This window comes from Vicingus serpentipes, from assembly GCF_007993035.1.
In the GTDB taxonomy this organism is placed as follows: Bacteria; Bacteroidota; Bacteroidia; order Flavobacteriales_E; family Vicingaceae; genus Vicingus; species Vicingus serpentipes.
In genome coordinates this window covers 1-57,671 of the sequence record NZ_VOOS01000007.1, presented here as the reverse complement: position 1 = coordinate 57,671, position 57,671 = coordinate 1, and the positions used below count along the sequence as shown (strand labels likewise).

The window sequence follows — 57,671 nt, the reverse complement described above, 5'->3', positions numbered from 1 at the left end:
ACTTGCAATTTATTCCATTTAACGCTTCAATTAATTGAGGTAAATTTTTGTTCGCTTTTATACCTAAATGTAGAATAACCGGACATTCGGAATGAAATGTTTTTGGAGAATATTTTATTGAAAGGGTTAAAGGGTCTGGAATTACAACAATCGGAGTTTTGTAATTATTGATTTGAAGCAATTCTGACTTTGTAAATTCAGAAATAGTAGTAATTATTGAAGATTTTTTGATAGGCCAATCGAACCATATTTTTTTTAAAATATATTTTTTTAAACCTGTAGTTCTTTTTAATATTTCAATATCATGTATCGTGAGAATTACAGTTTTTTTAGACAACCCTAATGCTAAATAATGGTCATTACCTGTGATGTGATTCAACTTCGCTTTTTTCTTTTTTATAAAAAAAGTGTTTTTAAGACGATTAATAATACCAATACTAAAAAAAGGTAATTCAATTTTATCAATATTAAGAAAAGGAGTAAGTGCATTAAAAACGTTTTCAATGCTGTTAAATTCAGGTCTTTTTTTACGATATATGAGTAATTTCTTAGACATTATTTAGTTCTAATGATATTTATATAATCTTTTTTAGACCCTAATAATAAAGCACTAGAGATTCTAAACTTTAAAAATAAGAGGTGAAAGGAAAAAGAGATAAGTATTGCCGAAATAAAAGTGAAAGTTTTATCAGTAGTAAGGTAGTAGTTAATTAATAATTTTATTGGGATATGCAAGTACATAATAGTCATAGATGCTTTTCCTATTGCAGTAAAAGGCGTTGAGATGTACTTGTACTTTTCGATTTTAGAAGAAATAAGTTTAATAAAAAGTATAATGATAACACTTGAAAAGAAAGTAACGAAAGGAATGCCATATTTCGCATATTTCATATCATAAGTATTGGTTGTAATAAAGAAAGAACTAATAAAAACAAGGGTACTTAGTGTAATTAATAACCATGATTTTATTTTTAATTGGCTATTTTTAAAAAGGAACCCTATATAAAAAAAAGGAATAGCAGCAAAGACAACATTGATGTTCCAAGGCAACCAAAAATCTATGTAAAAGGTAGAATTTATGTAACTGATAATTAAAAACAATATAAGAACGATTTGTAGTTTTAAGTTACTAAATTTTAAGGTTAAGACATTAAATAACTGTTGTGTTACAAAAAAGCAAGTTACAAACCAAAAAACACCAACTATAGTTGAAAGGGCTTGACCGCCAACAATAGGTATTGCAAAGTAATTGAACCAACTAGAAGCATGAAAGCTGTTAGAGGCAGAGGGATAATAGAAAGGGAAATAAAGAAGAAGTAAAAAGGAAATATAAGGGAGTAGTAAATGAATTGACTTGTCTTTGATATATTGAAGTTGATTAGTCCTTGTTTTAAATAGGTAACCACCTAAAAAGAAAAAGAGCGGCATATGAAATAGAAATATGATTTGCTTGGTAATACCGATATATGTATGACCTGCAACAACAGAGATAATCCCTATTCCCTTCATAATATCGATATATTCTTTTCTATTCATTTAAAGCAAATATATTCAATTGCTTTTTTATACCCTTTTATTGTTTCTTCAAGCGAATATTTTTTGATGTGATTTAATACATTTTTATTCATATCATTTTTAGAAGATAAAATCTCCACCATTTTATCAATTTTTTGACTTAAATCAGTGGCATCACCACTTCTAAATACAAAACCGGTTTTTTCTTCTTCAATTAAATCGGTATTACAACCTACTGTATCAGAAACAATTGCAGGAATACCTCCAGTCATTACTTCATTGATAACTAAGCCCCAAGTTTCGCTACGAGAAGATAAAACTAAAAAATCAATATGTTGATAGCCTTTCTCTACTATTTCAGATTGATTTAAAAAACCAAGGAAATTGATGTTTACATTTAATTTTTTTGCAGCGTTTTCTATTTCAACTTTTAAAGGACCATCACCAATCAATTGTAGCGTAAGTTGTTTTTGGTACTTACTATTTGCAATGGCGGATACGATAAGCAAAGGACGTTTAATATCAATAAATTTACCTGCAAAACCAATATTAATATGCTCCTGATTCCATTCTCTCTTTTTAATTTCGTTAAATTTTTTTTCAAAAAAAGGGGTGTTGATGCAATGTAAACCAGGGTATAGTTGATTTTCTTTTACACCATAATGGAGATAGTATTTTTTATTTTCTTCTCCTACATATAAAAAAGCAGTAATTTTTCTTACAATACTTCTGATGTATATTTCTTTTATTATCCTTTTTAAAGGATGACTAGTCATTAATAAAGTAGAATCTCCCCTGCAAATTGTTTTGATGTTGTTTTTATAGCAGTAGTTAATAATTTGTTTTAATGCTTTAGGAAACCATCCATTAATAAACACAAGGTCAGGTTTTTCCATCTGCGTTAGATCTTTTAACTCTTCACCATCTAGTATAACCCCTTTGTAAGAAGAGCTAGAAGCAGTTTCTGCTTTGTTTTTTAAGTATTGATGTTGATACCCATCAGTAAGAGGAATATCCCATTCAAATTCTACACCAAAACCAGCATCAGCATGTCCTTTTTTAGTTTGTTCTAAGAGATAAATTACTTTTAAATCATAATTTTTACTCAATTCTCGATAAATAGGAACTTGATACTGTATTGGATGAGTAGCAAAAATGAGAATTTTCATAATTATATGTTTTTTCCATAAATGATAAAAGGAGTAGCACTTTTTAATTGACTACTAATTTCTTCTAAGGCTGATTCCCTTAAATACAAAGTATTTTCTTCAGTATGAAATTTTTCCAAAACTGTTAAAGAACGTTCAAATGGATTATAGTCATATTTTTTAAAACCATTTTGAATCAGTAACTCATCAACCATTCCATCGTTTAATCCATATCGATCACTACAGCCATTTAATTCGATAATAATTGCTTTTACATTCTTGTTTTTCAAAACTTTATTTCCACCTTTCAGCACATTATATTCAAACCCTTCTACATCAATTTTAAGAAGTATATCATTAGTGATTTGTTGTGGGAAAATTTGATCAAGCGTATCTACTTTTACGGTTGTAGTATTATTTGCTTTATTTGGTACAACATGATTAACAGTATCTCCATCATTAGTAAAATAAAGTTCTTCTTCCTGTTTCGATAACCCAATATTTAAGCAGTTTACTTTATCCTTTAATTGATTCAGTTCAATATTTTTATTAAGATATTGATAGGTTTGAGGGATAGGTTCAATACTTATGGATTGACATTTGTTATGCCCACTTGCCAATAAGGTATAAACACCAACATTTGCACCAATGTCAATAAAAAAACTATCCCGTTTTAAAAAGTGCAATAAAAAAGACATGTCATTAAATTCAGGCAATCCGACATAAATACAGCCAGTAGCACCATGCATGCTTTTGTTGATGTTTAATTTTAAATCTCCAAACCAATTAATGGTTTGAACATGTGCTTTTGCGTTTAATTGCCATTTAAAAAAGCGAAAATAGCCACTCCATTTATTGCTTTTAGTTAATGGATGATTAGCAATATATTTTAATGGTATACTTAATTTTTTGATCATATGGTTATTTACTAGTTTTCTAATTTTACTACACTCTGACTCCATTTTAACGTTAATCTACTAAAAACAAGAAATACAACAATTATTTTTAATTGCCAATTAACAACTTGTGAGAAGTTAGAAATACCTCTAATAATCATTTCAAAAAAGATTGGAGCAAAGAAGAGGTAAAACCAATTTACATTTATTTGTTTATTAAAATATGAAGTTAATTTAGCAATGAGAAAGCCATAGATAAACATGAAAAGAATTGCACCACCTAGTCCAAAATTAGCGTATGCTTCACCAGGAATACCAAGCCCCATAGCTGTGGTGTCTAGTAGCGGCCTCCCAGTAAACCTTGTGAAAATTTCAGAATTAAATGTGTTTTTTTTGTTGGGGAAAAAGAATCTAGGTAAAAAGCTATCACCAATAGCTTCAAGAATTGTTTCTCCTCTAGCATAAGGTTCTTTTTTAGGTACATGCTTATATATTAAGGCATATACCCAGCCTTGGTTAGCTCTAGAGTTTAATTCTTCTAAATCGTCGTTCTCCTTAACCTCCTCATTCATTAATATGTTACTAAGCATTTTAGTACTTAATAATTCGACAAATAAGGAAACCTTATTATCGACTTTTTTATTACTTATAATATCTCTATAAACTGGTTTAATTGCTTGGAGAACTGATAGAGAAAATATAGCTAGTAATAGTATTAGAATTATTTTTTTTTTAGAGAAACTGTACCTATTTGAAATAAACATTAAAATGAAGAAACTCCATGTGATAAATTCATTAAAAACACTACTTCTTATAACTTTAAATAATAAAAAACCAAAAACCACATAAAATACAATGAAATATTTTTTTGAATATAGCGCCATTATACCAGCAATATACATAAAGGAATAACCTATATGATTAAGAAAATAAAGGCTGGAAGGAAGCAAATTTTTTGTAAATAGATTCAAAACACCAACACTTAATATTATTAAAAGATAATTTGTACCTGGTAATGAATTAATGCCTTTAAGTAGCTCCTCTTTATTTAAATTGATATCTTTTTGAAAAAATAATGACCCGATAAATAATGCAAGATACATTGAAACGGTATTAAACATATATGTTTGTTCATCAACACTCATTTTATAAGCCATGTCGTTCAATTGATAAGACATATAACTTGCAAAAATCCATTGATAACCACATAAGATTAGCATGAGTTCAATAACAGGTATTTTGTTATTAATCTTTTTTATAAATAGTAAAATTGAATAAATCCAACAGCTAATTCCAATAGCAGTGAACAAATAAAAATCAAAAATTAATAGACCAATAAAGATTGCAACTATTAAAGAAAATAATTTTTGGTGATTAATTTCTTTTTTTTGTATCATCCAATAATATATTTTTTAAACGGTAATTTGCTTATAAGCTCTATTATGAGATATGAAACGGTCATAGTTATAATTGCAATAAAAATCTTAGTTAAGAAAAAATCATTTAAATATTTATAAATAAAAAAATCTTGCTCAGTATAATATAATATAAATTTATGTATTAGATATATACCAAAACTATTCTTCGAAACTTTTGAGATTATTTTATTAAAAGCCTCTGATTTTAAATCAATATTTTTTATTAATAAAAAAGCAAATAATGATAGGCAAAAAATATTTATGGTTAAGTATCTAGTACTTAATAAGCCTACAGAAGTATAAGTGTTTAATAAATAAGTGGCTATTATTGGAATTAATAAGAGTAAAAATAATATCAATTTGTTGGATATTATATCTTGAGACCTTTTAATAGCGTAACCTAATACATAATATCCTAGATAACCAGAAAAATAAAATAAACTTAAAAGGCCTTCGTTCGAAGACATGTTTATTGAATTTATTAGATAGCTAATGTAAGGATAGCAAAGAGTTAATACCCATAATAATAGGTAAAAGAAAATAGGTTTTATTTCAACTTTAACTAGCCATGCAGATATAATGGGATTAAATAAAGTTAAACCTATGATTGTGTACATGTACCACATATGAGAAGCCGTTGATTGAAAAGGTATTAAAGCTATAGCATATAAAGTTTGTTTTAAATCTAATTGATTGTTATAAAATGAAAATAAGGCGTAAAAAATAGACCAAAAAATAAAAGGGATGACTAGCCTTTTTAACCGATTAATAATATTTTGAGTGTCATTTTTTATTGTTAGCGTTAAATATCCTGAAATTATTAAGAAAAAAGGGACACCTACTTTAGAAATTAAAAATAGAAACTTATCGAATATATTGTTGTTTATACCAATATGAGCAATAATAACTAAAAAACAAGCAATTACTCTAATGTTGTTAATCCAGTTTATTTCTTTTTTTATTGGAGACATATTGTTAATTTTTATTTTTGATTCATCGACTTAAAACTAGTAGTGATGAATAAATTCTGTTGGTAAAAGAGAATAACTAATAAAGTTTAATACAACATAAGATACTAAGCTGATGGATATATTTTGTTTCATATTTACTCGCATTAACCTTGTAGAATTTTAACAATTTTTTTAGCAGCATTCCCATCACCATAAGGATTAACAAAATCTTGAGAAAAGATCGGATTGAAGGTGTTAAATGAATTGATAATTTTATTTTTATTCATCCCTACCAATTTAGAAATACCTAAAGTAACAGCTTCAGGTCTTTCGGTAGTTTCTCTTAAAATTAATACAGGAACTTTAAAAGTAGGAGCTTCTTCTTGTATTCCTCCAGAATCACTAATTACTATTTTACAATTTTGTAATACCTTTAATAAATCTAAATATTCTAGAGGAGCAGTAATGATGATATTTTTAAGTTGTGATAGATTTGATGTTTCTACTCTTTGTTTTACATTAGGGTTGGGATGAACGGGCCAAATAAAGATAGTATCAGCATTTTTTTTACTTAACTCCTCTATTGCGTTAATCAATTCATCTAAATCATGATGGTTTTCTCTTCTGTGGCAGGTAATCAATACTAATTTATCATCTATATTAGCTAAGTTCTTTTTAAGATCTATGTTACTAAATTCAGTTTGAGCTAGCTTATTTGAATGGATAAAATAATGCAGGGTGTCAATTACCGTATTTCCAACTACATGAATTTTAGAAAGTGTTGTGTTTTCTGCGATTAAATTCTTTTTAGAAACATCAGTAGGAGCAAAATGAAAATCAGTAACAATAGAGGCTACTTTTCTATTAAACTCCTCAGGAAAGGGATGGTTCAAATTAAAACTCCTTAGTCCAGCTTCTATGTGAGCAAATTTTATTTGATTGTAAAAAGCAACCATTGCGGCAGCCATTACAGTTGTTGTATCTCCTTGAGCAATAATAATATCTGGAGAAAATTCATTTTTTATTTTAGCCAATAAATCATCTATAGCAACAATGGCTTTGGAGGTTAATTGGGTTAAATTCTGTCCAGCTTTAATAATTTCCAACTCATAGTCAGGAGTAATGTCAAATACTTTCCAATAGGTAGTTAATAAATCCTTATGCTGTCCGGTAGCTATAATTTTATAATTAGGATATCCAATTTTTTTTAATTGTTGGATAATTGGAAATACCTTAATTAATTCTGGTCGAGTTCCGATAATAAATAATAAGTTTTTGCTCATCGACTGTTTTTAATTATTGCTTTAAAAGTAATGTTATTTTTTGCTCAAATTGCTCTAAATAAGTAGAAATAGCTAATTCGTTATTAAATTCATCAATTAAAATTTGTTTGTTGATTGTGGAGTTATTTTTTGCGTAATTTAATAGGGTTTCACATATTTGATCTACTTGATTAAAATTACTCAATACACCTCTGTTCTTGCTTTTAAAAAGTGGGATTAAACCTTTAAGCTGATGAGCTATTACAGGTACTCCATTTGCCCATAATTCATAAAGTTTATTAGGCGCACAAAACTCATAATTTAAGCCATTACCTTTATATAAAATAACACCTAAATTAATAAAAGGATATATTTGATTTAATTCTTCATGTGGAACAGCATCAACAAAATAAAGATTAGCAAATTGTTTTTCTTTTTCAATCTTCTTTATCAATTCGTTTTTTCTGCCAATAAATAAAAAAACGATTTCTTTGTTTTCTTGTAATTTTTCTACAGCATTAATAAAATTAGAAAAATAGTGTTGTTCTCCACCAACATTTCCCAGATGAGTCACAATAAAACTGTTTGATGGGAATTGATTAAATAAAGGATGCTTTATGTGCTTCTCATTTGAAGAGATGCTTTCGCAAGAATTGGGTAGAACAAATGCATTTTCTTTTTTTAAAGAAGAATTCTTTAAAAAGTAGTTCAATCTGTTATTTTCTGAAAATACCATCAAATCAATCTCTTTTGCTTTTTTTAATACGGTAGTATATAAAAAATGGTTGATTTTATTCAGTTTAGTTAATTCTATTAATTCATATTGGTGGTAAATAATTAACTGCTTTTTGGTTTTAAAAAATGCTTGTAATTTTAAAATAAAAAATAAAACTTGGTAATCACTCGTGTAAATAATTTGTTGTTCATTGCTGTTTAGAATATGCCATATCTTTTTTACTATAAAGAGGTATTTGCTCAACTTAAATCCAGCAGACTGTTTTCTAAACTCTTGATAAGTTTCGTATTCGGCTATATTGTCGAATTTAAAATGAGCAATTTTATTATAATAACTATTAAAGCTTTTTACATGTGTTTCTGTTAAAGTCACATCTGCATTCATTTTATCAATAAAATGATGAACGATATAACGTAAAACAGGTATTACGGTTATTGGGTTAATAGAAATGATGTTAACTTTCATTTAACTGAGATTTACAGATATGAAGAATGGTTTTTAAGCGATGTTCATAGGTATGTTCTTTCATTGCTCTTTGGTGCCCTGCTTCAGCAATTTGTTTTCTTTCGCCTTCGTTTTTAGGATCTAAATAATAATCTAATTTTTTAATTAGATCAGAATAATTGCTATAGGTTACTATTTCTTTCCCAACAGTAAAGAGTTGGCTCACAGCGTCACTGTGTGTAATGATTTGAAATCCACCACAACCAGCAATTTCAAAAGCTCTTTTATTGATGCCATTAATAACTGCAGGATGTAAATTGTTAAGTACAATTTTAGCAGCACCAAAAGCTTTGGCTTTTTCTTTTTGAAAAACAACAGTTCCAGTTATTATTTTTTTTATTTCAGGAACAGTTAACCAAAATGCAGGTTTTGCACCCCACATTTTAAAGTTATATTTTGTTAGGTGTTTATAAAGTGCAATTCTACTCGGATATAAATTTCCGACATTCGTTATTTCACAACCGTAAAATTCTTGGTCATTTTTTGTTAGGGGTTCAATTTTATGGTAAGCAGGATTATAACATTGAGGTAGGAAATGAGTGTTGAGTAAGAACTCTTCTTTTAATTTTTTTACAATGTAATGGTCTACAAAAAAGAGATAATCGTAGCCAGCAACAAAAAACATAGATTTCTTGAAGTTACTAATTGCGTCTGGAAACCAAAGTGCAATAGGAGCGGGGTTGATTTTTTTTATTGCTGTAATTTCTTGGGTAGAAAAATAATCATGTAAAACGATGCTTAAATCAATTTTGTTGTGGTGATAATAGTTGTAAATAGAGTTTGCTTTGAGTTTTCTAAAAAAAGGAATTTTACCTAAAAACTGTTGGTAAAAAGTACGCGCCATACTTCGTCCTCTATAACCTATAAAGCCAAACTGCATAAATTTCACTTCTGGGTCTATACAAATAACAGTATGCCCCATATTTTCTAAAGCCTCTTTAATGTGCAAGCCAGAACCCTCGATGTTAAATTTACCTATTACAGCGATGTTCATTTTTTATAATAAATTTTGATTAACTAGTTTTCAAAAATATACATTAAAAATTGATATTTTTATTGCAATTCTTGTATTATGCTATCTAATTTTAGAGATAATTTTTTGGCACCACTTTCATTTAAATGGTCCGCATCTCTATAGTCAGAGGCTATAAAGTTTTTATCTGATAGCAAGTTGTGATAACTACAGTTTTTGTTCTTAAGAGCTAAATTTTCGGCTGTTTTTATTGTAAGATTAAGTTGATCTTCATTCAAATTAGAAACATATGTTTTATATGAAGGACTAGTGTAAAAAAGAATTTTTATATTTTTTTTATTTGCTAGATTAATAATGTCTTGAATTATTTTAATGTTTTTAAAGTATAATGTCAAATCTTTTTTAGTATGCCTATTTGCTGCAGTTTTTCCAGTTTCTTTAAGGTTGAGTTGTGGTTTTTTAACATTTCCAAAACCTTTTTTATTACAAGTAATACTTGAATTATTTTTAAGGTAATAGGAGTAAATCCTATTAATGTTACTTTTTAAATTAACACTTAAAACTTCTGAATGATTTGATATTTGATTTGATTTATAAAAATCATAATAAAGTATGTAATTTTTTATTCTCCAAGCTTCTTTACTTGTTTCAATACTAATAAATAAACTGAAATAATCAATTGGTATAATAATAGTTTTTAAGCTATCCCAAAATTGAAATTTATTGATGATTTTAAAATCAGTATCTAAACTTTGAGAAATATGGCTAGCATTAAAGCTGTTTGATTTAATGAAATCTGGATTAACACCATAATAGGTGTGTGAGCTGCCCAAGAAAAGGTTATTTATTTTATTAGAATTGATTGTCAAATACTCATTTTTATAATTATAATCATTCGGTATTTTTCTGATTAATGTTTCAAAGATGATGAAACAAACAATAATTGGAGTAACAAATAATATAGATTTAAAAATAAATTTTTTCATTATTTAAAATTGAAAATAGATAAACTCTTGTTCTTTACCGCCAAAATATAAAATAATGAATACCAAAAGATAGTAAAATGACCATTGTAATGACTTATGCCATTTTGAGCCAAATTTCTCTAATGCAAATTGTTCACTTTTACCAGCCCACTCTATAATTACAAAAATAATGATCAAACTTATTGTTGTAAGCATACCTTTAGTTTCTATAATATTAGGGTTTGTAAAAAATGATTTTGAAAATATTTTTGATATGTACAAAAATGCATGATTAACATTTTCTGAACGAAAGAATATCCATGCAAATACTGTTAATAGGAAGGTGAGGCTAATATTTATAAATTCCTTAAATGAAGGGAATCGTTTTTTCGTTGGAATAGCATCAAGATTATTTCTATTTTTATTTAATAGCAAAAGCGGTAAAAAGTAAATTGCATTTAAGGCACCCCAAATAATGAAAGTCCAATTTGCACCATGCCAAAAGCCACTAACTAAGAAAATTATAAATGTATTACGTACTTTCATCCAAGTACCGCCTTTACTCCCACCCAAAGGGATGTATAGATAATCTCTAAACCATGTTGATAAGGAAATGTGCCAACGCCTCCAGAATTCTGCAATATCTCTTGAGAAATAAGGAAAAGCAAAATTTTGCATTAAATTGAACCCAAATAATCGAGATGTACCAATTGCGATATCTGAGTAACCAGAAAAATCGCCATAGATTTGGAATGTGAAAAATATAGCACCTAATAATAAAGAGCTACCACCATAGGCTTCGGTATTGTTGAAAAAGAGGTTTGCATATTCTGCGCAATTATCTGCAATTACAATTTTTTTGAATAATCCCCAAAGTATTTGTCTTAAACCTATAATTGCTTTTGAGTAGTCAAAAGTACGTTTTTGATAAAATTGTGGTAGAAGATTTGATGCACGTTCAATAGGCCCAGCAACTAATTGAGGAAAAAAACTAACAAAAGCTGTAAAGGCAATTAAATCTTTAGTTGGGTCTAATTTTCTTTTATAGACATCTATGGTATAACTTAATGTCTGAAAAGTATAAAAACTAATTCCAACCGGTAAAATGATATTTAGTGTCCTAGCATTTATCTCTGAACCAAAAAATGAAAATGCTGTAATGAAATTTTCAAGAAAGAAATTATAATATTTAAAGAAGCCTAAAAAACCTAAGTTAATGAGTATGCTACTCCATAACAATAGTTTTCTCTTTGTCTTGTTTTCTTCTTTTTTGAGTTGGTGACCTACAGTATAATCAATAAGTGTACTAAAGAGAATGAGTGATAAAAAACGCCAATCCCACCAACCATAAAACAAGTAGCTTGCAAATACAATTAATAGATTTTGTAGTTTTAGGTTTTTAGAAAAAACGAACCAATAGAGTATAAAAACTATTGGTAAAAAGATAGCAAAATCTATTGAGTTAAATAGCATACTTACTTTTTATAATAAAAGTTGATTAACCCTTTACCAAAAATTCCGAGAGCGGCTGATAGGTTTAGGATTTTGTACTTAATGGGTATTGGGGTAGGGTTGTGCTTTATTGTTAACCACAATTGTTTAGCCAAAGTTAAATTATGATTTTGTAAACTCATACTAAAAGAGGTGAGTAGCCAATGCTGCAATTGAGCATCTATTTTTTGGAGTAGAGTAGGATCAGAAATACTATTTTCTATAGTGAAATCTGTTAATACTTCTCTGCAAGAATTTATGAAATTGATGTTTGTGAGGTAGTTTTTTGCTACTACGCCTGAGATTGAAGTATCATTTTTTCGGTACACACAGGTAACATCAGGAAGGTATTTTAATTTACCTTTTAGTGCTAGAAATAGGGCTAATTGATAATCACCCATTTTGTAATTGGGTTTAACTACATCAGCAATTTTCCCAGGAATAAAACTTTTTCTATACATAATAGAAACTGTTTGAGGAAAACTACCTTTTATGACTTCATCAAAACAATAGCCTTCTGGCATTGATTTGTTGTATTTTGTTTTTAAGGGTAGATTGGTGTTTTCATATTTTTCTTTACAGTTAGTATAAACTAGAGAGATGGTGTCATCAAGCTCCATTAAATCAACTTGTTTTTGCAATTTTAAGGGGTCAGTCCAATAATCATCTCCATCACATAAGGCAATGTATTTTCCTTTTGCTCTTGGATAATTAAATCTCGGGTTCATTCCTGATTTATATATAGATTTTTGATTTTCTTTTTGATATAAAGGGTTGAAAACTGAGGGGTGCTTTTTTGCATATTCTTTTATAATGGCTTGTGTACTGTCGGTTGAGGCATCATCGTGAATAACAATTTCGAAAGCAAAGTCAGTTTTTTGCATCAAAAAACTATCTAAAGCCTGTTTAATGTACTTTTCATGATTATAAGTAATACAGCAAATACTTACTAAAAGATTATTATTGTTCTGGAGTTTCACTTTTGTAGGATTATTTACTTGTTATCTCGAAAAACTTTCGTTGCCAAATTTCTCGTTTTTGTTTTTCTTTAGCATCAATTAATTGATATTCTTTCTTTTCAAAACGTTCTTCTTTATTTAAAGCATCACTTAATTTATTAAATTCAATTTCTGTTATTATTGGATACTCATTTTTGTAATCAAAATATTTCATCTCTTCTCTACATAAATACTCAATGTACTGTATTTGTTTTTTAGATAAGCTTTTTAGATACTTTTTATGATTAGTGGTGATAATTTTACGATTTAAATTTTTCCAATTATCAGTCTGTATAGCATTTTTAGAAGCTAATTTATTTTGATGAAAATTTATCATAGTAGGTTCATATTCTACTTCTAAAAATGAACAGATACTTTTTGTAACTTCAGCTTGATTAGTTATTAAATCTTCATATTTTACAAGCAATATTTGATTTGAATGTATTAATTCTTTGTAAAGAGACATTGTTTTTAATTGGTCTTCTTTCCAAACATTTGATCCTCTAACAATATCTCCTCTGTGGACTGGTGATTTACTCCATGATGAAGCAACATCTCTCGGATCTCTAATTAACCAGATAAATTTAGCGTTGTTAAATTTTTTTTTTATGAAATCATAAAATAAATAAGTTTTAACTTCTTTAACGAATACATAATTTTTATTAAAAGATTTTGCTTCTTTAGCATAAAGATAATTTATAACCCCTTCAAGGCTTCTATCATTTATGTCTAAAAGTTCATCAAAGGAAAAAGAAGAATTCCAAATACCAATTTTAAAATTAAAGAAATCATAAATATCAACAATAAATGTGTCCCAATTTTTATTGTTGGATAAGCTACCATATTTAGGCATGCTTAAAGCAAATGATCTAATTAAATGTACTGGTGAAGGGCCTATGTATAATGAATGTGTATCTATTAATTTTGTAATTAGATTACTGCCCGATCTTTCTGAACTTATTAAAAAATCTAATCTCATTCTGTTAGGTATTTCTCTAAAGGTGTATTCTTTAAATCAGAAATTATTTCTTTAACAATTATATTATTCAGTGTCTTTTTCCATTGATCATCATCTTTTTTTATTTTAAACACACTATAAGGATCATTGTTATTATTGTTTTTGCTTTGAAAAATAAATTGTTTAGTAGTTTCTGAAAGTTTTATATCACAAAAAGTAAAGATTTCATCAATTGTTATTTCGGTCTCTTTAATTAATTGGGAATATGATATTATTCTAAATTGTGAGGGGTAGTCTTTTTCTAATTTTTGAAATAAATTCGCGACTTCTTTCCATTTTTCAAATCCATTAAATTCCTCTGGTTGATTGTTATTTTTTTTTGAAGCGAAACGCCATTCTTCCATTTCATCCCAGCCTAATTCTTTCCTAAATTCTTTTGGAGCATTTAACCATGAATTAATTACTGCTAAAGGATTCCTTATTAAGCCTATAATTCTAATGTCTTTATCTTTGTTTAATAAATTCTCTAATATATAGTGATACCTTACTTCTTTGTAAACGGTGTATTCAGCTACATTTGATTTATGAAATTTAGCTACTCTTTTAATTTCTCTTGCTTCATCTTGATTTATAAAAGAATCTTTAGATAGATTTATTTCATTATAAAAAAGAGAAATATCTTGTAGGCTTGAATTAGGAGTCAGTCTATTTTTAAAAGCATAAGAAAATAATGGTTGATATTTGTATGACACCTTAGGATGACTATTAAAAATCTCACCCAACCATGTAGAACCAGAACGAGGAACACTATGAATAGCTATTCGTTTCATTTATATTAGAGTAAATTCTGTCAATAATTGTTGTACTTTTTCTTTACTATTAAACATCATTACATCAATAATAGATAAACTACCTATAAAGTCATTATTAAATTGTTGGTATGAATTAATTTCGTTTTTTATAAAAAACAAATCAATATTTTTTTTTTTAAAGTATGATTTGTGGTACAACTCCTTACCTCCAATTGGGTTGATATAAGTATTCGCTTTATTTTTTATTGTAATGTCTATTAGTCGATCAGCTTTTTCCATTCCCTTTGAAGAGGCATGAGCTAACGAACTTTTTTTTAATACGGTTGATATTTCGAGATGGTTGCAAACAGTTATAATGCTTTTTTCAGCCAATTCATCAATTGTTTTTAGGGGTTCTTCAAAAACACTTTTTATTAGTTGGAAAGTTTCATCATAAAAAGGTGCTTTTTTATAGTTTTGTTCTAGTGTAGTATAAAATTGTTTTAACCATTTTATGTCAGCTGCAAGTTCAACTTCATTGACTAACTTATTTTGTGAAGCATTAACTAAAGGAATAGAAAATAAATGTGCTTTATTGTTAATCAAGATTTGATTTCGATTAATCCAACCTCTTTTAATGAAGTTAACATCATCATAAAATACAAAGGTGTCTACAGCGTTAATTAATTGAAAATAACCAATATAGGGGAAAATATAAGGTTGCATAATGGCTAATTTCATTTGAAGGCGATTTTATTTACTTTTAGTTTTGTTTGCATGTGAATTGTAATTTTCCTTAACAGGAATGTTAAAAAAAACACCTATTTTATTCCACACTTGCTTGTCTTCTAGGCTTCCAAAAAATAATCGATCAGGATTATGAATTTCAAAAAACATTTTTATTTCATTTATTCTAGTAATATAAATATTTTTATAATGTTCTCTATGTTTTTCTTGAAGTGGTAATAAATTATCAATCTCACCCGAGTAATAGGCAAGTTTTTTTCCTAAGTTGTGGAAATCTAATTCTCTATTGTATAAAATGGAATGCAAGTGAGTGTTACCTAGCGTCTTTCCATTGGAGTGAGAAAGCATCGAATCAAACCATTTATCAGGGTTTCTTTCTAACAAAATAAATTTTGATTTTGGAAAACGATGAAACAACACTTTATAAAAATCATTACACCACCAAGGTCCATCTTCAAAAACTTGATGCTTTTTGAAATGGAAAGATTTGAAAATTTTCTCATAATCGCCTTTTAACCAACTTAAAGACCACTTGTTACTGTTGGAAATTCCCCATGTGGCAACTTTATATCCGTGGTCTTTAAAAAATTGTCCTGTAGATGTTGTCCCAGTCCGTTGATAGGAGATACAAAATATTTTATTTTTAAAAAAAGGCAACGTCATTGTTTATATTTCGAGTAAAGTTGAACAATTGTATTCAAAACAAACTTAATAAAATGAGTTTTGAATATGTAATTAATTAGCAAAAAAAGCACACTAAAAAAAGTAGAGTTAATTATTATTCTTAAAAATAGAATTTCCGAAAAATATGAATGAAAATGCAGTATAATATAAGCCGAAATAATAGTTGAAATGGCTTGTTTAATTAATTCTATAGTTAGTTTACTTTTGGGTAAAATAATAAGCTTGTTTAAAAAATATGAATTTAATAATAAATTGATAATGTAAACTATTGTTAAACTATATAGGTAACCGTTAATCCCCCAGATAAAGCCAATAATAAATCCAGATAATAAAACGGATTTTTTCATTAATTGAAGTTTCAGGACGACATCTGTTCTGCCTAAGCTTTGTATGGGGCTCATGATTATCGCATTTAAAGGGTAAGCATAAGTACTTAATAGTAATATTTTAAAATAAGGAACTGCTGGTAACCATTTATCGGTAAACAAAAACACAATAATTTCTTCGGCAGAGATAAACAATAAACCACTGATTAGAAATGCTGCTCCACCAACTACTTGAAGTGCTTTTACAACAATCGTTTTTATTTGATCCGGATCATTTTGTTTTTTACTTAATGCAGGAAACAAAACAGAAGAAATGCTACCAGAAGAATAATCAACCACTAATTGGTTGAGTGATTTTGAACGTGTAAAGAAACCTAAATCTGATGGAGTAAACATTTTTCCAATAATAAAAACATCTAATCTATCAAAGATGCGCTGTATAACTCCACTAATAAATAATTTGTATCCAAAGTTCCATAATGGCTTTAGTGCATCTAAACTCCAAATAAATGAAGGAATCCATTTTGTTCTAAGCCAAAGCAAGCTTAAGGTAACTACACCACTCAATAAACTCTGAATAATGATAGCCCACACACCATAACCTGTTAATGCCATTCCGACACCAACAATACCTGAAATTAGCGTTGCAAATACGTTAATTATGGATAGACTTTTAAAGTCCATGTTTCTTAGTAATTGGCTGCGGTTAACGATTCCTAAAGAATAGATGATAAAAAGTAAAGACATTACTTTAACAATAGGAATTAATTCCTCTCTATGATAAAAATCAGCAATTAGTTCGGCTCCCCAAAAAAATGTTAGGGTAATGATTAGAGCAATGGAAATGTTTAACCAAAAAACTGAGCTAAAGTGAATTTCTTCAACTTTTTCTCTTTGAACTAAAGCTGTACCAAAGCCCATATCAACAAAAATTTGAGCTATAGCAACAAAAGCCATCACCATTCCAACTAAACCAAAATCTTCAGGAGTAAGTAACCGTGCTAAAAAAATAGAAATAATAAAACCTATCCCTTGTTTAAAGAATTTACCAATAAAATCCCATAAGATTCCTTTTTTTAGCACAAAATTAAGAGTTTATAATAGCTGTAATATAATTAACTTCAGCTGTTGTTAATCCAGCATAAATGGGCAAACAAATAACTTGGCTAGCTATTTTTTTTGCGATAGGTAAGTTGGAAGAGTCAAAATTCTTATAGGTATTAAAATCAGTAATTAAGGGGTAGAAATAACGTCTACCAAAAATGTTGTTTTCTTTTAGTTTAAAGTAAAGTTCGTCCCTGCTCATTCCAAATTTTTCTTCATCAATGAAAATAGGAAAGTAGGAGTAATTAAGTTTGGTGTTTTTAATATCTGGCATACATTTAAGTCCTTCAATGTTAGCTAAATGTTCTTTGTAGTAAGTTGTAATGGTTTTGCATTTTTCAATATCGCTATCAATTGTTTTTAATTGCAATAAACCATAAGCAGCTATTAATTCATTTACTTTTCCATTAATACCAGGTGCAACAACGGTAATTTCATCAGTAATTCCAAAGTTTTTTAAATTGTCGATTTTTTCTTTGGTAGCATCATCATGGCAAATAATAGCTCCGCCTTCAACCGTATTAAAGGCCTTAGTAGCATGAAAGCTTAAAACGGATAAATCGCCATAGTTTAGAATAGAATTATTGTTTACTTCTACACCAAAAGCATGGGCAGCATCATAAATGACTTTTAACTTGTGTTTTTTAGCCACTTGTTCTATCGCTATTACATCACAAGGTGTTCCATATACATGTACTGGCATTATTGCAGTAGTATTTGGAGTTATTAGGTTTTCAATTTTTGCAGCATCTAAGTTCCCATAAATTGGATCTACATCACAAAAAACGGGAGTTAAATTATTCCACATTAATGAATTAGCAGTTGCAACAAAACTGTAAGGTGTTGTTATTACCTCTCCTTTAATTTCAAGAGCTTGTAGTGCTGTTAGTAGTGCAATAGTTGCATTGTTAAAAATAGAAACATATTTTACACCTAAATGCTTCGCTAACTCCAACTCAAATTGTTGATGGAAAGCACCTTTGTTAGTGATCCATTTACTTGCCCAAATTTCTTTTAAAGAAGCATGAAATTCATCCAAATTGGGTAAGGTAGGCTGTGTAACTAATATAGGATTTTTAGGTTTTTTCAAATCATTTTTTTTAATTTTCACTTTCGTCATGATATTCTCCATAACCATAACCATAACCATAACCATAACCATAACTACCATACCCAATTCTTTTTTGCAGAATATCGTTAATTACAATTCCACATTTTTGCTTGTGTCCCCCTAGTTCTTTGGTTACTTTTGAAAGATTGGGGAAAGTGGTGACTTTTTGTCTAATAATCAACAATACCACATCTGCTATATCAATTAAAATTCGAGCATCAGTAACCAAACCAATTGGGGAAGTATCAATCACAATGGTATCGTATTTATTTTTTAAATCATTTATTAAAATTGAAAAAGCCTCGGAAGCTAATAATTCAGAGGGGTTAGGGGGGATAGGACCAGAAGTAATGATGTCTAAAAAAGGATTATTCGTTTTTTGAATGGCGTCAATTAGTGGTGTGTTTCCAATTAATAAAGTACTTAATCCAATTGCATTACTTAATCCAAAATCATCATAAATACGTGGTTTACGTAAATCAGCTCCAATTAAAATTGTTTTTTTATCCAACAAAGCGTATGATGATGAAATGTTCATTGAGCAAAACGTTTTTCCTTCACCACTAACTGAAGAGGTAAGCATAATAACTTTACTTTGGTTTTGATTAACCATATATTGCAAATTTGTTCGTATAGATCTAAATGCTTCCGCAATTAACGATTTAGGGCTGTTAAATAACAATAAATTATCATTTTCTTTGTTGTGCCCAATGTAGCCTAAAATAGGAAGGTTTGTGATTCTTTCGATATCAGATTTATCAATAATTTTATTATTAATTAATTCGAGAATTACAATAACTATAATTCCCAAAATAAAAAATAGAATAATATATTTTTGGTAGATACTTGCGTTACTTGGACTTGTTTTAGAAACCCTATATAGGTTAGCATAATCAAGAATACTAGCTTTAGCAATGTTTGATGCTTTAGCAATTTCTGCTTCTTGTTTCTTTTCTAATAAATAAGTATACAATTTATCTTGTATAAGATAATTTCGATAAGCAATAGTATAATCTTTTTCCACTGAAGGAATATCTTTAATCTTAGTAATTAAAAAGTTTAGTTGTTGATTTACAATCGAATAATCATTCTCAGTTTTATTTTTTAATGAGATTAAATTTTCTATAAGTATAGATTTTGATATTTTAATTTCATTCAAAAGTTGAATCATTTGAGTACTATTATCATGTACTGAAAATTTTAAGGATTCTCGTTTGTTGTATTTATCAATTAGGGTTACCATCAGATCATAAAGCACATTGGACCTATTAATAAAGTAGGGTATTACAATACCTTTAGCATCATCATTGTTTTTGATATAATCGATGGTTTTTTTAGAAAAATCAATCGTAAATTGATATTCTAACTTTTCTTGTTCCAGTTTAGTAATTTGTTGGATAATATTTTCGCCGTTAATGTTTACTCTTTTGTCGTTTGCACTTTCTTTAAAGTTTTTAAGGTTTTGTTCTACTAGAGTCAATGAATTAGCAACAATCTTTAATTGCTCATCTACAAAATTTAGAGTGTTTATAGCAGTTTCATTACCCTCGTTAATGCCATAAGTAATAAAACTTTTCATTATTGCATTTACGACATCTATTTGTTGATGGTATGGAGAGCCATTAAGTGACACTACAAGTATAGAAGAAGCATTATCAATATCAACTGTTATATTAGTTGCTTCTTGGTAATATTTTGCAAGAGCTTCTGTATCGTTAAAAGAGAATTTGAATTTCTTTTCAATGATGTCATCATAAAAAGTTTTTTGTTCAATAAGTACATTATTATTAATTAATTTAATGGGGGTTCCAAATGTATGTTCAATACCTTCGTCAGTGTTAAAATCATCCATCGAAATGAGGAAGCGATCTTTACTAAGGTATTTAATCCAAAAAAGACGGTCGTATATTGATTTATCGGTAATACTATCTATACTACATTTAAATGGAGCACTTTTATAGATGTTAGTTTCCCTCACATTACCAATCTCAAAATAGTTGACTTTTAATTCAGGTAAAGATTTCACCATATCCGTCATCAATGGGAAGGATTTAATAATCCCAATTTCATTGGCTAATCGGTTACGTTCATTCACAATTTCCATCCCTGGTAAAAAAGCATCAGCACCAGCTCCTTTCCATTCATCCTTTAATAAAACCCTACCAGAAACCTCATAGGTTGAAATATTATATCGTGCTTTATAAAACCCTATAGAAATGCCAATTATAAGAGCTATAAGTAAAACGTACCAATACCTTAATCCTTTAAAGAAGTAAACTTTAATTTGCTCTATATTCAATCCAAAATTTTCGGTAGTACTCATACTTTAATTTGTAATCCGCAAATATCTATTTTTATATCATAAAATCAAGAATCATAACTAAAAAAGATAGGTATTACATTCTGTAATTTAATTTGTGCTTTGACACTTCTAACGATTTTACAACATAATTGGTTGGAATGATAACAATCATTATTATTAAATTAAAAATAAATAGCTTTGTGTAACTTAAATTTAAAGCAAACTAAATAGATAGGTAATTGATTAAAAAAATAATAAATAACATTTCTCCATCAGACAAATTTATCGCTCTATTTGTATTGAAAGCAGTTGGTTTATATCTTTTATGGTATTTAGTTTATGATAATTGGTTGGTTACCAGTGGTTATGTAGATCATTTATTAATAGATCAATTGGTTGCAGCTACTGACAGTGTTTTAATGTTTTTAGGATATACTACTTTTACTTATGCCGATGCAGTTGGGGTAGATGGAACTCATGGAGTATTAATTGGTGTACCTTGTAATGGCTTAAGTTTATTTGCATTGTTTGCAGGGTTTATAATTGTTTTCCCTGGCAAAATTTTACATAAGCTAATTTATATTCCATTAGGAATTTTAGTTGTACATGTACTTAATATATTAAGGTTAGTTGGTTTAGCTCTAATTGTAGTTTATGATAGTGATAGTTTAGCGTTTAACCATAAATATACTTTTACCATTATTGTTTACGCATGTATTTTTTTGATGTGGGTTTTGTGGGTTAAAAAGTTCGCAACAAAAAGCAATTCAACTAAAAATGAAAAAAGTTAAAAAACCAATACTGCTAACAGCTTTGTTGTTGTTGATTTTTTTTGTTGGCTATTATAGAGAAATCTTTTTTTTGGTTATCAATAGTGTAATTAATGGAGAACCATATCCCTATAATGTTTTTTACATTCAAGCACCAGATTTTTTAAACCAATTATCCCACTCTTTTTTAATAACCCTAAAATGGGGGTTGACATTTTTATTTTCTGCGGTTTTAATGCTATTAACCATATTAGTTGTTCAAATCTATTTTAGTACCCAAAAATATTTTAAGTTAGTTGTTTCTATTTACGGGTTAATATGCATAGTCGCAATAGTGTTTTATGCTGTCGGATTATTATTCAACATTATAGAAAGTACCTATCCAATAACACGTTATTTAATAGGTTTACCACAATCTCCTTTGCTTTGTTTTTTAGTTTTTATTGTAGTTTATTTTAAAGAAAAAGTAATAGAATAATTTTTTAACCAACCCTTTTAGTTTTTTAATCGTATTTAGATTAATAAATAGAAAAAAATTATTTATGTTTGCAATCATTATGAAAATAAAAGAATTTATAAAAAAGAATGCCTACACGATACTATTACTATTGTTAGTATCTTTTTTTAGTCTTGATATTCAAGCTGCAGGTCCTCCAGGCCCTCCAGGAGGTGGTGGTGGACCAGGTTGTTGGCCTCCTCCATGCGTGCCAATTGATGGAGGTTTAAGTTTACTTCTTTTAGCTGGTGTAGCTTATGGGGGTAAAAAAACTTACGATATATCTAAAGATAAAAAGGCTGATTTATAGCTTTTTTTTTATTTGCAACCATTTGTTTTTTTTTACGTAAATTAGCTACATACTTTATTAATTAATTATTATGAAAAAATATTTACTTTTTTTACCATTAGCGTTTTTAACTACTATTGGTTTTTCACAAACAACTTATATTTGGGATGATGGTGGTTTTTTTCCTGCTTGGAATCAACCAGGTAATTGGAATCCGGATGGAATTCCTGGGCCTTTAGACAATGTAATTATACCAGCCGGATTTTCTGCTTTTCTTAATTCAACTGAGACAGTAAATGATGTGACGGTAACCGGAGCTTCTGCTCAACTAAGTTGTATTTCTTCAGGTCTTTTAACCGTGAATGGTACTCTTATAGTTACAAGTGGCGCTACACTTGACGTATCTACAGCTGGGGGAGGTGTTACCCTACCTGCAGGAGCTTCTCTTGGAAATTCATCTACAGGAACAATTACAGGAAGTAATTTTACTGTAGAAACTGATTTAACAGCACCTGCAACATGGCGAACATTAGCGCCTCCTGTTGTGGGTTCAACTCTTGCAGACTGGGATGATGACATTTATACAAGTGGAATTGGTTTTGATGATGCTGCACAAGGTGGAGTTTTTGTTTCTGTTTATGATTATAATGAAGCTGAAATTGGTTCCTTAGATAATGGTTATAATGCAGCTAGTTCTCTTACTAATGGTAAAGGTTATTTAACTTATGTTGATCAGCTTGGTGTTTCGCAAACACTAGCGGTAACTGGAGCACCTAATAATGCTAATTCTGTAACATTGAATGTAAATTGTTCTTATTCTTGTGGTGCTGATGATGGATGGGTTTTACTTGGTAATCCATATCCTTCAACAATTAATTGGGCGTCTTGCAGTAGATCAAATATTACCAAAGGTGCTCCATATGTTTTATCTATTGGAGGTAATTATGTTACTGCTTCACAAATTGCATCTGGTCAAGGATTTTGGGTTAAAGCTTCATCGGGAGGTGCTTCTGTTACAATTCCTCAAACTGCAAAAACTACAGCTACTACAGGTCATTTTAAAACCTTTGATGAGGCTATTATGTTAAATATCTTTTCAAATATAAATTCATTTTACGATAAAGCTTATTTATATGAAGATGAAAATTCATCTGAGTTTTATGATGAGGATTATGATAATATAAAGTTGTTTACGCCTAACCCATGGGAGGTTCCAAGTCTTTCATTAGTTACTAATGATGGTAAAGATTTATATTCTAATTCTATTAGTCAATTAGGAGTTGGAGAATCAATCTCTATACCTGTAAGAGTTAAAGTAGGAATTAGTGGAGATTATGAGTTGTTAATAAATGGATTTGAAAATATTCTTCCAAATCATGAATTTGAATTAGAAGATTTATCTACAGGTGAGATTACTCCTGTAATAAATAATACAGTTTCTAAAACACTATATATTGATAATACAATTGAAGAACCATTTTTGATATTACATATTACTAAATCTGATTTACCAACATCAGTAAACGAATTTATAGGTAATTCAAATGTAAAGGTTTATCCAAATCCAGCTAAAGATAATTTAACATTTACTTTTAAGGAAAATACTAAGCAAAATTCAACAATTCTAATTACTAATCAATTAGGAGCTATTGTGAAAAATCTTATTGTTAATCAAGGTACTAATAATCTTAATTTAAATATTAGTGATTTATCTCAAGGTATATACAACTATCAAATTGTTTCAGAAAATGAAATAATTTCTAACGGTAAAATTGTTGTACAATAATTAGTATATTACTTATTATATATAATAAAAAAAAGGCTGAATATCTCAGCCTTTTTTTTATGGATTAAAATGGATTTGTCCTACCTTTGTTTTTTTATAACTATTTATTCCATTAAATGAATTTAGATAACGAAATTTTTGATTTAATTCAAGATGAACATCACAGACAAAAAGAAGGTGTAGAATTAATCGCATCAGAAAACTATGTAAGTGAAAATGTGTTAAAAGCGCAAGGAAGCATTTTAACCAATAAATATGCAGAAGGATTACCTTTTAAAAGGTATTATGGAGGCTGTGAAGTAGTTGATGAAATTGAAGATATAGCTCGTGAAAGAGCTAAAGAATTATTTAATGCTGAATGGGTAAATGTTCAGCCTCACTCAGGTTCGCAAGCAAATGCTGCCGTAATGCTGGCAGTATTAAAACCTGGAGATAAAATTTTAGGGTTTGATCTTTCTCACGGAGGGCACTTAACTCATGGCTCACCTGTTAACTTTTCTGGAAAATTATATCAAACAAGTTTTTATGGTGTAAATAAAGAAACAGGACAAATTGATTATTCTATTATAGAAGAAACAGCAAAAAAAGAAAAACCACAATTAATTATTGCGGGAGCTTCTGCATACTCTAGAGATTGGAATTATGAAAAAATGAGAGCTATAGCTGATGAAGTTGGAGCACTTTTGATGGCAGATATTTCTCATCCAGCAGGTTTAATAGCTAGGGGGTTGTTAAATGATCCAATGCCTCATTGTCATGTTGTAACAACAACAACACACAAAACATTAAGAGGACCAAGAGGTGGTATGATAATGATGGGGAAAGACTTTGAAAATCCATGGGGATTAAAAACACCAAAGGGTGAAACTAAAATGATGAGCCAGTTATTAGATGCCGCTGTTTTCCCTGGAACACAAGGCGGCCCTTTAGAACATGTAATTGCTGCAAAGGCAGTTGCATTTAAAGAATCATTATCTGATGGTTATATGGAATATTGTATTCAATTGATGAAGAATGCAAAAGTAATGGCGGAAGAATTGATGAAAAGAGGTTATGGTGTTGTTTCAGGAGGAACTGATAACCATTGCATGTTAATTGATTTAAGAAGTAAAAATATTACTGGAAAGGAAGCTGAAAATGTTTTAGTTGAAGCTGATATTACAGTGAATAAAAATATGGTTCCATTTGATGACAAATCGCCATTTGTAACATCTGGAATTAGAGTAGGAACAGCTGCTATTACAACTAGAGGAGTAAAGGAAGCAGAAATAGTTAAAATAGTAGAACTAATAGATAAAGTAATTACTAATAAGGACAATGAAGAAATTATTGAAGAAGTTAGAAATGAAGTAAATGAATTAATGAGCAATCTTCCATTATTTAAAATGGAAGAATCAGTAATAAATTAAAATAAAAATTATTTCTTCCGTATGGAAGGCGAAAAATTGTAAATTATGATTAAAGCAAACAATTCAACTTTAAAAAGTTGGATAGAAGTACCTGAAAATTCAGATTTTCCGATCCAAAATATACCTTTTGGCGTAGCAAAACATAATAATGAAGTTTTTGTTGCTACTCGAATTGGAGATACTGTTATCAATTTATATAAAGTAGCAAAATTAGGTTATTTTAATATAGATGCAGAAGTTTTTATCTCATGTAGATTGAATGATTTTATGCTTTTAGGAAAGCAAGTTACAAGAGATGTTAGAAATGAAATTTCAGACATTTTTGTATCGACTAATACTGAGGCTTCTAATAACGCTGAATTACAAAAAGCTTTAATTAATAATAAAGAAGTTGAAATGTTAATGCCTATATCAATAGGGGATTACACAGATTTTTATTCTAGTGAGCAACATGCTTTTAATGTAGGTTGTTTGTTTAGAGACCCAAACAATGCATTATTACCAAACTGGAAACATATTCCGGTTGGTTATCATGGTCGTTCGAGTTCTATTTTACCTTCAGGTGTTGATTTTCATCGACCAAAAGGGCAGCGAAAAGCTCCAACAGATGAAATGCCAACATTTGGTCAGTCTAATTTGTTAGACTTTGAATTAGAAACTGCTTTTTTTACATATGAAGGTAAGCCTATAGGAGATTCTATATCAACAGATGAGGCAGATGAATATATCTTTGGAATGGCATTATTAAACGATTGGAGTGCTAGAGATATTCAAGGTTGGGAATATGTGCCATTAGGTCCCTTTTTAGGGAAAAATTTTGCATCTCATTTATCTTGTTGGATTGTAACTTTAGATGCTTTAGAGCCATTTAGAGTATCAGGTCCAGTTCAAGAACCTAAAGTGTTACCTTATCTAGAGTATAAAGGAGATAAGCATGTAGATATAAACCTTGAAGTTGCTATAAAGCCTGAAAATACAGAAGAAACTATTGTTTCAAAATCAAATTACAGATACATGTATTGGAATATGAATCAACAGTTGGCACATCATTCTATAAATGGCTGTAATATTAAAGTTGGTGATTGTATGGGCTCAGGAACTATTAGTGGCCCAAAGGAGAGTGAATTTGGTTCTATGTTGGAAATAAGCTGGAAAGGAACAAAAGCTGTTAAAATGACTGATGGTACAGAACGTAAATTTATTAATGATAATGATACAGTTATTATGAGAGGTTATGCTGAAAAAGATGGTATTAGAATAGGTTTTGGTGAAGTTAAAGCAAAAGTATTACCAGTTAAATAATTTTGGTGAAATAAATTTAAAAACCTAAAAAAAAGCAGCTAATCATTTAGCTGCTTTTTTTTAGTTATTAAAATATCAATTTAGGATATTTGTAGGTAAAGCATTAATTTTGAGTAAAATAATTTATTATGAAGATTAAGAAAATATTTTTTGTGTTAACATTTTTAGTTGGTTCTGTTTTATCGCTAAAATCTCAAAATACAGTCGGTACCATTTTCAACAGCTTAGATGCTCAGGATGGTTATACATTATTTGCATATACTGGAGACACGATAACCTATTTAATTGATAATTGTGGTCAAGTCGTAAATCAGTGGAACAGTGAGTATGGAGCTGGAAATTCAGTTTATTTATTAGATGATGGAGGGTTGATTCGTTGTGGAAAAACTCCAGTAACTTTTTTTAATGCCGGAGGAAGAGGTGGTTTACTTGAAATTTTTGATTGGCAAGGAAATTTAAATTGGCAATTTTTTTATTCAGATACATTGCAATCTTTACATCACGATGTAGCATTATTACCTAACGGAAATATTTTAGCCATTGCATTTGAATTAAAAACAAAGCAGGAATCTATTGATGCAGGAAGAGACACTTCTTTGTTAGCTGAAAATGCGCTTTGGCCTGAAAAAATAATTGAGATTAAGCCTATTGGATTTGATAGTGCAGAAATTGTATGGGAATGGCACATGTGGGATCATTTAATTCAGGATTATGACAATACAAAACCAAATTTTGGTGTTGTAGAAGAGCATCCTGAGCTCTTTAATTTGAATTATGCGCCTAAAAATAAAGCAGATTGGGCTCATGCTAATGCAATTGATTATAATGCTGATTTAGATCAAATAATTTTAAGTTTAAACTTTTTTAATGAATTCATTATTATAGATCATTCTACAAGTACGCTCGAAGCTGCTTCGAGTTCTGGAGGTTTAATGGGTAAGGGAGGTGATATTTTATACCGATATGGAAATCCAGAATCATATAATCATGGAGACTCTTTAGACCGCATTAATTATAGTAACCATAATGTACAATGGATTGCAGATTCTTTAGTTGATGGAGGTAAAATAATGATTTACAATAACGGAAATGGTCGTCCAGCAGGCAACTATTCATCTATTGATATTATAGATCCTTTAACTGATGCTTTTGGTAATTATATATTGGAAGCTGATACTACTTTTGGACCTGATTTTCCAGAATGGAGTTATGTAGCACCAAATCCAACAGACTTTTATTCACCTAATATTTCTGGAGCTCAGCGTTTGCCAAATGGTAATACATTGATTTGTCAAGGGAGAGATGCGAGATTGTTCGAGATCGATACTAATGAGGATATTGTTTGGGAGTATTGGAGCCCTGTAACCAATGGTGGTATTTTGTCACAAGGTGATATTCCTATTGGAAATAGAAATGTATTTAGGGCTTTAAGGTATGAGCCAAGTTATTTAGCCTTTTCGGGTAAGGATCTTACTCCGGGCTTACCAATCGAATTAAATCCGGATTTAACAGATTGTTTAACTACAGGGGTAAAAGATTTTAAAGAGTTTGATTCTTTTAATTTAAGTCCAAATCCAGTAAATGACGTTTTAAGAATTGAAATTAATCAATTGGACGTTGATTTTGTTCGTATTTATGATATCTCGGGTCAATTGGTGTATGAAAGTAGTTTTGTTGCTCAAATTGATATTTCTAATTTAAAATCAGGCTTATATTTCGTTTCTATAGGTCAAAATACTAGAAAAATAATAAAAAGGTAGTTTAGAGAACTAATTGTAAAAAAAAAAGCTCCAATAAACGAATTGGAGCTTTTTTTATCCTTATTTTTTATTTTTATATATTCTTTCTATTGTAATATAAGGTCCTGAGCGGGCTTTTTCTGGCTGTTTTGCAGAAGTTATAGCTTGCGGTTGCTTTGGTTCCCATAAACCATTTTTAATAGATCCTTTTATTACTATCGTTTGATTTACATATTTATTTAAATCTAAAGCTGTTATATAGCTTTCACTAAACTTAATGAAGTAGTTTATATTATCTGTTCTAAAATAATACTCTTTATCAGATACAGTTCCCTTAGTTGTTTTTTTTGGAAGACTCAATACTGTTCCTCTTTTTTGATATTCTTTTAATACACTAATCTTTGTCCCATTCTCGTTAGTTTTACATGCACAGAAAGAAATTAATAGGATTGAAATAAAAAGTAATCTCATAGTAAATAATAATTAATAAAAACAAAAGTAAAGAAAGCTATAAATAGCTTAGTAATTTTTAATGTAAAAAAAAAAGGCTCTACATATATGTAGAGCCTTTTCTATTTTTTTTAAGCTAATTATTGCTTAACAAATTTTGATGTAGAAGTAGTTGCTCCAATAACTTTAACAGTATAAATACCATTATCAAAATTAGATACATTTACATTTACATTTTTAGCATTAGCAATTGTTGAGAATACAACTTGACCTAAGTTATTGTATACTTCAACAGTATTACCAGCATCTATGTTTCTAACCATAACGTTATCAACAGCTGGATTAGGCATAACTTCGAAAGTAGCTTCTTTAGATTCAGCAATACCAACTAAAGAGTTAGTTACTGTTCCAAATACTGGTCTCAATACGAATACAAATGCACCAGAATAAACAGTTGATTGTTCAACAAAACCAGTTGTTATACCAGCTGCGTTTACCATTATAGGACCATTTGTGTAATTGTTTTGAGTAGTACCCATTTGAATACTGTTTGCAGTTTCAACAACACTTACAAAGAAATTTCCAGGACCTAAAGGTAAAGATTGAGTTAAAGGACAATCTAAGATAGAGTTCTTGTTAGTAGCACTGTCTAGTACTGGAGTCATAGTTGTAGCTAAAATGTTAGTTGGTTGTCCACCAACGATATCATAAACATTAATAGTTAATTGTTGACCGTTTAAAGCACCATCATTGTTACTAATGAAAACATGGATACTTGTTAATGTGTCATCATTAATAATTTCATATGCTTGACCTAATTCACCACCAGTACCGTTACCAATTCCAGCAGTACCTAGAGTTGCACCTAAATCAGCATTATCTCTAGCGTATACAGAATCACTTACTTGTACAAAGTAGTATGCTGTATCATTTGATTCAACACAATCAGCTTGATCTTTAGTAGAAATGTACTCAACAGCATAAGTTCCTACAGCAGAAGGAGTAAATCCAGTAGTAAATGAGAAAGTACCATTAGCTCCAGGTATCATTGAAGCAACAGCAGTTGAATTTTCAGTGTACTCTAAAGCAGCAGTAATTGCATTGTAAACATTAACAGTAACATTAACATTTGTTACTGTATCAGCACCTAAGTTATTAACAGTAGCACCTGCAACTATATTCTCAACTTGAGTAAGAGGATATTGAGAATATTCAGATTGTAATGCTAGCACAGCTGTATTAGTAACACAAGTAGTAGCTTCTAATTGAACATTGTCAATATTCATTCCTGCAGCCCAACCTGCATCATCATTATATTTAAATGCAACTAATACATTTGATTCATTAAGGTAAGCACCTAAATCAACAACTTGATTTACCCAACCTGCATCAGCAGTTAAAGTACCAGCTGTAGTCCATAAAGTACCACCATCAATACTAACTTCGATAGTACCAATACCACCATATTCAGCATTGAAAAATTTATCAAATGATAAAGCAATAGAACCTACTCCTCCAGATGCAGTAGCAAAATCTTGAGCAGGTAAAATCATTTTATCGTCAGATTTATCACAGTTACAAGCATCATCATTAGTGAATGCAAAGTTACCTGTACCAGCAGTAACAGTGTAATAAGTAGATGAAGCTGCAGTTTCATTTCCAACAGCCCAAATACCATCAGTACTAAGTCCTGTTTCTGTAAAAGCATTAGGAGCATCTGGTAATCCGTTAGCACCTAGTGTTCCTTCGTAGTCTTCAGTAAAGAAAACTTGTGCGTTAGCACTTCCTGCAATACCAACTAAGGCAGCAACAGCAAATGCTTTAGCAAAAAAGTAATTTTTTTTCATAATTATTAGTTTAAAGATTAATTTAAATTTATGCTACAAAAGTACTCTTTTTATAGTTAAATATTAAACAAAAAACGATTATTTTTTTTAAAAATAAAGACTCTGATTCGAAAGTCAACTTTCCAATAATAAAGCAACTTGTATTTATTAGTCATATGTTAAAATGTTAATTTTAGCTTCAACTAACTAAACACAAATTTTAATATGCGTAAATTAATTGCTGTTTTAATAGCATTCTATTCTTATGGAGCTATTCAAGCAAAATCAATCGAACTATATGGTAAAAGAGCTAACGATAAGGTTAGTGGAGCTGAAGTTGTTCGATTTAAAGATTTTTCAACGATACCTAATTATGTAAAATTTAGAAAAGGAAAGGAATTGCCTTTTGATAAATTAAATTCTTGGTTAAATAATTTTTATCCATTGGATTATAACTATGGATTAGATTTAATTAATGTAGAAACTGATAATTTAGGTTTTACTCATTATAGATATCGTCAAACTATTAATAATATACCTGTTGGTTTGAGTATGTTTATTGTTCATACTCAAAATGGATTGATAAAGTCTATGAATGGAGAATTGTTTGATAAGGAGATAAATACTTTAACAAACTCTATTAATGAAGAATCTGCATTATCTAGTGCGTTAGTTTTTGTTGGTGCAGAAACTTACAAGTGGGAGTTAGAGGGAGAGGAGAAACATTTAAAGTGGGCTTCTGATAACAATGAAGCTACTTATTACCCAAAAGCTGATTTAGTGTTGATTTCAAAAGGTGGAGAAATATCAAGTGAATTAAAACTTGCCTATAAGTTTAACATATATGCTCATCAGCCAATGTCTCGTCAAGAAGTTTATATCGATGCAATAAACGGAGAAGTTCTTTGGTCTGAGAATAAAATTCACCATGTTGATGAAGTTGGAACAGCAGTAACAGGTTATAGTGGTACTCAAACAATGACTAGTGATAACACTGGCGGAGGAGTTTATAGATTGCAAGAAACAGGAAGAGGTAATGGTGTGCGAACTTTTAATTGTAATGAAGGGACGAGTTATGGAGCAGCTACAGATTTTACAAACAATAGCGCAACGTGGAATCTTGGAGGAGTAAATAAGTTTGCTACAGATGCACATTGGGGAGCAGAAATGACTTATGACTATTACTTAAATGAGCATGGAAGAAACAGTATAGACAACAATGGGTTTAGATTAGATAGTTATGTTCATTATGATCAAAATTATGGCAATGCTTTTTGGGATGGCCAACGAATGACTTATGGTGATGGAAGTAGTGGAAATGCTCCTTTCACAGCTTTAGATATAGCGGGTCATGAGGTTACTCATGGCTTAACAACATTTACAGCTAATTTGGTTTATCAAGGAGAATCAGGTGCTTTAAATGAATCGTTTAGTGATATTTTTGGTGTATCAGTAGAATATATAGCTCGTCCAGCTCAAGCAAATTGGGTTATGGGTGAAGATTTAGGAGGCACTGGAATTAGAAATATGGCTAATCCTAACTCTAAAGGAGACCCTGATACTTATTTTGGTAGTTTTTGGGCTGATTTAGCAGGAGGAGATAATGGTGGTGTCCATACAAATAGCGGTGTTCAAAATTTTTGGTATGTATTATTAGTTGATGGAGGTTCAGGAACAAATGATAATGGTGATACATATACCGTAAATGCCTTAGGTTTAGATGTGGCAGGAGATATTGCATATAGAAATTTAACAGTTTATTTAACAACAAATTCAAATTATGCTGATGCAAGGTTTTTTTCTATTCAATCAACAATTGATTTATTTGGTGGTTGTACTTCGCAAGTAGAATCTGTTACAAATGCATGGTATGCAGTTGGAGTGGGAGCACAATACCAACCTTTTACAGCTAGCGATTTTGAAGCTTGTTTAGTTGAATCTTGTACTGTTCCATTTACAGTAGATTTTACAAATAATAGTGTAAACGGAAATACTTTTGATTGGGATTTTGGTGATGGAGGAACCAGTGTTGCTTTATCTCCATCTCATACTTATAATGCTTATGGTTCTTATACTGTTGAATTATTTGTTGATGGCGGTGCTACTTGTGGAAATGATATAGAAATAAAAACTGCTTACATAAATATTGACTCAAATTTGGCATGTACAACAGTAATGGCAGCTTCAGGAAGTTCAACAATTACTGAGTGTTCAGGAACTCTTTTTGATAGTGGCGGGCCATGTTCATTATATGGTGCTAATCAAACATCTCAAGTTACAATAGCTCCAACAGGAGCAGGGCAGGTTAATTTAACTATTAATTTGTTTGACGTTGAAGCGGGAGATCAAGGAGGAACGATATGTAATTATGATAATCTTAAAATTTACGATGGGCCAACAACTTCATCTCCATTAATTGGTACTTTTTGTAATAATAATTTACCAGCAGCTACAATTTCATCTTCAGGTAGTGCTATTACAATTGCATTTTTATCTGATGGAGGATTAGAAGAATCTGGTTTTGAAATAGAATGGTCATGTGATGTTGCTACAGCAGCTCCAACTGTTGATTTTATTGTTGATGCAGATACTACTTGTACAGGAGAGGTTAATTTTACAGATTTATCATCAAATGGACCTACTGATTGGCAATGGGATTTTGGTGATGGAACTAATTCCACTTCTCAAAACCCTACTCACATATATACTTCTCCAGGGTTATATACTGTTCAGTTAACAGCAACTAATTTGATTGGTTCAGGAATAGAAACAAAATCTAATTATATCTACATAAATATGCCTGATGCTCCAGTTGTACAAGGAGATAGTATTTGTGAGGGTAACCCAGCAAATTTAACAGCAACTGGAACAGGTTTGTTAAATTGGTATGATTCTCCATCAAGTACAACGGTTTTAACTACTGGAAATTCTTACAATACACCTATATTAAATGCACCTACAACTTATTATGTTGAAGATGTAATTGAGGCACAATTAGAAAGTTTAGGAAAATTAGATAACTCAGGAGGAGGTAACTATCTAGATAACGAACAATATTTAGTTTTTGATGTTTATCAAGAAATGTTTATTCAAACAGTTCAAGTTTATGCTCAGTCATCTGGACCTAGGACGGTTCAGTTAAAAGATAAGTTTGGAACAGTAATAGGAAGTAAGACTCAAAGTGTTTCTGCAGGCTTAAAAACTTTTTATTTGTTATTTACTGTTCCTCCAGGAACTGATTACCAATTAGTGTTGTCTGGTGGATCAACTACAAAAGATTTATATCGGAATAATGCAGGTGTTAATTATCCATATTCAATTAATGGATTAGGATCAATAAAAAACAGTAGTGCTGGATTATCATACTATTATTATTTCTATGATTGGCAAGTAAAAGGACCTGATTGTACAAGCCCTAGGACGCCTGTTTTAGCCGATGTTAATTTATGTACAGGAATCGATGATTTATCATCTAATTCATCAGGTATTAAATCTTACTTTAATTCGTTTTCAAATAATTTAGAAATGAATTTAAAAGATTTAGAGAAAGGGATTTATGATCTATCTGTATATAATACTGTTGGTCAGGTTGTTTATCAAGAACAACTAAATGTTGAAGAATCTAATGTTAGAAAATTCATTAGCCTAGCTTCTCAAGCTAATGGGATATATTTTATCTCATTAAGAAATGAGGAAACATCTTATTCAAATAAAATTGTAAAATAAAAGCAACATAATTTTTTAAGAAAAAGAGCTTTATTTAATAAAGCTCTTTTTTTGTTTTATACTTTTATAAAAAAAACAGACTATGAAAAAAATAATCAATACATCAAATGCACCAGCTCCAATTGGACCATATAATCAAGCAATAAAAGTTGGTAATACTTTATATACTTCCGGACAAATAGCGATAAATCCATCAAGCAATGAATTAGTGATGGATACAATAGAGAATGAAACTAAAATGGTAATGGAAAACTTAAAAGCTGTTCTAAATGCAGCTGATATGGATTTTTCTAATGTGATAAAATGTTCCATATTCATTTCGGATATGAATAATTTTGGAAAAATAAATGAAGTTTATGGAAGTTATTTCTCAAGTGATTTTCCAGCTAGAGAAACTGTAGAAGTTGCATGTCTTCCTAAAAATGTAAATGTAGAAATTTCTGCAATAGCAATAGATTAAGGAAGCAACTTATCTATTTTTAACAAACCATTTTGGTATAAATAATCTTGTCCTTGGTAGAAGGAGATAGCTTCTTCTATTAAGGTTTTATTTTTATCGGTTAGGTTTAAATCATTAGTTGCTCTATTCCAAATGTAGAAGTTTGCTACTTTTTGGTCTCCTAAGACGGTAAGGTTGTCCCCTTTTAAGTAGCCCATTTTTCTATAATTCCCTACAAAAGCTCTTTCATCTTTAGCTTCCATTAAATTAACATCTCTACCAAATAACTGAGTATAATAAGACCAATTTAAATAACCAAAAACAGTAGGGAATAAATCTATTTGAGAACACATTTTATTTACTTCATAAGCACTATCAATTGGTAGATTATAAATTAAAGCAGGAATATGATATTTTGATGCATCTAATTCTTGTCTTCCTGCACTTGAAGCACAATGGTCAGACATAATTACAAAAACAGTATTCTTAAACCATGGTTTTTGTTGCGCTTTTTTTATAAAATCATTAATAGCATAATCAGTATATTTTACAGCACCACCTCTCCCAGTTTTAGAGGGTATATCTATTCTTCCTTCAGGGTAAGTAAAAGGTCTATGATTTGAAGTAGTCATGATGAAATTAAAGAAAGGTTGATTTTGTTGGTAGTTTAAATCTGCTTCTTTTAATACTTTATTATAGATGTCTTCGTCACAAACACCCCAAGCATTTTCAAATTGAACCTCGTTGTCTTCTATATTAGTTCGCTTAGATGTAAATTCATCACCCATTAAATAACCTCGGCCTCTATCAACAATATCAAAACCGTTACCTCCAAAAAACTGATTCATATTGTCGAAATAACCATCTCCTCCATAAAAGAAAACATTCTTATAATCTTTTTGTTTGAATATGCTTCCAATGTTGAATAAATCTGTGTTTTCAGTTCTTTTTACAATGCTTCTTCCAGGTGAAGGAGGAACAGAAAGTGTTATCGCCTCCATCCCTCTTACAGTTCTTGTTCCTGTTGCAAATAAGTTGGTAAAAAAGATGCTGTGTTGTGCTAATGAATCTAAGTAAGGGGTTATTCCTTCTTGGTTTCCAAAACGTTTCATATAGGAAGCGCTAAAACTTTCAATACAAATAAAAACTACATTTGGTTTTAGTTCTTCTCCAACATTTTTTACTTGCCTTTTTAAACCTAAATTATTGTTTGGTATATAAGATTCGTTTTTAGCTAACGTAATATTTTTTATGGTTTTAAATGACTTATCAATATCTTGAGTAATATAAAAATCAGGGTAACTTAATTCGTTATTTCTAAAAGCTGCAAAAAAAGAATAAATACCAGCTTTACTTAATTCATTTTCATATCTGTTAATTGACCATTCAGCATTTTTATTGCTAATGAAAGAAGTAAATAAAATAGAAGTAGAAATTACTAAAACTGTTATTGGTATACGTTGTTTAAGTGGTGTTGTATTTGAAAATGCGGCATTAAAAACTTTAAGCTTTGCAGTAATAAAAATGAATATTCCAACAATTAATAGAATGCCACTTATTAATATTGGCATAGGATAAGATTGATTGATATTTTCAACAACTTCGTAAGTGTAGACTAAGTAATCAACAGCAATAAAATTAAATCGAGTCTTAAACTCTTCCCAAAAGGTAAATTCCGCTAAAAATGAAAAAGTAAAAATGATTAGTCCTAAAGCATAAGAAAAATAAGTTATGCTTTTATCTATTTTTCCACCTATTAGTTTATTGGGTAATACAAAAAGGTATAGGGTGTAAGGAATTAAGAAATAAGAGATTGTTCCTACATCAAAAAATAAACCAGTGAAAATAATTCGAATTAAATTAATGATTGAAAAATCAATATCTTGTATAGACCAAAAATAAAAAATGATACGAATTGCTCCAGAAAGAATCAAAAAGAATAAGGCATAAAAATACAATAAAGAGTACCTTTTATGATTGAATAAGTTAAAAAGTAAATTCATTTATAGTCTTAATAAATTTTAAGATTACAAAGCTAACAATAAAAAGAAAGTAGTAGAAGAGAACAAATGTGAATGTTTTATTTTAGAAGTTAAAAAAACCTATTAATATTGTATTGTAATTTTATGAAGATAGTATTTAGTTTATACGTTTTTTTTAGTTGTTTGAGTTGCTTTGCTCAAACAGATACTTCTAATTTACAGTTTCATCAAATTACTGAAGAGCTTCAATACGGTTATAGCAAACCAAGATTTTTTGATTTATTTGTAAACATCCCTAAAAACTATGTCGATTTAGGAAAAGGAATTGCAACAAAAGATGGGGCAAAGTTATTAGGAATTACAGCTGCTTTAACAGCGGTACTTATACCTTTAGATCAAGATTTAGTAAATCATACTCAAAATATTTCTGCAAACGTTGGCCTTTCGAGAAGTCATCGCTATAAAAAGCTAATAGGAGGGATGGATTTTCCGACTAACATTTCTTCCTTTTATTATCACTTAGGTCATGGGAATACTTCTATGGTTTATGCAACAGGTCTTTTAGTAACAGGTCTTATTAAAAAAGATTATCGAGCTATTCATACTTCTGTAGAAATAGGCGAAAGCATTTTAACGCTAGGCGTAATGACTCAAGGTTTGAAAAGAGTATTTGGGAGGCAAACACCAAATAGAGCTGTTGTTGATGGTGGTAAATGGCAGTTTTTTCCAAATTTAAAAGAGTATATGGTAAACACACCTAATTATGATGCGTTCCCATCTGGTCATATGGCAACTTTAACGGCAACATTTACTGTTATAGCAAGAAATTATCCGGAAGTAAAATGGATTAAACCAGTTGGTTATACTATGATGGGATTGCTTGGAGTTGAAATGATGAATAGTGGAGTTCATTGGGCTGGAGATTATCCGTTGGGAATTTTAATTGGTTATGCAGTTGGTACAGTTTCTTCAAACAGAAGAATTACAAAAGTTGAAAATAAAAAGTTTTCTTATAATAAAACTAAATATACTCCAGAGCTCACTGTTACAAGTTTTTTAGGCCAGCCAATGTTAGGTGCTAGAGTAGTTTTCTAAAACCGTTTGGTTAAATAGATTCCTGTTTCATTTTCATTGAAATAAGGAATTAGAGAGACATTATTATTCTTTTTAAAGGGATTCCAGTTTTTAAGTGGCTCAATTTGGTAAACGATGTTGGTCATTAATATACTAATTCCAGCACCAGCTAACACATCAGAAAACCAATGTGCGTTGTTAATCATTCTAAAAGTTCCGGTTGTAGTAGCAAAAGCAAATCCACTATAGGCAAGCACCGAATTAGTTTCTTTAAATTCTTGAAATAAAACAGTTGCACCTGTAAAAGCTGTTGCTGTATGTCCAGAAGGGAAAGAATGCCCAGAACCATTAGGGCGGGTTTTGTTCATGCCACGTTTAATGGAATGGATAACAATAGCAGTGAAAAGGTTGCTAAAAGCTAAATTTTTAGTTTGGTCAAACCAATGGTTTTTGGCTTTAATTCCTAAAGCATCTGCAATGTACATTTCAGCAATAGGAGCATATTGTATATAGTCGTCAATCCTAAATTCATAATCATTTCCTACTTTATTTCTTAAATCTCTGTTTAAGTTTTTTTCAAAAACACTTCTGTTTAATGACAATCCACTTATAATTAAAACTGAAGGAATTGCAGCTTTTTTTATGAATACATTTTTAGGTTTAGTTGTCTCAGTTTTTGCGCTGTCTTGTTGTGCTTTTAACGATAGGGTTAAAAGAGTAAGACTAAGAAATAGTGCTATTGAAAATTTAAAATTCATTATACTCAGCAATATTAATAAAATGAACTGAGGTAAATTAAAAAATCCCGCACTCAGCGGGATTTTGTGTTTTAATTTAAAACTATTTCAATGTGTTCAATATGTTTAGATTCTCTTATGCTTAATGCTTTAGAGTAATTTAAAATATTGTTGATAGTTTGTTGTTTTGGTGATTTTACGTTTTTCACATTTTCAGTTATTTCTGATTTTAACTTTTTTTCTTTCGATGTTAATTGTAAAAAATCTAAATGAGTAAAAGTTTGCATAGGCTATATTTTAAATAAGTTTAAACAATTAACGATAGATTTATTTACTTATTGTATCAAACAAAAAATCCCAAATAAAATATTTGGGATTGATGAGGTTTAAGTTTTAATATTTATCAACTAATAGAATAAGTTATGTTTTTTTCTTCAGCCATTTTTCTAAGATTTATTAAAGCATAACGCATTCTACCTAAAGCAGTATTGATACTGACATTGGTCATTTCCGAAATTTCTTTAAAACTCATATCAAAATAAATTCGCATCATTAAAACTTCTTTTTGGTCGTGTGGTAAGTGTTTTACCAATTTTTTTAACCTATCATGAATTTGTTCGGCTTCAATTTGTTCATGCTTGTTTTTATCATTTGAAGGGATAATATCAAAAATGTCAAATTCACTATTTCCTTTAACCATTGGCATTCTACTATTTTTTCTATAGTGGTCAATAATTAAATTATGTGCAATTCGCATTACCCAAGGTAAAAATTTACCTTCATCATTATATTTCCCTTTTTTTATGGTATTAATAGCTTTTATAAAAGTATCTTGAAAAATATCTTCAGCTAAATCTTCATCTTTTATTTTATAATAGATGTAAGAGTAAACTTTATTTTTATGGGTTAAAATAAGTTGTTCAATAGCTAATTCGTTACCTTTTATATAGGCATTAATTAGTTCTTTTTCCGAAAGGTTTGAAAGTATCATAATATCTACTTTATTTAGTTATAAATATGTAAAGCACTTTGGCTTATATTTTTTAAAAAAAAGTAAATATTATTTTATAGGCGTATAATTTTAGTAATAATCTAGTAACGTAATTTTAATTGTGATATTGTACTCTTACGTTATTTTTTATTTTTTGTTCGGTTCAAATCTACTAAAAAGAAGAGTAACTTCGTATTTTTTAACACTAATTAACAGCTAAATTCAATATGGCAGCTACCAAAAAGCCTGAAGTAACTACAAAAACGCACATTATTGTTAAGGGTGCTCGGGTTCATAATTTAAAAAATATTGATGTAGCTATTCCTCAAAAAAAATTAACGGTTATAACTGGATTGTCAGGTTCTGGTAAATCTTCTTTAGCATTTGATACTTTGTTTGCCGAAGGCCAGCGAAGATATGTAGAGAGCTTATCATCTTATGCCAGACAGTTTTTAGGGAAACTAGAAAAACCAGATGTAGACCATATTTATGGGATTTCACCAGCAATAGCAATTGAGCAAAAAGTAAATACAGTTAATAAACGTTCTACAGTTGGAACATCAACCGAAATTTATGATTATTTAAAATTATTATTTGCACGTATTGGTAAAACCTATTCTCCAGTTTCTGGTGAAATTGTTAAAAGAGATACGTTAAATGATGTGGTGAATTGGTTGAATAAAAATGAAAATGGAACAAAAACCTTTTTAATTACTACTATTTATTTTGAGGATAGAAAACCAGCAAAACAATTAGAATTATTAAAGCAACAAGGTTTTACTCGATTATGGTTAAATAATAAAGTAGAACGAATAGATAAGATAGATTTAAAAGATTTAGATAAAGAAAAACTTGATGTTTTAATAGATCGTTTTGCTATTGATAAGAGCGATACTGATAATTTAAGTCGTATTTACGATAGTGTTGAAACCGCTTTTTTTGAAGGAAAAGGAATTTGTACTGTTATAGCAGATAGTAATGATAAATTGATTACTAAAAACTTTAGCAACAAATTTGAGTTAGATGGAATAGAGTTTCATGAGCCTAACGTACATTTTTTTAGTTTTAATAATCCTATAGGCGCTTGTAAAACTTGTGATGGATATGGTAGTGTAATAGGAATAGATGAAGATCTAGTAATGCCTAACAAAAGTTTATCAGTTTACGAAGATGCAATAGTTTGTTGGAAAGGAGAAAAAATGCAAGCATGGAAAGATGATTTTATCATGCAATCTACAAAGTTTGATTTTCCAATACATAAACCAATTTATGATTTAACACCTAAGCAATACCGATTGTTATGGGAAGGAAATAAATATTTTAAAGGGTTAAACGAATTCTTTAAAATGGTTGAAGGTGAGAGTTATAAGATTCAATATCGAGTAATGCTTTCGAGGTATAGAGGTAAAACAACTTGTTCAGACTGTAAAGGAACTAGATTAAGAAAAGATGCTAATTATGTTAAAATTGATAATCATACAATTACCGATTTAGTATTAATGCCTATTTCAAAACTGAATAATTACTTTAACTCTTTAAAAAAAGCGTTAAATAAGGAGGATACAGAAATTGCAAATCGCTTATTGATAGAATTGTCTAGTAGGGTAGGGTTTTTAAATAATGTAGGGTTAGGTTATTTAACCTTAAATAGGTTATCATCAACTTTATCTGGAGGAGAATCGCAAAGAATAAATTTAGCCACTTCTTTAGGAAGCAGTTTAGTAGGTTCAATGTATGTTTTGGATGAACCAAGTATTGGTTTGCATTCTAAGGATACAGAGCAATTAATTGGAGTATTAAAAACCTTAAGAGATATTGGGAATACAGTATTGATTGTAGAGCATGATGAAGATATAATTAAGGCTGCAGATGAAATTATTGATTTAGGACCAGAAGCAGGACATCTTGGTGGAGAGCTTGTATTTCAAGGTTCTTATCAAGAATTGGTGAAAAGTGATGCAAGTTTAACTGCAAACTATTTTAGTGGAAAAGAAAAAATAGAAGTTCCACAAACAAGAAGAAAATGGAATAAGTACATTGAAATTTTAGGTGCAAGAGAAAATAACCTGAAAGGAGTTGATGTTAAGTTTCCACTGCATACGCTTAGTGTAATTACTGGTGTAAGTGGATCAGGAAAATCTTCATTAGTAAAAAACTGTTTGTTACCGTCATTAAAAAAGATGTTTGATGGCTATAACGAGCAATCAGGAAGTATCGATAAAATAAGTGGAGATATAAAAAGTATAACGGGAGTAGAGTTTATTAATCAAAATCCAATTGGTAAATCCTCTCGTTCAAATCCTGTTACTTATGTAAAAGCTTACGATGAAATACGAAGTTTGTTTTCATCCCAAAAGCTTGCTAAAGCAAGAGGTTTAAAACCATCTCATTTTTCATTTAATGTTGATGGAGGTAGATGTGATGCTTGTAAAGGAGAAGGTGAGATTACTGTTGAAATGCAATTTATGTCTGATATTCATTTAAAGTGTGAAGATTGTAAAGGAGCTCGTTTTAAAAATGAAATTTTAGAAATTAAATTTCATGGAAAGCATATTTCAAACATTTTAGATTTAACAATCGATGAAGCTATTTTATTTTTTGAAGAAAGCGGTGATAAAATTGCAGATAAAATAGTGCAAAAGTTACTACCATTACAAGAGGTTGGTTTAGGTTATGTGCATTTGGGGCAATCTTCAAGTACGCTAAGTGGAGGAGAAGCTCAGCGGGTTAAATTAGCCTCTTTTTTAGGGAAGAGAGATAATAATAATTTGTTATTTATTTTTGATGAACCTACTACAGGTCTTCATTTTCATGATATCAAAAAACTATTAAAAGCCTTTAATGCTCTAATTGCAATTGGACACTCTATTATCGTTATTGAACATAACTTAGATGTTGTAAAGTGTGCCGATTGGGTAATTGATTTAGGACCAGATGGTGGAGAGAATGGAGGATATCTTCTTTTTGAAGGAATTCCTGAGGAATTAACAAAATGTAAAGGCTCTTTTACAGGGAAATATTTGAAGGAAAAGTTATAGATGAATTATTATCTTCAAAAATATTCTGTAAAACCTCAGTTGCTTAAGAATCAGGTTAATTCTAATTTAGGAATTATTGTAGTTATACCTTGTTATAATGAGCCTAATTTAATTGCTTCGCTAGATAGTTTGTATGACTGCCATTTACCAAATTGTTGGGTTGAGGTTATTGTAGTAATTAATTCAGCTGAAAATGCAGATGAATTGGTACGTGAACAAAACAAACAAACGATAGAAGAGGCATCGAAATGGAAAAAAGAAAACTCAAAAAAAGGAATTGATTTTTATTTCATTGATGAGCCCAACTTACCACAAAAAGACGCAGGAGTTGGTTTGGCTAGAAAAATAGGGATGGATGAAGCAGTTATAAGATTTGAGCAAATAAATAAACCCGATGGAATTATTATTTGTTTTGATGCAGATGCAACTTGTGAGCAAAACTATTTGGTAGAAATTGAAAAGCATTTTAAAAACAACCCCAAAACTCCCGGTTGTTCCATACATTTTGAGCATCCATTAAAAGGAGATAAATACCCTGATTATATTTATAAAGGCATTGAAGAATATGAGTTGCATTTGCGCTATTATAAAAATGGATTAAAATTTTGTGGCTTGCCTTATGCTTTTCACACCATAGGTTCCAGTATGGCAGTGAGAAACAGTGTTTATCAAAAGCAAAATGGAATGAACAAACGCAAAGCAGGTGAAGACTTTTATTTTTTACAGAAAATTATTCCTTTAGGAAATTTTACTGAAATTACTACTACCAAAGTGATTCCATCACCTAGGATGTCAGATAGGGTGCCTTTTGGAACTGGTAAAGCAATGCAAAATTACCTTGATAACCAGCAAAAAGAGCATTTATCTTATAGCATAAAGTCTTTTATTGATTTAAAGCAGTTTTGTGAAAAGGTTCCTGAATTGTATATTTCAAATAATGTAGAATTTCCACAATCTGTAAAAGACTATTTAGCTGAAATTAATTTTAAAGGTAACTTAGAAAAGATAAAGAAAAACAGTCCAACCCAAATACATTTTATAAAACTATTTTTCAATTGGTTTAATGCCTTTAAGGTATTAAAGTATATGCACTTTGCTCGAGATAATTATTACCCTGATGTTTTGGTAACAGAAGCAGCAAATGATTTGTTGTTATTGTTGGGTTATAAAAAACAAAAAGAACAAGAATTGTTAGTGTTTTATCGAGAGATGGATAGAAAATTGAATTGATTAAGTTTTATTTATGGTTTTATCCGATCAAAAATATACAAGGCCTTTTGTGTAGGTTAATTTTGGTAGTTTTCCAATCAATAACTGATTTAGTAATAATTTGTTCTGTTGGCAAAGTAATGTCAATGGCAATACATAATTTGGTATTGTCATTCAAATTTTTCAACACATCCTCAAAAAGATTTACATTCCTAAAGGGTGTTTCAATAAAAAGTTGTGTTTGTTTTTGGTTATAAACTCTTCGCTCTAATTCTTTAAGTTTTGCAACTCTTTCTTTTTGCTCTTTTGGTAAATAGCCATTAAAACAAAAACTTTGTCCGTTAAATCCACTCGCCATTAACGAAAGAAGGATGGAAGAGGGGCCAACTAAAGGAACAACTTTTATATCGCGTTGTTGAGCCATGTCAACAATTTCAGCCCCGGGGTCAGCAACACCTGGACAGCCAGCTTCCGATAAAACGCCAACATTTTTACCAGCTAATAAAGGTTTCATAAAACTGGCTAAGTCTTCTAATTGTGTTCGTTTATTTAGTTCGTAAAAAGTTAAATCAACAATAGGGATCGTAATACCTGAACGTTTTAAAAATCTTCGTGCAGTTTTTATATTTTCAACAATGTAAGTGTCAATTTCGTTAATTAACTGAAAGTTAAATTCAGGGATAACTTGATTAATAGGTGTTTCTCCTAAAGTAACCGGTATTAAATATAAAGTTCCTGTATTATTCATTGTTTAAATTTTTTATAAAAGCATCGCAAGCAATATCAAGCATTTGGTAAACGTCTTCAAAACCCTGCTCTCCTCCATAGTATGGATCAGGTACACTTTTGTTTTGGTTAGGAGAAGATTGATTTAAAAACAAACTTACTTTCAGTTTATCTTTTTCAGTTTTTGCAAGTGCTACAATATCGTTATAATTTGAACTGTCCATTGCAAATATATAATCAAAGCCTTCAAAATCTCTAGTTGTGAATTGTCTTGCTTGTTGTTGTGAAATATCGATATTGTATTCTAGTCCTTTTGCTTGCATTCTTTTATCAGGTGCATCACCAATATGGTAAGAAGATGTTCCTGCCGAATCTACAGTTATTGGTAAATTTAGTTCTTTTATTTTGTGTTCTAAAATTCCTTGTGCCATTGCCGAACGGCAGATGTTTCCTAAACAAACAAATAAAACTTTTGTCATAAGTAAAAAGATAAAATGTAAAGTAACGTTCCAACAATTATAGCAATTAATATGTAAAATAATCGTGACTGACTTTTTTTGTCAAGGGGTTTATAATGTTGGGGAGTTTTATGTTCTTTTTTTAAAAAGCTCAAATTTTTAGCTTAAAAAAAACAGGAATCTTGAGTTGATTCCTGTTTAGTTAGTGCAAAATAAATATCAATATATATTATTGTAAACTTATTTTCTTTTTCAAATCCTCAATGTAACCTCTAAATCTTTTGTCGGTATCCATTAAGTTATTTACAGTTTTGCATGCGTGCAATACAGTTGCGTGGTCTTTTCCTCCGCAGTGCATTCCAATTGTTGCTAAACTAGATTTTGTCATTTGCTTAGAGAAATACATTGCAATTTGTCTTGCTTGTACTACCTCTCTTTTTCTTGTTTTCGATTTTAGTGTATCAATGCCCATATCGAAATAGTCACAAACAACTTTTTGTATATAATCAATAGAAACTTCTCTAGCTGTATTCTTAACAAATTTGTCAACCATTTGGCGAGCCAAATCAATTGTAATTGCTTTTTTATTAAGCGAAGCTTGAGCTAAAATAGAAATTAAAGCACCTTCTAATTCCCTAACATTTGTTGTAATGCTGTATGCAATATATTCTACAACATCTTTAGGTAATTCTAATCCTTCGTTGTACATTTTCATTTCTAAAATTGCAATACGAGTTTCCAATTCAGGAGCTTGTAAATCAGCAGCTAATCCCCATTTGAAACGGGATAATAAACGCTGTTCCATTCCAATAATTTCAACAGGTGCTTTATCTGCTGTTAAAATAATTTGTTTTCCTGATTGGTGTAAATGGTTGAATATGTGAAAGAAAACATCTTGTGTTTTCGCTTTTCCTGCAAAGAATTGAACATCATCAATAATTAATACATCTATCATTTGATAGAAATGAATAAAATCATTGTGTTCGTTATTTCTTACAGCATCAATAAATTGATGTGTAAATTTTTCTGAAGAAACGTATAATACAGTTTTGTTTGGAAATCTATTTTTAACATCAATACCAATTGCATGAGCTAAATGTGTTTTTCCTAAACCAACGCCACCATAAATTAAAAGTGGATTAAATGCTGTTCCTCCTGGATTTTTTGCTACCGCAAATCCTGCTGATCTTGCTAAACGATTACAATCACCCTCAACAAAATTTTTGAATGAGTAGTTTGGATTTAATTGAGAATCAACATTAATTTTCTTTAAACCTGGTATAATGAATGGGTTTCTGATTGACTTATCTTTATTTAAATCAATTGGCATAGTAACAGGATTATTCTTAGTTGCCTGTCTGTTAGTTGCTGGAATTTTTACAGTGTATGGTTTAGTATTGCTCTGGTTGTTTTCCATTACAATGCTATACTCTAATCTTCCTTCTGGGCCTAATTCCTTTTTAATGGTTTTTTTAAGAATATTAACGTAGTGTTCCTCTAACCACTCATAAAAAAATTGGCTCGGTACCTGAATTGTTAAGACTTTATCTTTCAACTTGATAGGGGTTATAGGCTCAAACCATGTTTTATAGCTTTGTAAGCTAACATTGTCTTTAATGATTTGAAGGCTGTTTTCCCATATCGTTGTAAAATCTTTCTTCATTGTAAAAAACTCCTTATTTTTTATTCGTTAATAATATTATAAAATTCTTAGTTTGAGATTTTAATAATCGTGTGTTAATAAATAATTAATACCTTAAATTTACTAAAACTCTTTCAAAATCAATGGGTTCGTCGAAAAAATTACCATCGTTTTTAACTCTAACAAATATTTGAATAAAAAAGTGAAAAAAAAAACTTTTTTAGTATTGTTTTTTTAAAAGTTTTTTCTCAATTAAAAATTAACTTCAATTGCTTGTACACTAGACTGGAAGTAGTTTGCAGATTTATTGGGAGTTATGAAAAAATCGATACGACCTAAATTAATTCCTGCCCATCCAACTTGGTTAATTAATACTCTTTTTTTAACATTATTTTTAATTTCTGTAGGCTGAGTTAAAAAAGTGTGAGTATGTCCACCAATAATTAAATCAATATTAGTTGTTTCCCTTGCAAGAATAAGATCAGAAACCTTATTACTTTTATATTCATACCCTAAATGAGATAAACAAATAACTAAGTCGCAATGTTCTTCATTTTTTAAGAAAGCTGCTTTTTTATTGGCAATTGTTATAGGGTTGTTGTAGATAGTTTCTTTGTACAATTCTTTACTTACTAGGCCATCTAATTCAACACCAACTCCAAAAACACCAATTTTAATATTGTCTTTAATAAATATCTTATGAGGAATAATTTCTCCTTTTAAGATAGTATTGTCAAAATTGTAGTTTGCATTTATAAAAGGAAAGTTGGCGTGAGGTAACATTTTTTGTAATCCTTCAATCCCATTGTCAAAATCATGATTTCCAATTGTAGCAGCATCATATTGCATTAAACTCATGAGTTTAAAGTCAATTTCACCTTCAAATTTATTGAAGTAGGGTGTGCCTTGAAAAATGTCGCCTGCATCTAATAATAATACATTTTGCTCACTAGCTCTAATTTTTTCAATTAAAGCAGCTCTTCTGGCTGCTCCACCAAGATTAGGGTATTTAGGATCGTTGCTTGGAAAAGGTTCGATGTGGCTGTGTACATCGTTAGTGTGTAAAATGGTAATTTTTGTAGCTTCATCTTTAGATAAGGCATAACTACTAAAAGGAATTGCATGCAACGAAACTAATCCGCCACCAGCAATAAAAATTTGTTTTATGAATTGTCTTCTACTACTCAAAAGTTATCCTCCCATCTATGTTGCTAGTTAATTTATTCCCTTTTGAATTTTCTTGGATGCAATATTTAATAATGGCATCACGAAGTTTGATGTTTACTTTTTCTGTTTTTATTGGGTTTAAGAAAAAATTCATTTTATCGCCACCACCTGCTAGATAGTCGGAAGTTAAAACTTTTACGTAATTATTTGGGAATAGATTTTCATCTAAGATAAATTCTTTACCTGAAAATTTAAAGGAAATATTTCCAGAAATTGGCTGTCCTCCAACACTGTTTAAGTAATGAATTAATGATTTTAAGCTATCCTTATTTAATGTTAAAACAACCAACTCATTTTCAAAAGGCATTAGTTCAAATATTTTTCCTATAGTGATTTCTCCTTTTGGTAAAGAGGTTCTTAAGCCTCCAAAGTTTAATAAGCAAAAATCGATACTATCATTATAAATTTCGGTTGCTATTTCTAAACTTAAATCGGCTACCAAGTTTCCTAGTTTAGTTTCTGGTTTGCCTTTTTCTTTAGGAAATTCTTCTGCTGAAATTACTAAAACTTCATTCATTTCAGCATCTAAAGCTGTTTTGTAAGGAGTGATGAGTTCTGTAGCATTTTTGTAGTTGCTTAAAGTTGTATCAATACTTATAGAAGAATTATTTGATACATATTTAATTTTATTAGAGCAAGCAAATAAAATGCTGAATAAAAGAAATGATAGGTATAAATGGAGTTTATTCAATTATAGTTTTTTTATTGAATTCAAATTTAGAAATTTGAATCTTATTAAATGTAAAATTAAAGTAAAGATATGTTTGTGTCGAAAACAAAAGTAAGAGTAAGATATTCAGAGACGGATATGATGGGGTATTGTTATTATGGTAATTATGCTGCTTTTTTTGAGGTTGCAAGAGTGGAAGCTATTCGTAGTTTAGGTTTTAGTTATAAGCAAATGGAAGATGAAGGAATTGCTTTGCCAGTATTAGATTTTTCTATAAAATACTATAAACCTGCTTTTTATGATGATGAATTAACGATAGAAACTACTATAAAAGAAGTTCCTAAAGCTCGTATTCATTTTACTTATAAAACGTTTAATGAAAAGGGTGATTTGCTAAATGAAGCACAAACTACGCTGGTTTTTATCAGTAAAACGACTATGAAGCCTTGTTCAGCTCCAGATGAAATTGCTGAGGCAATTCAAAAATATTTATAAACCTTTTTGTTGTATTTAATTAATCGTAATTTTACGATTAATTAAATACATATATGGGGACTACCAAAACCATTAAATTTTCTGAAATTCAAAACCGAAAGGCTGAGTTGTATAAGGCGCTTGGTCATCCTGCACGTATAGCTATAATTGAATTTTTAATAAATCAAAATTCTTGTGTTTGTGGAGATATTGTAGATGAGTTACCTCTGTCTCAATCTACTATTTCACAACATTTAGCAGCGCTAAAAGCAGTTGGAATTATAAAAGGGGAGATATCAGGTGTTAAAACTTGTTATTGTATAGATGAGAATGTTTGGAGTGAACTAGATTCTATGACTAGAATGTTTATGAATAGTTATGATGTTAAAAATAAATGCTGTTAAAAACTAATAAATTATGAAGCTATCTGAATTTAAAAAATATTTAAATGGAGTTAAGGAAGTTAACTTTCAATTACCCAATAAGGAAATGGTACCAACACATTTTCATGTAACAGAAGTGGGGGAGGTTACTAAAAATTATATTGATTGTGGAGGAACAATTAGAAATGAAAAAGTAGTAAATTTTCAATTGTGGCAAGCAAAAGATTATGATCATCGTTTATCAGCCGAAAAGCTGTTGAATATTATTAATCTTTCTGAATCAAAATTAAATATTGGTGATTACGAAATTGAAGTAGAATACCAAGCAGAGACAATAGGTAAATATAGTGTAGGTTTTGAGAATGAAAATTTTCTTTTGTTAAATAAGTTTACCGATTGCCTTGCAAAAGATAATTGTGGCATTCCTGAAGAAAAATTAAAAGTGAAATTATCAGATTTACAAAATCAAAGTTGTTGTTCTCCTGAATCAGGATGTTGCTAATTAAAAATTCAAATAAAAATGGGAAGTGACAAAAAAATTGGATTTTTTGAAAAGTACCTTACTCTTTGGGTATTGATATGTATTGTTGTGGGGATTTTGGTTGGTAAAATTGCAGGAACAAGTATTCATGTATTGAGTGATATGAATATTTTTGACGTGAACATCCCTGTCTCTATTTTAGTTTGGTTGATGATTTATCCGATGATGGTTCAGATAGATTTTACTTCTGTAAAAAAAGCAGGAACAAAACCTAAAGGACTTGTGTTAACAGTTATAATTAATTGGTTGGTTAAACCTTTTACAATGGCATTTTTTGCGTGGGTATTTTTTGATCAATTGTATGCAGCGTATATTAATCCTGAAGAAGCGAAAGATTATATTGCTGGAGCGATTTTATTAGGTGCAGCACCTTGTACAGCTATGGTTTTTGTTTGGTCTTATTTAACTGATGGTGATCCTGCTTATACTTTAATTCAAGTGTCAGTAAATGATTTAATTATACTAGTAGCTTTTATTCCAATTGTTGGTCTTTTACTTGGTGTTACTAATGTGGAAGTGCCATACAATACATTAGCAACCTCTATTGTGACATTCGTTGTGATTCCTTTGGTAGCAGGGGTTGTTACTCGGTTATGGTTAATAAAGATGAAAGGAGAGGAATGGTTTTCAAAAGTTTTCTTAAAAAATTTAAAACCAGTTTCTATTCTTGCTTTGTTAACTACTTTGGTGTTGTTGTTTGCTTTTAAGGGGCAGTCAATAATTGATAATCCCTTTTTAGTATTATTAATTGCAATTCCCTTAATAATTCAGACTTATTTTATCTTTTTTATTGCTTGGGGCATTGGTAAATTTATTAAACTTCCTCATGCAACATGTTCTCCAGCAGCAATGATTGGTGCAAGTAACTTTTTTGAGTTAGCTGTTGCTGTAGCTATTGCACTTTTTGGTATAGATTCAGGGGCGGCATTAGTAACTGTAGTAGGAGTTTTGATTGAGGTGCCAGTAATGTTGTCTTTAGTTAAATTTTCTAATAGATATAAATATTAATAAATGAAAAAAGTATTATTTGTTTGTGTTGAAAATTCATGTAGAAGTCAAATGGCAGAAGCTTTTGGTAAAATACATGGAGAAGGAATCATAGAGGTATATAGTTCAGGTTCTCGCCCTTCAGGTGTAGTTAATCCTAAAGCAATTGCTTCGATGTTAGAAGTAGGTTATGATTTGAGTACGCATAATTCTTTTGGGCTTAATGAAATTCCACAAATAGAGTGGGATTATGCAATTACGATGGGGTGTGGAGATGAATGTCCGATGATTAAAGCTGTAAATAGAGAAGATTGGGGGTTGCCAGATCCTAAGCATATGGAGCCAAATGATTTTGCAAAAGTGCGAGATATTATTGAACGAGAGGTTATGGATTTAATAGCACAGTGTAAATAAAATTGAAAATAAGCTCGATATAATTATCGGACTTATTTTGTATTGTGAACTTTAGAACTCTTAAAATACTTTGGTTGATAACTTTTTAGGGGATCAATATCCCATTTTTATTTATTCCCTACTTTTATTTAAAAAGTATAGTATAGCATGAAGTACAGAGTATTAACAAAGGATGAGTTGTTAGAATTAGAAGAAGATTTTAAACACTTTTTAATTGCTAACGGCATATATGATGATGAATGGGTTGAAATGAATAAAAAGAGTCCAAAAAAAGCTCAAGATTTAGTTGAGCTTTTTAGTGATGTGGTTCTTGATAAAGCCCTTAAAAATATTAAGTTTATAGAGCATATTACTCCTCAGGGAATTAATGCATTCTTTTTTGCTGACAAAGAAGTTGTTTTAATAGGCTTAACATCAAGCAATAAAAAGGTAGATTTTACAAAAGATACATTGGATAAGTTTAAGAATGAATTAAACATATTTAGAACAGTAAAGCCTTATTTTAAAAGCAGAGAAGAAGAGGTTTTTGAATTATTAGAAACAGGATGTTCTATAATAGGTGAGGAAAGGTTTAAAAAGCTTGAATTAGCTTATACTTATTCTACTCAAAAACTTAAAAATTAAAGATGAAACTTATAATTAGCTCCTTTTTTTCATTCTTACTTACTTTGGGTTATTCTCAAACCATTCAGGATTTAAAGAATGAAGTTTCAAAATTAGTTGCTGATTTAGATTTAAAAAATGCTTCTATTAGTTTTTATGCTATAGACTTAACAAACAATCAAGTTGTTGCAGGATTAAACTCTAATAAAAGTTTAGTTCCTGCTTCTACAACTAAGTTGGTTACAACAGCATCAGCTCTTGAAATTTTAGGAGGAGATACTCGTTTTAAAACTCAAATTTTACATACAGGTTCAATAGATACTTTGTGCAGAGTATTAAATGGAGATATTATAATTAAAGGTGGAGGAGATCCTTCTTTGGGAGCGGAAAGATATTCGAAACATTATGGAGATTTTATTAATCAATGGGCTATTAAAATTAAAGCTTTAGGTATTGATTCTATAAATGGGAGAGTGATTGGTGATGCCTCTTGTTTTACAAGTCAAACAACACCTTCAACATGGATTTGGGGTGATTTAGGTAATTATTATGGAGCTTCGCCCTCAGGATTATCAATCTATGAAAATACTTGTAAAGTTGAATTTGAATCTGGGAAAAAAAATGGTGATTCAACGATCATTACTTGTGTAATGCCTTTTGTTCCAGAGTTTAATATCGAGAATGAAGTTAAAAGCACGAATACAAAGAAAGATGAATCATATTTTTATGGTGCTCCATTTCAGGTTAATAGAATAGCTAAAGGAGGAATTCCTTTAAATAAAAAAGGATTTGATGTGAAAAGCTCAATACCAGATCCTTCTTTGTTAGCAGCTTTTGAATTAGATATGGAGATGAGAATGATGGGGGTAAAATTGAAAGATAAATATACCACGAAGAGAATACAGGAGTTTGATGGCGATCAAGAAATTCATCTGATAACAAAAACTTATTCTCCAAAGCTTACAGATATAATAAATCAAACAAATACTTACAGTATTAATTTATATGCTGAGCATTTGCTAAATCAAATTGGGTTGAAAGTTTATAAAAGTGGAGATCCTGAATCTGGTACTACAGCCATTACAAATTTTTGGAAAGGAAAAGGAATAAATGTTGAAGGTTTATATCTTAATGATGGAAGTGGTTTATCTAGATTTAATGCAATTTCTGCAATGCATTTGGTTTCGATATTAGAATACATGAAAAAAAGTGAAAACTACAATGAATTTTATAATTCTCTGCCAATTGCTGGTAGAAGTGGTACCATAAAATCTATTGGTAAAAAAACTTTTGCTGAAAATAATTTGAGAGCAAAAAGCGGCTATATGACGAGAGCCAGAAGTTATGCAGGATATGTTACTACAAAATCTAAGAGGGAACTAGCTTTTGCTTTAATTGTAAATAATTACAATTGTACTCCTTATGAAATGAAAAAAAAAATGGAAAGCTTAATGATTAAACTTTCCATAATTAATGATTGAGTAGTTAAAAATTAAATAGCGTGTAATTTGCCATTTTTAGCTTTACCTAAAACAGTAACATCTTTTACACGTTCATATTCTTTTATTGCTTGAAGCATAGCTTCTTCAGTATCTCTTCTTAATTTAATACCACTTCTTTCCCCTTTGTTTCTAACTTCTATATAATATCCGTCTTTTAACTTAGTAGGTTTTGTTGCTGGCCTTCCCATAATCTTAATCTAATTTTAATTTAATCTAAGTTACCATAAAAATCGAGATAATTTAGTAAAATTTAATTTATTTAACAACAATTAACAAACAATATTGGTGATGACATATAGAATTTAAGTAAAAAAGCCCCTCAATATTTGAAGGGCTTTAGTCGATTTGAGCGGAGAAAGAGGTTTTTGAACCTATTTCTCTGTATTCTTTGATATCATTGATTTCTATACGAATTCCCTAGTAGCTAGGGTAACGAATAGGGTAGCGATCTTTCAAATAACATTTATTTTACAATGTTAAGTTATTTCCTTTATATTATTTATTTAAAACGAAATACGCTTGAAAATATTAAAACAAATTTAAAGACTAAAGATTTGTTTTAATAATAGTTAAGATATACTAAAAACATTAAAATTTAGCACATGGAACAAAGTGTCTTTTTTTTCTTTTCTTCTTTTTGTATGGGTATTCATAAATTAGAGATAATTCATGTGATCCCCCAGAATTATTAATTTCTAATTTTGATAATGTTATGTCATAAGAATATGCGAATTTAAATCCTTTGTTATCTATTCCTGCTAGTAAAACTATAGCGTCATTGTCAGAAATACTATAATTTTTTATAAAAGGAATCCCTCGATACCATGCTCCTAAGACCAGTACATTTTTATTATAATATACTCCTAAGTCCAATTGATTCCAATATTGTTGTTTCTTGTAGTTAAAAGTTACCATGATGTTACTTCCTTCATCATCTCCATAACCTTCATCAATTAAAAATTTATACCCCCCATGTATGGATGTTTTTAAAGGAAGTTTAGTTTTTCCAGATATAAGAGATTGTTCAGGCTGAGTAAGATGATCGAAAGAAAAGCCAAACCAAAATTCAGAAGAGTAGAGTAGGAATCCAGTTGAACCATCAAAATAAGAAATCCTTTGGTCTGAAAAATTTTCTACTGTTTCATTTGCTCCATCTCTAATAATTTGGTCAGCAAATAATAATTCATTTTTGTCAATTCCTCTAAATGTGTAAGAATATTTTATACCAGCCTTTACAAATAGTTTTCTATTAATAGGTAATGCATAGGAATATAAACCTCCAATATTCGTAAACTTTAATCCTCCACTTCCTGATTTATCTTGAGTTGCTATTATTCCAATTCCGCTATTATAATTTGATAAATTATGGTCGTATGAAAATGAATATGAATTAAATGCTCCTGGTATAGAAGCCCATTGTTTTCTGTAAATTCCAGAGAACCTTCCCACATCAGTGTTTCCAGTAAACGCAGGATTTAAATATAATGAAGCAGCATAATATTGAGAGAATTGAGGATCTTGGGCATTAGAGAAAATACTAATGCTAAGTAATAATATAATGATGATATGTTTATATATAAAATTCATTATCTAATTAAAGTAACATCTCCAGCTTTTTCTAGTATACTTCCATCAATGTATGTAAGGTTTATTTTCCAAACATATACATCCTGCTGTAGCATAACACCATTCAAATAACCATCCCATCCTTTGTTAATATCAAATGATTCAAATATTAATTCACCCCATCTATTAAAAATCATTAAATGATAATCTTTTACAAATTTTGTAAAAGGATAGAATATATCATTAGTTAATGAATTTATATCGTATTGTCCTCCATTTTGGCCATTAGGGTTAGGTGTAAATGCATTTGGTATCTCAAAGTTAAATGTAGGTTTAACGATAACAGGTAATGTAATACTTCCTTCACAACCAAAAGAATTAGTTACTGTAAGATTTACGTTGTATGTCCCTGTATCTTGGTAAGTATGTATTGGGTTCATTACAGGAGATGTTTCACCATCTGCAAAATCCCATAAATATGAAATGGCTACATCAGATTGATCAATAAAGATAATTTCAGCATTGTCAAGGTCTGTAATAAATGGTGTTGCAGTAAAGTCAGCTATAGGGTTCGGATGAACAGTAACAGAGTTAATAATAGTATTGTTGTTGACACATCCTTCATCTGTTGATACAGTTAGTGTTACATCATAATTACCAGAAGTTAGGTAAGTGTGTGATGGATTCTGTTCATTTGATATTTCGCCATCGCCAAAATCCCAATTCCAAGAGACAATACTGTCAATTGGGGTGGTTGATAAATCATTAAATATTACTTCAATTGGAGCGCAATCAAAACCATTTCCAGAGAATAATACATTAGGAAGTGGTTTAAATTCTAATGCTGAAGAATCTATAATAACTACACCACACGCATTCGATACAGTAACAATATAAGTAGTAGGTTCATTCGGTGCTATTTGAAAAGCTCCTGGAGTATTACCTAAGCCATTATTCCAACTATAGCTTAATGGACCAGTATTAGGATTATTTACGGTAGCATAAATTAAAGTATTAGTACCTTGGCAAATAGGTGAATTTACTATGACATCTACATCACTTTGATCTAAAGATTGAACATTAACAATTACAGTATCTGATGTTCCTGTACATCCATTTTGATCAATAGCAGTAACTATATATTGAGTCGTAGATGATGGAGAAACATTTGCTGGGTTAGCTAATCCTATTGAATTATTCCAGAAATATAAGTATCCTCCATTCCCCCCTGAAGCAGATGGAGATAGATTAATATTGTTGCCATTACATATTGTAACATCTGGAATATCATTAATAATTACCGGTGTTGGTGAATTAATAATTGCAGAAGTTGTATCAATACAGCCATTAATATCTGTAACAATTACTGAATAAGTACCATTTGGTAAATCTACAGCAGTTTGAGTAGTTTGAATCGGAGAACTATTCCATGAGTAAAAATATGGCGCGGAACCCCCAGTTGGAGTAACTGTAGCTTGACCATCATCGCTTCCTATACATAACTCATTAAGAGTCGAACTAATTGTTGCATTTAATATTTCAGGTTCAGTAATAATTATAGTTTTATCAACTGTACAGTTGTTTGAGTCAGTTATAGTAACTGTATAGTTACCACTGATTAAATTATTTATTGAAGGAGTTGTTTCACCGTTTGACCATTGATAGTCATATTGAGGAGAACCACCAATTCCAGATACAAATATTTCACCAGTGCTATTACCATTACAATCAGCATTAAAAAGTGAATCGATATTTACTTCTAAATTGGTAGGTTCATTAATGAAAATAGTATCATTAGATGTACATCCGTTTCCGTCTATTAAAGTTACAATATGTGTTCCTGCCATAAGATTAGAAGGGGAAGAAGTATTAATACCGCTTGGTGCCCACATATATTCATACGGAGGTATACCTAAAGAAGCAGAAGCAGTTGCAGTACCTGTATTTTCTCCAAAGCAAAGAACATCAGTAGATGCATCTATTGTGACTTTTGGATTTGGAACATCGATTAATGTAATAGAATCAGTATTACTACAACCATTATTATCAGTGATTGTTACATAGTAATTACCAGCTAAAACATTTGATATTAAAGCAGTTGTATCACCATTTGACCATAAAAAACTATATGGAGCAGTACCGCCAGTAGCTGTAGATAAAGCACTCCCATTTGATAGCCCACAAAATGTATTTATTGTATTTACAATTGAAGTTGTCAGTATTGAAGGTTCAGTAGATACTCCATTTGTATCTTTTATACAACCATTATCATCAGTAACAGTAATAGAGTAGTTACCAGCATTAAGATTTTCAGCGATAGAGTCATTATCAGAGTT

Annotated in this window: 52 protein-coding genes (1 of these 52 running past the window's edge); 19 read left to right on the top strand and 33 right to left on the bottom strand. The window is 29.9% G+C overall.

Annotated features, from left to right (window positions below):
* The 19 genes from FRY74_RS12645 to FRY74_RS12555 all read right to left on the bottom strand — a co-directional run.
* Positions 1–556 carry the 5' portion of a glycosyltransferase family 4 protein gene (locus FRY74_RS12645; RefSeq protein ID WP_147102184.1) on the bottom strand. It extends 416 nt beyond the left edge of the window, so 556 of the gene's 972 nt are visible here — the first part of the coding sequence; its start codon is at positions 554–556; its stop codon lies beyond the left edge, outside the window.
* The gene (locus FRY74_RS12640) at positions 556–1,536 is read right to left on the bottom strand and encodes an acyltransferase family protein (protein ID WP_147102182.1); all 981 of its coding nucleotides are present in this window, start codon (positions 1,534–1,536) and stop codon (positions 556–558) included. Before FRY74_RS12640 ends, FRY74_RS12645 begins: the two co-directional genes overlap by 1 nt.
* Positions 1,533–2,684: a glycosyltransferase family 4 protein gene (locus FRY74_RS12635; protein ID WP_147102180.1), complete on the bottom strand. Its 1,152-nt coding sequence runs from the start codon at positions 2,682–2,684 to the stop codon at positions 1,533–1,535. Before FRY74_RS12635 ends, FRY74_RS12640 begins: the two co-directional genes overlap by 4 nt.
* 2 nt (positions 2,685–2,686) lie before the next feature.
* On the bottom strand, positions 2,687–3,580 hold the full coding sequence (locus FRY74_RS12630) for an FkbM family methyltransferase (protein WP_170228032.1): 894 nt from the start codon (positions 3,578–3,580) through the stop codon (positions 2,687–2,689).
* Positions 3,581–3,591: 11 nt separating this feature from the next.
* Positions 3,592–4,956 carry an O-antigen polysaccharide polymerase Wzy gene (locus FRY74_RS12625; RefSeq protein ID WP_147102176.1) on the bottom strand — a complete coding sequence of 455 codons (1,365 nt, stop codon included), beginning with the start codon at positions 4,954–4,956 and terminating at the stop codon, positions 3,592–3,594.
* Positions 4,953–5,948, bottom strand: coding sequence for an acyltransferase (locus FRY74_RS12620; protein ID WP_147102174.1), 996 nt, complete (start codon positions 5,946–5,948; stop codon positions 4,953–4,955). The genes FRY74_RS12625 and FRY74_RS12620 overlap by 4 nt, the downstream gene beginning before the upstream one ends.
* A gap of 143 nt (positions 5,949–6,091) precedes the next feature.
* Positions 6,092–7,210, bottom strand: a complete 1,119-nt coding sequence (gene wecB, locus FRY74_RS12615) for a non-hydrolyzing UDP-N-acetylglucosamine 2-epimerase (RefSeq protein ID WP_147102171.1) — start codon at positions 7,208–7,210, stop codon at positions 6,092–6,094.
* A gap of 13 nt (positions 7,211–7,223) precedes the next feature.
* On the bottom strand, positions 7,224–8,390 hold the full coding sequence (locus tag FRY74_RS12610) for a glycosyltransferase (protein WP_147102169.1): 1,167 nt from the start codon (positions 8,388–8,390) through the stop codon (positions 7,224–7,226).
* Positions 8,380–9,423 carry a CgeB family protein gene (locus FRY74_RS12605; RefSeq protein WP_147102167.1) on the bottom strand — a complete coding sequence of 348 codons (1,044 nt, stop codon included), beginning with the start codon at positions 9,421–9,423 and terminating at the stop codon, positions 8,380–8,382. Before FRY74_RS12605 ends, FRY74_RS12610 begins: the two co-directional genes overlap by 11 nt.
* A 59-nt stretch (positions 9,424–9,482) precedes the next feature.
* Positions 9,483–10,388, bottom strand: a complete 906-nt coding sequence (locus FRY74_RS12600) for a hypothetical protein (RefSeq protein WP_147102165.1) — start codon at positions 10,386–10,388, stop codon at positions 9,483–9,485.
* Positions 10,389–10,391: 3 nt separating this feature from the next.
* Positions 10,392–11,840 (bottom strand): MBOAT family O-acyltransferase, encoded by a 1,449-nt coding sequence (locus FRY74_RS12595; RefSeq protein ID WP_147102163.1) that lies wholly within the window; start codon positions 11,838–11,840, stop codon positions 10,392–10,394.
* 2 nt (positions 11,841–11,842) lie between these two features.
* A complete protein-coding gene (locus tag FRY74_RS12590) occupies positions 11,843–12,838 on the bottom strand; it encodes a glycosyltransferase (protein ID WP_147102160.1) in 996 nt (331 codons plus the stop codon).
* A gap of 10 nt (positions 12,839–12,848) precedes the next feature.
* Positions 12,849–13,835, bottom strand: a complete 987-nt coding sequence (locus FRY74_RS12585; RefSeq protein WP_147102158.1) for a sulfotransferase family protein — start codon at positions 13,833–13,835, stop codon at positions 12,849–12,851.
* A complete protein-coding gene (locus tag FRY74_RS12580; protein ID WP_147102156.1) occupies positions 13,832–14,644 on the bottom strand; it encodes a sulfotransferase domain-containing protein in 813 nt (270 codons plus the stop codon). The genes FRY74_RS12585 and FRY74_RS12580 overlap by 4 nt, the downstream gene beginning before the upstream one ends.
* Positions 14,645–15,346 carry a WbqC family protein gene (locus FRY74_RS12575; protein ID WP_147102154.1) on the bottom strand — a complete coding sequence of 234 codons (702 nt, stop codon included), beginning with the start codon at positions 15,344–15,346 and terminating at the stop codon, positions 14,645–14,647.
* Positions 15,347–15,358: 12 nt separating this feature from the next.
* On the bottom strand, positions 15,359–16,015 hold the full coding sequence (locus tag FRY74_RS12570) for a sulfotransferase (RefSeq protein ID WP_147102152.1): 657 nt from the start codon (positions 16,013–16,015) through the stop codon (positions 15,359–15,361).
* The gene (locus tag FRY74_RS12565; RefSeq protein WP_147102150.1) at positions 16,012–17,445 is read right to left on the bottom strand and encodes a lipopolysaccharide biosynthesis protein; all 1,434 of its coding nucleotides are present in this window, start codon (positions 17,443–17,445) and stop codon (positions 16,012–16,014) included. The genes FRY74_RS12570 and FRY74_RS12565 overlap by 4 nt, the downstream gene beginning before the upstream one ends.
* A gap of 4 nt (positions 17,446–17,449) precedes the next feature.
* Positions 17,450–18,556: a DegT/DnrJ/EryC1/StrS family aminotransferase gene (locus tag FRY74_RS12560; RefSeq protein WP_223265887.1), complete on the bottom strand. Its 1,107-nt coding sequence runs from the start codon at positions 18,554–18,556 to the stop codon at positions 17,450–17,452.
* Positions 18,557–18,566: 10 nt separating this feature from the next.
* Positions 18,567–20,900, bottom strand: a complete 2,334-nt coding sequence (locus tag FRY74_RS12555; RefSeq protein ID WP_147102148.1) for a polysaccharide biosynthesis tyrosine autokinase — start codon at positions 20,898–20,900, stop codon at positions 18,567–18,569.
* 218 nt (positions 20,901–21,118) lie between these two features.
* On the opposite strand from FRY74_RS12555, the gene xrtX reads away from it, so the two are divergent.
* The 7 genes from xrtX to FRY74_RS12520 all read left to right on the top strand — a co-directional run bounded on the left by xrtX (position 21,119) and on the right by FRY74_RS12520 (position 28,691).
* Positions 21,119–21,670 carry an exosortase X gene (gene xrtX, locus FRY74_RS12550; RefSeq protein ID WP_147102145.1) on the top strand — a complete coding sequence of 184 codons (552 nt, stop codon included), beginning with the start codon at positions 21,119–21,121 and terminating at the stop codon, positions 21,668–21,670.
* Positions 21,657–22,127, top strand: a complete 471-nt coding sequence (locus tag FRY74_RS12545) for a hypothetical protein (protein WP_147102143.1) — start codon at positions 21,657–21,659, stop codon at positions 22,125–22,127. Before xrtX ends, FRY74_RS12545 begins: the two co-directional genes overlap by 14 nt.
* A gap of 64 nt (positions 22,128–22,191) precedes the next feature.
* A complete protein-coding gene (locus tag FRY74_RS12540) occupies positions 22,192–22,455 on the top strand; it encodes a PID-CTERM protein-sorting domain-containing protein (RefSeq protein ID WP_223265886.1) in 264 nt (87 codons plus the stop codon).
* 70 nt (positions 22,456–22,525) lie between these two features.
* On the top strand, positions 22,526–24,220 hold the full coding sequence (locus FRY74_RS12535) for a T9SS type A sorting domain-containing protein (RefSeq protein ID WP_147102141.1): 1,695 nt from the start codon (positions 22,526–22,528) through the stop codon (positions 24,218–24,220).
* Positions 24,221–24,336: 116 nt separating this feature from the next.
* Positions 24,337–25,629 (top strand): serine hydroxymethyltransferase, encoded by a 1,293-nt coding sequence (gene glyA / locus FRY74_RS12530; protein WP_147102139.1) that lies wholly within the window; start codon positions 24,337–24,339, stop codon positions 25,627–25,629.
* A 42-nt stretch (positions 25,630–25,671) separates the two neighbouring features.
* The gene (fahA, locus tag FRY74_RS12525; protein ID WP_394344904.1) at positions 25,672–26,931 is read left to right on the top strand and encodes a fumarylacetoacetase; all 1,260 of its coding nucleotides are present in this window, start codon (positions 25,672–25,674) and stop codon (positions 26,929–26,931) included.
* 128 nt (positions 26,932–27,059) lie between these two features.
* Complete coding sequence (locus FRY74_RS12520) at positions 27,060–28,691, top strand: aryl-sulfate sulfotransferase (protein ID WP_147102135.1); 1,632 nt, start codon at positions 27,060–27,062, stop codon at positions 28,689–28,691.
* Between the two features lie 60 nt (positions 28,692–28,751).
* Here FRY74_RS12520 and FRY74_RS12515 read toward each other — a convergent pair whose 3' ends face one another.
* Both FRY74_RS12515 and FRY74_RS12510 read right to left on the bottom strand, forming a co-directional pair.
* Positions 28,752–29,141: a hypothetical protein gene (locus FRY74_RS12515; protein ID WP_147102132.1), complete on the bottom strand. Its 390-nt coding sequence runs from the start codon at positions 29,139–29,141 to the stop codon at positions 28,752–28,754.
* A 119-nt stretch (positions 29,142–29,260) separates the two neighbouring features.
* Positions 29,261–30,967, bottom strand: a complete 1,707-nt coding sequence (locus tag FRY74_RS12510) for a T9SS type A sorting domain-containing protein (protein WP_147102130.1) — start codon at positions 30,965–30,967, stop codon at positions 29,261–29,263.
* A gap of 204 nt (positions 30,968–31,171) precedes the next feature.
* On the opposite strand from FRY74_RS12510, the gene FRY74_RS12505 reads away from it, so the two are divergent.
* Positions 31,172–34,672 (top strand): M4 family metallopeptidase, encoded by a 3,501-nt coding sequence (locus FRY74_RS12505; protein ID WP_147102129.1) that lies wholly within the window; start codon positions 31,172–31,174, stop codon positions 34,670–34,672.
* An 82-nt stretch (positions 34,673–34,754) separates the two neighbouring features.
* Positions 34,755–35,132 carry a RidA family protein gene (locus FRY74_RS12500; RefSeq protein ID WP_147102127.1) on the top strand — a complete coding sequence of 126 codons (378 nt, stop codon included), beginning with the start codon at positions 34,755–34,757 and terminating at the stop codon, positions 35,130–35,132.
* On the opposite strand, the gene FRY74_RS12495 is transcribed toward FRY74_RS12500, so the two are convergent.
* Positions 35,129–37,114 carry an LTA synthase family protein gene (locus FRY74_RS12495; RefSeq protein ID WP_147102125.1) on the bottom strand — a complete coding sequence of 662 codons (1,986 nt, stop codon included), beginning with the start codon at positions 37,112–37,114 and terminating at the stop codon, positions 35,129–35,131. The genes FRY74_RS12500 and FRY74_RS12495 overlap by 4 nt on opposite strands.
* A gap of 123 nt (positions 37,115–37,237) precedes the next feature.
* Here FRY74_RS12495 and FRY74_RS12490 point away from each other — a divergent pair, with 123 nt between their 5' ends.
* Entirely contained in the window at positions 37,238–38,188 is a 951-nt protein-coding gene (locus tag FRY74_RS12490) for a phosphatase PAP2 family protein (protein ID WP_147102123.1), read from the top strand.
* Here FRY74_RS12490 and FRY74_RS12485 read toward each other — a convergent pair.
* The 3 genes from FRY74_RS12485 to FRY74_RS12475 all read right to left on the bottom strand — a co-directional run bounded on the left by FRY74_RS12485 (position 38,185) and on the right by FRY74_RS12475 (position 39,895).
* The gene (locus FRY74_RS12485) at positions 38,185–38,925 is read right to left on the bottom strand and encodes a phosphatase PAP2 family protein (protein ID WP_147102121.1); all 741 of its coding nucleotides are present in this window, start codon (positions 38,923–38,925) and stop codon (positions 38,185–38,187) included. The genes FRY74_RS12490 and FRY74_RS12485 overlap by 4 nt on opposite strands.
* A 71-nt stretch (positions 38,926–38,996) precedes the next feature.
* A complete protein-coding gene (locus FRY74_RS12480) occupies positions 38,997–39,191 on the bottom strand; it encodes a hypothetical protein (RefSeq protein WP_147102119.1) in 195 nt (64 codons plus the stop codon).
* A gap of 116 nt (positions 39,192–39,307) precedes the next feature.
* The gene (locus tag FRY74_RS12475; RefSeq protein ID WP_147102117.1) at positions 39,308–39,895 is read right to left on the bottom strand and encodes an RNA polymerase sigma factor; all 588 of its coding nucleotides are present in this window, start codon (positions 39,893–39,895) and stop codon (positions 39,308–39,310) included.
* A gap of 227 nt (positions 39,896–40,122) precedes the next feature.
* On the opposite strand from FRY74_RS12475, the gene uvrA reads away from it, so the two are divergent.
* Both uvrA and FRY74_RS12465 read left to right on the top strand, forming a co-directional pair.
* Positions 40,123–42,933, top strand: coding sequence for an excinuclease ABC subunit UvrA (gene uvrA, locus FRY74_RS12470; protein WP_147102115.1), 2,811 nt, complete (start codon positions 40,123–40,125; stop codon positions 42,931–42,933).
* Positions 42,934–44,163 (top strand): glycosyltransferase, encoded by a 1,230-nt coding sequence (locus FRY74_RS12465; RefSeq protein ID WP_147102113.1) that lies wholly within the window; start codon positions 42,934–42,936, stop codon positions 44,161–44,163.
* 19 nt (positions 44,164–44,182) lie between these two features.
* Here the strand turns inward: FRY74_RS12465 and FRY74_RS12460 are convergent, their stop codons facing one another.
* The 5 genes from FRY74_RS12460 to FRY74_RS12440 form a co-directional block, all read right to left on the bottom strand.
* On the bottom strand, positions 44,183–44,890 hold the full coding sequence (locus FRY74_RS12460; protein ID WP_147102112.1) for an SAM-dependent methyltransferase: 708 nt from the start codon (positions 44,888–44,890) through the stop codon (positions 44,183–44,185).
* On the bottom strand, positions 44,883–45,347 hold the full coding sequence (locus FRY74_RS12455; RefSeq protein ID WP_147102110.1) for a low molecular weight protein-tyrosine-phosphatase: 465 nt from the start codon (positions 45,345–45,347) through the stop codon (positions 44,883–44,885). Before FRY74_RS12455 ends, FRY74_RS12460 begins: the two co-directional genes overlap by 8 nt.
* A 208-nt stretch (positions 45,348–45,555) precedes the next feature.
* Positions 45,556–46,989 (bottom strand): chromosomal replication initiator protein DnaA, encoded by a 1,434-nt coding sequence (dnaA, locus tag FRY74_RS12450; RefSeq protein WP_147102108.1) that lies wholly within the window; start codon positions 46,987–46,989, stop codon positions 45,556–45,558.
* A 231-nt stretch (positions 46,990–47,220) separates the two neighbouring features.
* Entirely contained in the window at positions 47,221–48,156 is a 936-nt protein-coding gene (locus tag FRY74_RS12445; protein ID WP_147102106.1) for a bifunctional metallophosphatase/5'-nucleotidase, read from the bottom strand.
* Positions 48,149–48,886 carry a 5'-nucleotidase C-terminal domain-containing protein gene (locus FRY74_RS12440; RefSeq protein WP_147102104.1) on the bottom strand — a complete coding sequence of 246 codons (738 nt, stop codon included), beginning with the start codon at positions 48,884–48,886 and terminating at the stop codon, positions 48,149–48,151. The genes FRY74_RS12445 and FRY74_RS12440 overlap by 8 nt, the downstream gene beginning before the upstream one ends.
* 69 nt (positions 48,887–48,955) lie before the next feature.
* Between FRY74_RS12440 and FRY74_RS12435 the strand changes: the two genes are divergently transcribed.
* The 7 genes from FRY74_RS12435 (at position 48,956) to dacB (ending at position 53,748) form a co-directional block, all read left to right on the top strand.
* The gene (locus FRY74_RS12435; protein WP_147102102.1) at positions 48,956–49,360 is read left to right on the top strand and encodes an acyl-CoA thioesterase; all 405 of its coding nucleotides are present in this window, start codon (positions 48,956–48,958) and stop codon (positions 49,358–49,360) included.
* Positions 49,361–49,413: 53 nt separating this feature from the next.
* Positions 49,414–49,743 (top strand): ArsR/SmtB family transcription factor, encoded by a 330-nt coding sequence (locus FRY74_RS12430; RefSeq protein WP_147102100.1) that lies wholly within the window; start codon positions 49,414–49,416, stop codon positions 49,741–49,743.
* Positions 49,744–49,756: 13 nt separating this feature from the next.
* The gene (locus tag FRY74_RS12425; RefSeq protein WP_147102098.1) at positions 49,757–50,224 is read left to right on the top strand and encodes a DUF6428 family protein; all 468 of its coding nucleotides are present in this window, start codon (positions 49,757–49,759) and stop codon (positions 50,222–50,224) included.
* A gap of 18 nt (positions 50,225–50,242) precedes the next feature.
* Positions 50,243–51,271 (top strand): ACR3 family arsenite efflux transporter, encoded by a 1,029-nt coding sequence (gene arsB, locus FRY74_RS12420; protein WP_147102096.1) that lies wholly within the window; start codon positions 50,243–50,245, stop codon positions 51,269–51,271.
* A 3-nt stretch (positions 51,272–51,274) separates the two neighbouring features.
* Positions 51,275–51,664 carry an arsenate reductase ArsC gene (locus FRY74_RS12415; RefSeq protein ID WP_147102094.1) on the top strand — a complete coding sequence of 130 codons (390 nt, stop codon included), beginning with the start codon at positions 51,275–51,277 and terminating at the stop codon, positions 51,662–51,664.
* Between the two features lie 147 nt (positions 51,665–51,811).
* Complete coding sequence (locus FRY74_RS12410; protein ID WP_147102093.1) at positions 51,812–52,288, top strand: DUF6495 family protein; 477 nt, start codon at positions 51,812–51,814, stop codon at positions 52,286–52,288.
* Positions 52,289–52,290: 2 nt separating this feature from the next.
* Positions 52,291–53,748 carry a D-alanyl-D-alanine carboxypeptidase/D-alanyl-D-alanine endopeptidase gene (gene dacB / locus FRY74_RS12405; protein ID WP_147102091.1) on the top strand — a complete coding sequence of 486 codons (1,458 nt, stop codon included), beginning with the start codon at positions 52,291–52,293 and terminating at the stop codon, positions 53,746–53,748.
* An 11-nt stretch (positions 53,749–53,759) separates the two neighbouring features.
* Here the strand turns inward: dacB and FRY74_RS12400 are convergent, their stop codons facing one another.
* From FRY74_RS12400 to FRY74_RS12390, 3 genes are all read right to left on the bottom strand, one after another.
* Complete coding sequence (locus tag FRY74_RS12400) at positions 53,760–53,957, bottom strand: hypothetical protein (protein WP_147102089.1); 198 nt, start codon at positions 53,955–53,957, stop codon at positions 53,760–53,762.
* A 400-nt stretch (positions 53,958–54,357) separates the two neighbouring features.
* Positions 54,358–55,356, bottom strand: coding sequence for a PorP/SprF family type IX secretion system membrane protein (locus FRY74_RS12395; RefSeq protein WP_147102087.1), 999 nt, complete (start codon positions 55,354–55,356; stop codon positions 54,358–54,360).
* A partial coding sequence (locus FRY74_RS12390) for a PKD domain-containing protein (protein ID WP_147102085.1) occupies positions 55,356–57,671 on the bottom strand: 2,316 nt, incomplete at its 5' end. The genes FRY74_RS12390 and FRY74_RS12395, both read right to left, overlap by 1 nt.

Coding starts and splice junctions, on each gene's coding strand:
- FRY74_RS12460 (WP_147102112.1), bottom strand. CDS start 44,890: ATGAATAATACAGGAACTTTATATTTAATACCGGTTACTTTAGGAGAA.
- FRY74_RS12465 (WP_147102113.1), top strand. CDS start 42,934: ATGAATTATTATCTTCAAAAATATTCTGTAAAACCTCAGTTGCTTAAG.
- FRY74_RS12485 (WP_147102121.1), bottom strand. CDS start 38,925: ATGAATTTTAAATTTTCAATAGCACTATTTCTTAGTCTTACTCTTTTA.
- FRY74_RS12500 (WP_147102127.1), top strand. CDS start 34,755: ATGAAAAAAATAATCAATACATCAAATGCACCAGCTCCAATTGGACCA.
- FRY74_RS12600 (WP_147102165.1), bottom strand. CDS start 10,388: ATGAAAAAATTTATTTTTAAATCTATATTATTTGTTACTCCAATTATT.
- FRY74_RS12520 (WP_147102135.1), top strand. CDS start 27,060: ATGAAGATTAAGAAAATATTTTTTGTGTTAACATTTTTAGTTGGTTCT.
- FRY74_RS12595 (WP_147102163.1), bottom strand. CDS start 11,840: ATGCTATTTAACTCAATAGATTTTGCTATCTTTTTACCAATAGTTTTT.
- glyA (WP_147102139.1), top strand. CDS start 24,337: ATGAATTTAGATAACGAAATTTTTGATTTAATTCAAGATGAACATCAC.
- FRY74_RS12475 (WP_147102117.1), bottom strand. CDS start 39,895: ATGATACTTTCAAACCTTTCGGAAAAAGAACTAATTAATGCCTATATA.
- FRY74_RS12610 (WP_147102169.1), bottom strand. CDS start 8,390: ATGAAAGTTAACATCATTTCTATTAACCCAATAACCGTAATACCTGTT.
- FRY74_RS12495 (WP_147102125.1), bottom strand. CDS start 37,114: ATGAATTTACTTTTTAACTTATTCAATCATAAAAGGTACTCTTTATTG.
- FRY74_RS12605 (WP_147102167.1), bottom strand. CDS start 9,423: ATGAACATCGCTGTAATAGGTAAATTTAACATCGAGGGTTCTGGCTTG.
- FRY74_RS12430 (WP_147102100.1), top strand. CDS start 49,414: ATGGGGACTACCAAAACCATTAAATTTTCTGAAATTCAAAACCGAAAG.
- FRY74_RS12625 (WP_147102176.1), bottom strand. CDS start 4,956: ATGATACAAAAAAAAGAAATTAATCACCAAAAATTATTTTCTTTAATA.
- FRY74_RS12515 (WP_147102132.1), bottom strand. CDS start 29,141: ATGAGATTACTTTTTATTTCAATCCTATTAATTTCTTTCTGTGCATGT.
- FRY74_RS12640 (WP_147102182.1), bottom strand. CDS start 1,536: ATGAATAGAAAAGAATATATCGATATTATGAAGGGAATAGGGATTATC.
- FRY74_RS12585 (WP_147102158.1), bottom strand. CDS start 13,835: ATGAGATTAGATTTTTTAATAAGTTCAGAAAGATCGGGCAGTAATCTA.
- FRY74_RS12635 (WP_147102180.1), bottom strand. CDS start 2,684: ATGAAAATTCTCATTTTTGCTACTCATCCAATACAGTATCAAGTTCCT.
- uvrA (WP_147102115.1), top strand. CDS start 40,123: ATGGCAGCTACCAAAAAGCCTGAAGTAACTACAAAAACGCACATTATT.
- wecB (WP_147102171.1), bottom strand. CDS start 7,210: ATGAGCAAAAACTTATTATTTATTATCGGAACTCGACCAGAATTAATT.
- dnaA (WP_147102108.1), bottom strand. CDS start 46,989: ATGAAGAAAGATTTTACAACGATATGGGAAAACAGCCTTCAAATCATT.
- FRY74_RS12570 (WP_147102152.1), bottom strand. CDS start 16,015: ATGACGTTGCCTTTTTTTAAAAATAAAATATTTTGTATCTCCTATCAA.
- FRY74_RS12505 (WP_147102129.1), top strand. CDS start 31,172: ATGCGTAAATTAATTGCTGTTTTAATAGCATTCTATTCTTATGGAGCT.
- FRY74_RS12435 (WP_147102102.1), top strand. CDS start 48,956: ATGTTTGTGTCGAAAACAAAAGTAAGAGTAAGATATTCAGAGACGGAT.
- FRY74_RS12575 (WP_147102154.1), bottom strand. CDS start 15,346: ATGAAATTAGCCATTATGCAACCTTATATTTTCCCCTATATTGGTTAT.
- FRY74_RS12540 (WP_223265886.1), top strand. CDS start 22,192: ATGTTTGCAATCATTATGAAAATAAAAGAATTTATAAAAAAGAATGCC.
- arsB (WP_147102096.1), top strand. CDS start 50,243: ATGGGAAGTGACAAAAAAATTGGATTTTTTGAAAAGTACCTTACTCTT.
- FRY74_RS12535 (WP_147102141.1), top strand. CDS start 22,526: ATGAAAAAATATTTACTTTTTTTACCATTAGCGTTTTTAACTACTATT.
- FRY74_RS12555 (WP_147102148.1), bottom strand. CDS start 20,900: ATGAGTACTACCGAAAATTTTGGATTGAATATAGAGCAAATTAAAGTT.
- FRY74_RS12410 (WP_147102093.1), top strand. CDS start 51,812: ATGAAGTACAGAGTATTAACAAAGGATGAGTTGTTAGAATTAGAAGAA.
- FRY74_RS12455 (WP_147102110.1), bottom strand. CDS start 45,347: ATGACAAAAGTTTTATTTGTTTGTTTAGGAAACATCTGCCGTTCGGCA.
- FRY74_RS12630 (WP_170228032.1), bottom strand. CDS start 3,580: ATGATCAAAAAATTAAGTATACCATTAAAATATATTGCTAATCATCCA.
- FRY74_RS12400 (WP_147102089.1), bottom strand. CDS start 53,957: ATGGGAAGGCCAGCAACAAAACCTACTAAGTTAAAAGACGGATATTAT.
- FRY74_RS12620 (WP_147102174.1), bottom strand. CDS start 5,948: ATGTCTCCAATAAAAAAAGAAATAAACTGGATTAACAACATTAGAGTA.
- FRY74_RS12545 (WP_147102143.1), top strand. CDS start 21,657: ATGAAAAAAGTTAAAAAACCAATACTGCTAACAGCTTTGTTGTTGTTG.
- dacB (WP_147102091.1), top strand. CDS start 52,291: ATGAAACTTATAATTAGCTCCTTTTTTTCATTCTTACTTACTTTGGGT.
- FRY74_RS12415 (WP_147102094.1), top strand. CDS start 51,275: ATGAAAAAAGTATTATTTGTTTGTGTTGAAAATTCATGTAGAAGTCAA.
- FRY74_RS12490 (WP_147102123.1), top strand. CDS start 37,238: ATGAAGATAGTATTTAGTTTATACGTTTTTTTTAGTTGTTTGAGTTGC.
- FRY74_RS12425 (WP_147102098.1), top strand. CDS start 49,757: ATGAAGCTATCTGAATTTAAAAAATATTTAAATGGAGTTAAGGAAGTT.
- FRY74_RS12510 (WP_147102130.1), bottom strand. CDS start 30,967: ATGAAAAAAAATTACTTTTTTGCTAAAGCATTTGCTGTTGCTGCCTTA.
- FRY74_RS12580 (WP_147102156.1), bottom strand. CDS start 14,644: ATGAAACGAATAGCTATTCATAGTGTTCCTCGTTCTGGTTCTACATGG.
- FRY74_RS12480 (WP_147102119.1), bottom strand. CDS start 39,191: ATGCAAACTTTTACTCATTTAGATTTTTTACAATTAACATCGAAAGAA.
- FRY74_RS12395 (WP_147102087.1), bottom strand. CDS start 55,356: ATGAATTTTATATATAAACATATCATCATTATATTATTACTTAGCATT.